Consider the following 55,014-nt stretch of genomic DNA (forward strand, 5'->3'; position numbering starts at 1 on the left):
CTTGAACCTGGCCTGCTCGGTCCAGATCTCCGGCTTGGCCTTCTGCGACAGCTTGTCGGTGCCGGGCCCGAAGCCGGCCCAGGGCAGGCGGGCCAGTTCGGCCACGATCTCGGCGTTCTCCAGCGCCACCTTGGCGTCGTAGGGCGCGCGGCCGTTGGCCATGGCGCCGATCCGCCCGAAGTGCTGGGCCATCACGAACAGCGCGCTCTGGCGGTACTTCACGGCGTCTTCGGGCTTGGCGAACTGGGCCGAGGCCGGGGCGGCCAGCACGGCGGCCAGGCCGGCGATGGCGAGAGAGGCGGCGAACTTCATCAGGTCTTCTCCAGGGTCTTCACGGATGGGAGCCGGTGGGGCGGCCCCACCGGGCGTGCGGGCGGCGCAACGCCGCCCGCAGAAGGACCAACGACGGCGCGGCCGGGTTTATTCCGTGCCGTTCAGCGGACTTCGAGCCGGACCACCGCCACCTGCGCCGCATCCAGGCGCGAGGTCGCGGTCAGCGTGACGAAGGCGGGCAGGACGGGCGTGCCGACGATCGCCGTCTGCAGCACCACGCGCGAGGACGTCAGCGTCGCCTGGGTGATCTGCAGTCCGCCGACCTGCACGGCGGTGCCGCTCTGGAACAGCGGGCCGCCGTTGACCGAGAACGACCAGGTGGCCGGCTCGTTGGCATCGACCTCGATCGACTCGCCGGCGCGCACCGAGAACGTCACGTCCTGGCCCGCGGCAACGGGTTCGCGCACCGCGAAGCCGCCGACCACCACCGCCAGGTTGAACGAGCCGCCCGAGCCGACCACCACGGCGCCGCCGCCGCAGCCGGCCAGCAGCAGCGCCGCGCAGAGCACGGCGGCGCAGCGTCGGCGCATGGCGGTCATGCTCAGCGGTCCTGGCCCTGGCCGGGCAGTGGTGCATGCTCGCCGATGGCGGGCGCGGGGCGAAAGCGCGCGTCCTCCCATTCGGTGCGGAACGGCGGCGCGGGCAGCTCGGCCGGCTGCCCGTGCACGTCCATGGGCCGGGTGCGCAGCTGCGGATGGCGGATCAGGTCCTGCACGGAGTTGATGGCGCCATAGGCGATCTGGGCCCGCTCCAGCCGCTCGACCGCCTGCGTGGCGTCCAGCCTGGCGAAGGCTGCCTGCACCACGGCTTCAAGCGCCGGCCGGTGCCGCACGCGTGCGTCGTTGCCCGCGAAGCGGGGATCGCCCGCCAGGGCCTCGTCGCCGAGCACGCCGGCGCAGAAGTTCGCCCATTCGCGCTCGTTCTGGATCGACAGCACGAGTTCGCGGCCGTCGGCGCAGGTGAACGCGCCGTAGGGCGCGATGCTGGGATGCCTGAGGCCGACGCGCTCGGGTGCCTTGCCGCCGTACCGCGCCTGCAGGTAGGGCACCGCCATCAGCTCGGCGGCCGAATCGAACAGCGAGACCTGCACGCCGCTGCCGCGGCCGGTGCGCTCGCGCTGCAGCAGCGCCTGCTGGATCCCGATCAGCGCGTTCATGCCGGCCGCGATGTCGCAGATCGACACGCCGACCCGGCCCCACGGCCCGGGCGCGCCGCTCACCGCGACGAGGCCGCTCTCGGCCTGCACCAGCAGGTCGTAGGCCTTGAGCCGGTGCAGCGGGCCCGATTCGCCGTAGCCCGAGATGTCGCAGGTGACCAGACGCGGATGCCGCTCGCGCATCGCCTGCGCGCCGAAGCCCAGACGCGCCGCCGCGCCGGGCGCCAGGTTCTGCAGGAAGACGTCGGCGTGTGCGAGCAGGGCGTGCAGGCGGTCGCGGTCGCCGTCGCGCCGCAGGTCGAGCACCACCGACTCCTTGCCGCGGTTGATCCAGACGAAGTAGGACGACTCGCCGTGCACCGCCTTGTCGTAGCCGCGGGCGAAGTCGCCTTCGGGCCGCTCGATCTTCAGCACGCGGGCACCCGCATCGGCCAGGCGGCTCGAACAGTACGGTGCGGCGACCGCCTGCTCCAGGGCGACGACCACGATGCCGTCGAGGGGCTTGCTGCTCATGCGAGTGTTCCGGAGATGCGCAGCCAGCATAGCAGCCGTCCCGGGCGCTGCGGAGCCCGCTGCGGAGGCTGGCATGATCCCCCCGGATGGACGACGACACGTTGCCTGCCACCACGCCCGCGCTGCATGGCGCACCCGCCGCCGCCGTCGGATCCGGCGCCATCGGCCCTCACGCTGGCGGCGCCGCCGTCGACCCGGGGGCGATCGGCTCCGCCTTCGGCCTGCGCGACTGGCTGCGCGAGGGTGCGCGGGCCGGGCTGCTGCGGCGCCCGCGCCTGCCCGGGCTGGCGCCGACGCCGTGGCAGCTGGTCGCGCTGCTGGCGGGGGCGGCCCTGCTGCACCTGGCGGTCGACCGTCTGGTGGTGCCCGGCCCGGCCGAGTTCAGCCTGCGCGGCTGGCTGGTGCCGTGGTGCACCGTGGCCGCGGCGGTCCTGCTGGTGTGGTGCCTGCTCTGGCGCCGCGACGGCGCCGCTCCGGCGCCCGGCGTGGCCGGATGGTTCGCCCTTGCCGCCGTGGCCGGCGTGCCGGTCGGGCTCGCGTCCCAGGCACTGTCGATCGCCCAGGCGCGCGGGACCCTGCCGGCCGCGTTCGACAGCGTGCCGGCCATCGCCTGGGGCGTGTTCTTCGCCCTCATCGCCTGGCAGGTGGCGGTGAGCCTGCGCATCGGGGCCGCCTTCGGCCTGGGCGCGGCCCGGCTGGGTGCGCTGGCGCTGGGCATGCTGGCGATCCATTGCACGGCGGCTTGGCAATTCGAATGGGACCGGGCCTGGTCGTCGATCTCCGAACCGGACGAGCGGCCGCGGCTGCAACTCTCGCAGGAAACCTTCGAGGAGCAGCAGGCGCTCTGGTCGCGCAGCGTCCAGGCGCTGCCGGCCGGACGCCCCGGGACCGTCGACGTCTATGGCATCGTGTTCGCGCCGTATGCGCAGGACGTCTTCCTGCGCGAGAGCGCCATGGTCGCCGACGTGCTGGCCCAGCGGTTCGATGCCCAGGACCGTGTGCTGCGGCTCGTCAACCACGCCACCACGGCGCAGCAGCTGCCCTGGGCCACGCCCGCCAACCTGCAGCGCGCCGTCGCCGCGGTGGCGCGCCGGATGGACCGCGACGAGGACGTGCTGGTCGTCTACCTCACCTCGCACGGCGGGCGCGACGCCCGGCTGGCCGCGAACCACTGGCCGCTGTCGGTGGCGCCGGTGACGCCGCAGGAGCTGCGGCGGGCACTCGACGAGGCCGGCATCCGGCACCGCGTGGTGGCGGTGTCGGCCTGCTACTCGGGCAGCTGGGTCGAGCCGCTGGCCGACGAGGGCACGCTGGTGATGACGGCTGCCGACGCCACCCACACGTCCTACGGCTGCGGCCGCCGCTCGGAACTGACCTTCTTCGGCCGGGCGCTGTTCGACGAGGAACTGCGCCGCACGCATTCCTTCGAGCAGGCGTTCGCCGCCGCGGTGCCGGTGATCCGCCAGCGCGAGGTCGAGGCGGGCAAGGAAGACGGCTTCTCCAACCCGCAGATCCGCGTCGGGGCCGCCGTCGCGCCGGTGCTGGACGCGCTGTCGCGCCGCCTGGACGGGCCCTCCGCCGCGCCCAGGTGAGCCTGCCGCCCGCCGCTCAGGCGGGCCCGGATGCGCGCTGGATCTCGATGGTCGAGTGCACGATCTCCGGATGCGGCCCGAGCCGATCGCGCACCTGCTGCGCATCCACCGCGCCGTCACGCGTCAGCAGCGTCAGCACGCAGGCATAGGCGGTGCGGCCCACGCGCCAGACGTGCAGGTCGGTCACCCGGTCGCCGCCGGTCTGCACCGCGTCGCGGATGCGCGAGACGATGGCATCGTCCATCTCCCGGTCGAGCAGCACCTTGGCGGTCTGGGTCGCCAGCCCGCGGGCCCAGGCGGCCACCAGCACCGCACCCACCAGGCCCATCAGGGCGTCGAGCCAGTCCCAGCCGAGCAGCCAGCCACCGACCAGGGCAAGGATGGCCAGGACCGACGTGGCGGCATCGGCCAGTACGTGCAGGTAGGCCGACCGGAGGTTGAGGTCGTCCTGGTGGGGCGCAGCGCGGCCCGGACGGTGCCGCGGGTGGTCGCCCGAACCCGGCGCGTGCCGATGGGTTTGCCGGCCGTGAGTGTCGTGGCGGGCATGGGCATGGGCGTGGGCGTGGCTGTCGCCCTGGTGGTGGCCGGCTTCGTGCGCGTGGCCATGACCGTCGTCGTGACCGTGGCCGTGACCGTGACCGTGATGATGGTGCTCGTCCGTTCGCGCCAGGATCAGGGCGCAAGCCAGGTTGACCGCCAGCCCGACGGCGGCGACGAGCAGGGCTTCGCGGTAGTGGATCGCCTGCGGTGCCACCAGCCGCTCCAGCGAGCCGACGACCATCAGCGCGGCGACCGCGAGCAGCAGGATGGCGCTCGTGAAGCCGGCGAGCACCTCGACCTTCCAGGTGCCGAAGGCGAACCGCGCGTCGCTGGCATAACGGCGGGACGTGGCGTAGGCGAATGCGGTCAGGCCGATGGCCAGGGCATGCGAGCTCATGTGCCAGCCGTCCGCGAGCAGGGCCATGGAGTTGAACCACCAGCCGGCCGAGATCTCGACGAGCATGGCGGCCGCCGTGATCCAGAGGACGCGCCGGGTGCTGCTTTCGGCAGCTTCGCTGCCGCTGTGGAACCGGTGCCGGTGGCTGCAGGGCGCGGGCGTGGGATCGCTCGACATCCGGGCATTGTCCGCCAGCGGCGCCGGCCGGGTCAGGCAGGGCGCGAGGAGGCCGGCAGGACGTCTTCGAAGTGGCTGATCGCCTGGCCGAACGCCTGCTCGTCGATCTGCACGCGCGTGCAGGCGATGCGGGCCTGCTCCAGCTGCTCCAGGAGGGCCTGGCGGTCCCGGGCGGTCTGGCGGCCCGGCGGCAGCGCCATCCGCGGCTGGCCGGGGGCACCGGCCAGTTGCGCGAAGCTCTGCTTCCAGTTCAGCCGGGCACGCTCGAACGCGGGACCGAGCAACGCCAGCGTGTCGATGCGGCCGTCGAGCACCCGCCGGCCGATGCGGCAGACATCGCGGGCAGCCGAGCACACGGCCTCGAGCTGCCGCACCGCCACCCGGCGCGCCTCCAGCTTGGACAGCAGGGCGCGCAGCCGCTCGGAGCTGGACGCATCGCCCGAGGGCACCGTCAGGGGCTTGATCTCGTCCCAGATCTGGCCCAGCCAGGCCTCGGCCTGCTGGTAGCTGCGATCCAGGTCGTCGACCCGGTGCTCCAGGTCGGCCAGGCCGGCGCGGGCGCCCGCCAGGTGGTCGTTGTGCGCGGCTGCCAGCTGGTCGCGCCGCCGGCCGAACGGCCCCAGCGTCGCTTCCGCTTCGCCGTACAGCTGCCGCACGAGCGCGCCCTTGGGCCCGGCACGCCGCGTCCAGCGCGAGAGCCAGCTGCCGGAACCGAGCACGCTGGCGTCCAGTGCCCCGACGGCGTATTCCATCTCCTGGAGGGCGCGCAGCAGCGAGGCGACTTCGCAGCACGACAGCTGCTCCTGCACCCGGGCGACGGCTTGCGCGATCGGGGCCACGTGGGTGCCGGACGCGTTGCGCAGCAGGTCGTCGGCGCGGCTCGCCAGCACATGGACCGGAGGCAGGAGGCCGGCCGGCCCTTGGCTGAAGTCAGCCATGAGCGGACTCCCGGGCAGGCAGGCGGGGCAGGTCGGGGGAGGGAAGGTGCCGCACGTCGGGCGTTGCTGGATCAGGTGCGCGACGAGTTTAGCTTTCGGCCCGGCTGCCCCGTCCGGCCCCTGTTGCAGGAACAACCCTCGTCTTCGTGACGCTTGTCACGAAGACGGGCGGCACGCGGGCTTCAGAGCTGCGGCCAGCCGTCCGGCGCGTGGTGGTGCCACTCGGACTCGTTCAGCCCGAGCAGGAAGTCGCGCAGCTCGCGCAGGCCGCCGTGCGCCTGGGCCCATTCGATCTGCTCGCGCAGCCGCAGGCGCTTGTTCAGGTCGCTCGTGACCTGCCAGCTCAGCCGGTCCAGCGGGAAGGCGGCGCGGCTGACCTGCTCGCCCTGGCGCGCCACGGGCAAGAGCATGTACATCTTGCGCCACACCGCCGGCAGCGGGCACACGCGGTCGTTGCGGCGGGCGATGCGCATCACGTCGTCGGCCGAGAGGGTTTCGGTCAGCGTCATGAGGAACTCGCCTTCTGCCACCCGCAGCTGGGCCATGGGCCGGAGTGCCGGCACGGCGCGCCGGGGCCGCGGAAGCCGCTCGAACGCCTCGGTGCAGGCTTCGAATTCCTCCCAGGCGGCGATGCTGTCGTCCTCCACCGGCGCCGGGACCGTGCCACGGTCGAGCCAGGCCCAGTTGGCGGTCGATGCGCTGCTGGAGTCGTGTGTCGGTGCATTCATTTCGCCATTCCTCACAGTCGGTGACGATTCGTCACGAATGGCTTCATGGTCCCGGCGACCCCCAAGTCCAAGGTGTTGCAAACCGTGTCAACGGTGTCGTCGATGCCGACGATCGTTACGTCTTACCCGAACGGGCCAGGCAGGGCTAGCCCGGTGGCCCGTCGCGCGATGCGCAGGGACCAGGTCACGGTGCAGAGAGCGGCGAAGCCGGGAGGCGGGAGCCGGCCACCTGAAGCCGCCCCGGCTGGGGGCGCAAGGGAGAGGTGGCTAGCCGGCCTGCAGCGCCACCGACGCCTTCACCCGCTGCAGGCTCTCCTGGCGGACGAACCAGGCCGCCGAATCGGCCAGGGCGTTGGGGTACGGCGTCCAGTCCATGCGCAGCTCGCGGGTGGCCGACCGCACGTCCAGCCGCAACTGGCGCCGCCACAGGGACAGCAGCGCCGGCGAGGGCAGGGCCTGCGCGCGCGCCGCCGGCCGGCGCAGCACGGCTTGCTCCAGCCGGGCGGCAACCGCGGCCGCGTGCGACGCCAGGCCCAGCCGCCAAGCGGCGGGACGGCGTACCGGCGTCGCCTCGATCGCCAGGGCCAGGTCGATGAAGTACTCGTTCCAGCGCGGGCTGTCCGGGGCCGCGAGGTTGAAGGCCCGGCACTCGCCGGGCAGCAGCGGCAGCTGCAGCGCCCGGATCGCGGCCAGACAGACGTCGTCCACGTGCACCAGGCTCGACCAGCCGTCGCCATCGGCGCCCAGGTCCCCGATGCGGCCGGCGCGCAGCCAGCGGCCGATGCGGCCGACCCAGGGCTCGCTGCCGCTGCCCCAGATGCAGCCGGGACGCAGGTGGACCACGGTGGCGCCATGCGCCGAGAAGCCGTCGATGTGCAGTTCGGCCGTGCGGTGCGCGCGCGACTCGGCGTCGCCCGCGCCGCCGCTGTCGCCCTCGTGCACCTGCCCCTCGACCGCCCCGTAGAACGCCGCCGATCCCAGATGCACCACGCGCGGCTGGCGCAGGCCGGCCGCCTGCCCGGCCAGCCAGCCGGCGCTGCGCTCCACCACCCGTCCACTTCCTTCGGCGCAGTGGATCACGGCGTCCGCGTGGAGCAGTTCGCGGGCGGCGGTCGCCTGGGTCGACGGCGCGGCGACGCTTGCCCACTCGCAGTCGCGCAGCAACTGGCACAACCGTGCCCCCACCAGGCCTTCGGCGCCGAGCACGACGACCTTCATGCGAACAGCTCCTCGGTGGCGGCGCGCCGCGGCTGCAGGCGCCGGGTGAGCCGGTCGGCCAAGCGCAGCGTCAGCGCCAGCACCGTGAGGGTGGGATCGGCCTGCCCGCAGGTGGGGAACACGGCGCTGCCGGCCACGTACAGGTTGCCCACCAGGTGCAGCCGGCAGTCCGGGTCGACGACGCTGGTGCGCACGTCGCGTCCCATCCTGGCCGTTCCGATGTGGTGGCCCGGCGCCGGCCCGTGCGCAAGCAGGTCCTCCTCGAGCTGGTCGCGCTCGTAGGTGAAGCGGCCCGCGCCCGTGCGTCCGAGCTCCTGGGCGACCAGGTCCAGCGTGCGTGCCACCGAGAGGATGTCCGCCAGGCAGTAGCGCCAGTCCAGCTTCAGGCGGCGCATGCCGAGCGCGTCGGTCTGTTCCGACAGCTGCACCCGGCTGGAAGCCAGGGGCTGCTGCTCGGCCTGCACGTGCAGGCCAAGGCCCGCCCGGGGTGGGGGACTGGCAGGAGTTTGCTGTCGCAGGCGCGCGGCCAGCCGGCTGGCGGCGTCGATCGGTTCCCGGGCCAAGCCCAGCGCCTGCCGTACCCAGGCCGGTCGGGCGGTGGGCTGCTCCCGCCGCTGCACCCGGGCCGCGGCGTTGAGCAGACCATGGCGGCGCTGCTGCGCAGGGTCGAGGGCGAAGCGGCGCCGGCAGGCGGTGCCGTCCGGGGCGAGTTCATCGTCCGCCGGGACGTGGGCGGGCATGCCGCGCAGGGCGAGGGTGCCCACCTGCCCGGCCAGGTGGCTCTGGTAGTAGCGGCCCACGACGTCGAGCTGGTTGCCCACGCCCTGGGGCACGACGTCGTCCGAGTTCAGCAGCAGCCGCGCCGTCTCCAGCGCGCCGGTGGCCAGCACCACGACCCGGGCGGAGACATGGAAGCGGTTGCCGCCGAGCGTCGCGACATCCAGCGCGCGCACGTTGCGGCCGCCCGGCTCCAGCCGCACGGCGGTGCAATGCGCGCCGCAGAGCACGCGGACGTCGGACGCGAGCTCCAGCCTGCGCTGGTAGCGCCGGCCGAAATCGGTGGGACCCGAGTAGCGCTCGAGAAGATGGCTGCGCAGCACGTCGCCCTCGAGCCGGCTGAGGGGCGCCGGTGCCGGCGGCAGCACGTTGCGCGCGTCGTAGTCGAAGCGGCCCGCCTCGACCCAGGCGTGGGCCCGCGCGTAGTAGGGCAGCAGCCCTTCATGGGAGATCGGCCAGCCGCTGTGCGGCACGTGGGGCCGCACCTCGAAGTCGATCGCGTCCAGCGGCACGCAACGCCCGTCCCAGCCTGCGCTGGTCCCGCCGAGCCCGCGCAGGCGGTGCAGGTGCGGCGGCGCATGCGGGCGCCCGGGCGCCAGCTCGCCGGCGTACAGGGCCTGGGCCTTCGCGTCCTTCGGCCGCTCCCCCGCCTCCAGCAGCAGCACCGACAGGCCCTTGCCGGAGAGCGACAGCGCCAGCGTGATCCCCGCCGGGCCGCCGCCGACGATGCACAGGTCGGCGGCCAGGGTGGTGCCGCGGGGGACGCGATGCGCGCCGTCGATCATGGCCGGGCCGTGGCCGTCGCCGTGGGCGCCGGCGCGCTGAGCCCGAATTCACGCTGGTGGACGCGCGCCACCTGGGCCGCGAACTGCGGCATGGAGAAACGTTCCTGGTAGAGCATGCGCCCGTTGCGTTCCAGCCGCTCGCGCAGTTGCGGATCGGTGAGCACCTGGGCCAGGCCCCGGGCGATGCTGGCCGGATTGCCGGGCTCGACGAAGCAGGCGCTGTGGCCGTGCGAGAGCACGTTGGGGATCTCGCCGACCGGCGTGCAGACCACCGCGACGCCCTGCGCCAGCGATTCAAGGATCGCCAGCGGCAGGCCCTCGTCGTGCGACGGCAGCACCATGACGTCCGACTGCGAGAGCAGCGCCGTCACCTGCTCACCCGTGGCCCAGCCATGGAAGTGCACGCGGTCGGCGATGCCCAGGTCCAGCGCCTGCGCGGCGTAGCCGGACGCGTCGCCACCGCCCGCCAGGGTCAGCTCCAGCGGCACGTCCGCCAGCGCGGGATGCGCCATCGCCTGCAGCAGGTCGGGCACGCCCTTGCGGTCCGACAGGTTACCCAGGAACAGCACCTTGGCCACCGCGGGCATGGCCGGCCGGCGCGGCACGGTGGGCTCGGGCACGCCGTTGATGATGATCTCCACCCGCTCGGGCGGCACGCGCAGCTCGCGTGTGACGAAATCGGCGGCGCTGCGGCCCAGCACGACGCAGCTGGCCGGCAGCGTGAACATCCAGCGCACGAAGGCCTGCGCCGGTGCCGGCAGCGCCTCGTAGTTCTGCCGCAGCTGCGCCGCATGCAGGTGCAGCACGACGGGGATGCGCAGCAGCCGGCAGGCCGACATGATGACCGCCTTGCGCACCAGGCTCAGCCGCTCGGCCACGTTGACGTGCACGCCGGCCAGGCGGCCGCTGGCGCGTCCACGCACGAGGGCGCCCACGGCACGCGCCAGGTGCAGCGGCGACCAGAGAGCCCGGCCGCCGCCGCGCGTCTCCAGCAGCCGCAGCACCGGGCCGCCTGGCGTGGGCTGCTGCCAGTCGGCCAGGTACTGGGCGACCTTGAACATGCCGCCACCCATCGGCGTGCAGGGGCCGGCCAGGTAGATGAAGCGTCCCTGCGCGGACGGGGCGGACTGCGGCACCACGGCAACGGCGCCAGGGGACGGGCTGCCGTCGCCGGCTTCCCTGCCGACCGGCACCGCCGGCGATGGCTCGAGGCGCGTCGTCATGCGCGGTGCTCCTTTTCCTTGCGGCTGGTGTCACCCGCACGCGCCTCGGGGGCGGGCTCGTGGAGCACCTTGCTCGGGATCCGTTCGTGGGGCGGGACGCGGTGCGCGAGGAAGCCGCGCACCAGCCCGGCGCTGTTGATGCACCAGGAGGCGACCGAATACGTGGCGCGCCGCAGCGAGCGCTTGCGCCAGGTCATGAGCAGCAGGGGAGCGACGGCCACCGCGGCGAACGCGGCGGCGCGCGCACCCGCCGCCAGCGGCAGCAGCGGGATGGCCAGCAGCACCAGCCACCAGGCAAGCACCGCCAGGTACAGCCGCAGTTCGCCGACCTCGCGCGCCACCAGCTTCATGCGCGGCTGGCCGATCGCGCCGCGCACGAGCTCGCCCAGGCCGCAGGCATAGCGCGACTTCCAGCGGCGCAGCAGCAGCCGGTAGGGCGGCGCGTCGTGGCCGTAGTGCGTCACCGCGTCCGCGGGCAGGCGCCAGAGCTTCCAGCCGAGGCTGCGCAGGCGCACGGCCAGGTCGAACTCCTCGTAGCTGTGCAGGTTGCGGTCGGACAGGTAGCCCGCCTCCTGGATGGCGCGGCGGCGGTACAGGCCGCCGCCGTCGAGCCGGTCGACCTGGCCCGGCGCCAGGTGCGGCGCGGCGCGTGCATGCCGTTCGCGGTATTCCATGCTTTCCAGATTCAGCTCGACCACGCGGCCGGCCACCCCGGCGACCTCGGGATGCAGCGCCAGGAACGACAGCGCCTGCTCCAGGAAGCCCGGAACCATCTTCATGTCGCCGTCGATGAGGTAGATGTACTCGCCGCGCGAGTGCTGGTAGCCCAGCTGCGGACCGGCGCCGCAGCCGCGGTGCGCGGCGTGGGCCAGCTGCACGATGCGCACCGGGTACTGGCGGGCCAGTTCGACCGTGCGGTCGGTGGAGCAGGAGTCGGCCAGGATCACCTCGCCGCCGACTTCGGCCACCGCGGCCAGGCAGCTCTCGATGGCCGCGCAGATGTTGTCTTCCTCGTTCAGCGCCTTGATGACGATGGAGACGTGGCAGGTCGCGGGCGTCATTGGGTCGGGCCCTCCGGCGAGAACACCTCGGCGTTGCGCACGCGCCAGCGCTGCCAGCTGCCGGCCACCTGGGTGGGCATGCACAGCGCCATCAGCATGGTCAGCTGCCAGCGGCGCGTGAGGGCCGCCCGGCGTGCCTCGACCAGCCAGCGCAGCGCCTGCAGGCGCTCGCCGGCCGACAGCGCCTCGCGCGCCAGCGTGACCTGCATCTGGCCGACGAACCAGAGGGCCGACTTGCGGTACCGCGCCGGGATCTCGCCCGACAGGGCGCGCTCGCGCATCCGCTTGAGGAAGTTGGGCAGCGTGGCGCGCGGATGGCGGGTCGACAGGCTGTCGGGCAGCACGCGCACCGCGGCGAACGGCGCGTTCACCACCGCCACGGGCGTCATGTCGCCGACGCGGAACCACAGGTCCAGGTCCTCGCCGAACGCCTCGCCCGTGGCGAAGCACGGCTGGATGCCGCGCAGCAGGTCGGCGCGGATCGCCACGCTGCTGGTGCAGAAGGGCGAGTTCTTGAACCACCGCTGGCGCAGGTCCTCGACCAGCTCGACCTCGTAGAAGCCCTCGGTCACCGGCCACGGCTCGGGATCGGCGCCGAAGCGGTGCGGCACCTTGCGGAAGCCCGCGCCGAGCATCGCCGCCTCGGGGCAGGCCTGGTGCGCGTGCGACAGCGCCCCCAGCATCTCGGGGTGGTACCAGTCGTCCGCATCCAGGAAGGCGATCCAGTCGCCGGTGGCCTCGGCGATGCCGCGGTTGCGCGCCACGGACACGCCGGCGTTGGCCTGGCGCACGACCCGCACCCGCCGGTCGGCCAGCGCCTCGACCGCTTCCGCGCTGCCATCCGACGAACCGTCGTCGATCACGATCACCTCGTGCGGCGGCAGGGTCTGGGCCAGCACCGAGCGCACCGCGCTCGACACGTACCGGACCTTGTTGTACAGGGGGATGACGACGGAGATTTTCATGTGGCGGTGCGGAAGGTCGGTTCGACGGGTTTCACGGGGGAGGTCCTGCGCTGGCGGTGGCGTTCGGCGGCGGCGGCCCCGAGCACGACGACGAGCAGCAGGTGGGTGAACAGCTCGGTGCCGTAGCCGGTCAGCACCAGCGGGACCTCGCTGACCGACAGCAGCGCCAGGGTGAGGAACAGCGCGAGCGACAGTCCGTGGGTGGCCCGGGCATAGCGCATCGACAGGCCCATCAGCACCAGCGCGTAGAGCGTCAGCCCGATCGCACCGACCGTGCCGCAGCGTGCCAGCGTGTCGATCATCTGGTTGTGGCCGTGGGTGGCATACGGCATCGCGATCGCCTGGCGGTATTCCGGGTCCCACAGCAGCGGGCCGTAGCCGAACACCGGGTGGTTGCGCCACTCCTGCAGCGCCACCTCCCAGATCCGGTCCCGGCCGGTCATGGTGGCGATCTGGGCGCCCTCCGGCGTGCTGAGGAAGTCGTCGATCATGTCGGGCACGTCGGCGACCAGGACCCCGAACAGGACAGCCAGCACGGCCAGGATGAGGACGAACAACATCACGACGCCGTAGGAGCTGTCGCGCGGATCGCCGACCCGCTGCATCGAGCCGGGCGCGCGCCGCACCATCAGCATGCAGCAGGCGCTGATCAGGAGCGCCAGCCACGCCGTCTTGGACTGCGCGACGAACAGCACGGCCAGGCCGAGCACCCACGCGGCCATGTTGAGCCACCGGCGCTGGAAGGGCCGCGCCCACAGGAGCAGCAGCGCGACCTGCGCCAGCATGCCCATGCCGACCGGGTGGACGGCCAGGCCGCCGAAGCGCGGCAGGCCGGGGATCAGGCCTTGCGAGTACGTGGTGTCGAGCACCAGTGTCGGGTTGACCGGAACCAGGACGGCGCCGGCCAGCATGAACACGAACAGGCCATCGCGCGCCGCCCCGAGGATGCGGTCGCGGTCGAGCGGCCCGGACAGCGTCACGGCCAGGCCGAGCAGGAGGGAGTAGCCGTACTCGTGCGACAGCTTCATGTGCGCGCCGAACAGTGCGGGCATGGCCACAGTGGTCAGCCAGAACAGCACGAAGGTCCCGGTGAGCGCGGCCGACGGCACCTGCTTTTGCTGCGTGAACTGGTTGATGATGCGTTCGAGGGACGCGGCGATGAGCAGCAGCGACACACCGCGCTGCACCCACGTCATCACCGGATGCCGGGTGAACTCGAGCGCACCTTCGGTTTCCTTCGCGAGCTCGAGGTACGCCTGGGTCAGGTCGCGCCCCGACAGCAGGATGTCCAGTGCTGCCAGGCCGAGCATGGCCGGGAACACCCAGTGCAGGAAACCTTTGCGGATCATGGATGGGCCTCGGGTGCGGTGGCGGGCCAGCGGGGGCCGACGCCGGGGATGATGCGGGCGAGCACGCCCCGGGCCTCCGGGCCCAGGACCTGCGGACGGGCGAACACCAGCACGAGCAGGACGGCGACGCTGGCCGCGGCGCCGCACAGCAGCGTGAGCAGCGGGTGGTGCAGCGGCAGCACGGCGTGCCGGCCGGCCAGCACGGCCGTGGCGCACAGCGCGCCGAGCGCCACGCCGCGCAAGGCGAACGGCAGCAGGGCCGACGCCCGCAGGTCGAGCGCGCGCAGGCAGGCGGCGACGATCACGGCGGCACGCAGCAGGATGGCCACCGCCGAGGCGGTCGCGACCGCCCGGATGCCGTGGGGCGCAAGCAGGTACCAGGCCGGCACGGCGAGCAGCAGCAGCGGCAGTTGCAGCAGCACCTCCTGGTGCTTGCGGCCGGTGTTCCAGAGCACCGGGGTCGACAGGCCCCAGCAGGCGAACGCCGGCACGCAGAGGAACAGCACCGCCATCACCCAGCCGGCGTCGCTCCACGCCGGGCCGTACAGCACCTGCACCAGGTCGCCGGCCAGCAGGGCCATGATCACCGAGGCGGGCGTGACGAACACGACGATGCAGGCCAGCATGGTGAGCCACACCTGCGCCAGCTGGCGCGGCTGGCCCTGCAGGCGGGCGCCGGTCGCCAGGAAGGTGGGCTGCAGCGCGCCCACCAGCAGCACGTTGGGGATCGAGGCGAAGTTGTACGCGACGCTGTACAGGCCGACGGCCTGCGTGTTGAGCATGCGGCCGATCAGGAGACGGTCGACGTTGGTGAGCAGCCAGTTGACGACGTTGGTGAGGAACACGGTGCGGCCGGTGTCGAGCGTCTCGCTGGCCATCCGGTGGCGCAGCAGCGGACGCAGCGGATGCGGCCGCACCCAGTAGCTGCCCACCAGGGCCACGGCGGCCTGCGCGACGCAGGCGGCGGCAAGCGCCTGCGCACCCCAGCCGGCCAGCGCCATCGGCACGCCCAGCGCCAGGTAGCCCAGCGCATAGCTCACGAGCTGGATCAGCCCGATCGCGCGGAAGTTCAGGTCGCGCTGCAGCAGGCAGGTGGCAGGACCGGACAGCGCCAGCAGCACGCACGCGGCGGCCATCCAGTGCACCATGCCCTCGACCCGCGCATCATTGAAGAACTGCGCGATCGCGCCCGCGGACAGCAGCATGGCGCCGGCGCAGGCCAGCCCCGCGATGACCTGCCAGGTGAACGCGAAGCGCACGTCCTCGTCGTCGATCTCGTCCTGCAGCATCAGGATGTAGCTGAAGCTGTTGCCCGACAGAAAGGTGGCGAACGTGAGCACCACCATCCCGATGCCGTACACCCCGTAGTTGTCGGGGCCGAGCAGCCGCGCCAGCGCGACCTGGGCGACCAGCTGCAGCCCGAACCGGGCCACGGTGGTGAGTGCGCTCCACTTGAACGCCTTCTCGGCGAGCGAGCGCAACGGTCCTGTCGTCATTGCTGCCCCGTGCCCCATCGGCGCAGCGCGATGCCCGTCATCAGGCCCAGCGCGGCCAGCAGCATGGCGGCGGTGGTCGGGCGGTCATGGGCCTGGGCATCGCTCTTGGCCGCAGCGGCGGCGCCATCGAGGCCGGCCTTCATCGCACCCGTCGATTCGCTCCGGGCCGACACGGCCACCGTGGCGGGGGCCGGACTGCCGCCGACCACCATGGCCGCGTGCATCACGCCGGCCTGCGACGGCGTGGGTGCCTGGGAGGTCGGGGCCGCGGCCGCGGCAGCATGCAGTGCTGCGCACATGGCGGCCACGAGGAGGGCTCGTTGCATCTTCTTGTCCTGGCGTTCGGATCGATGCAGACGATTCTCAAACAAGGGGTCCCGCCGAGGGGCTGGCTCCGCCGAGGGGGCCATGGCTCTTTCAGGCTATGCGGTGGCCGGAACTCCCGAAGGATCGCTGCGCGGGCCGGCATCCCCGCGGCTTCGTCCGTTGTCGCGTTCGATGGGCGACGGCGCCGACACCGGCCGCGACCGAGGTGCGCGAGGTGCGCTGCGCGGCGTGGTCGCCACGCGCGCAGGTTCACCTCACCTGTCGCGTTGCGGCAGGCGCAGCAGGCCGGTCGACAGCGCGGTGCCGCACACGATCACGCCGGCGCACACCACCATCCACGGCGTCACGCGTTCGCCCAGGAACAGCAGGCCGTAGAGCACCGCGAACGCAGGCACCAGGAACGTGACCGCGAGGGCTCGCGACGGGCCTGCCTCCTCGATCAGCCGGAAGTAGAGGATGTAGGCCACGCCCGTGCACAGGGTGCCGAGCGCCAGCAGGGCCAGCCAGGCGCGCGGACCCGGCGTTGCCGCGGGCCAACTCCACAGCGCAGGCACGATGAGCGCCACGGTGGCGCCCAGCTGGCTGCCCGTGGCGGTGACCAGCGGCGGCAGGCCGGCCAGGTGCTTCTTGGTCGCGCTGGCCGCGATCCCGTAGCAGAGCGTGGCCAGCAGGCAGGCCAGCACGGCCCAGCCCGAGGCGACGCCAGCGGCGCCCGGCCGGAAGCTGGCCTTGTCCCAGGCCAGCATGGCCACCCCCGCGAAGCCGACCGCGAGCCCGACAGCGCGGGCCGGCGCCGGCCGATCCTTGAGCCACAGCCAGGCGACCACCGCGCCGAACAGCGGCACCGTCGCGTTCAGGATCGCCGACAGGCCGGTGGTGATGGTGGTGACGGCGAAGGCGTACAGCGCGAACGGGATGCCCGAGTTCAGCGCGCCGACGGCGAAGACCTTGCGCCAGTGCGTGCGCAGCAGCGGGCCGAGGCCGCGCAGCAGGAGCAGCGGCACCAGGAACAGCGACGCGATCCCAACCCGCAGCGCCGCCGTCGGCATCGGCCCGAAGTCGACCACTGCCAGCCGCATGAACAGGAACGAGGCGCCCCACACGGCGCCCAGCAGCACGAAGTCGAGGATCCAGGCCCTGGAACCACGCGGCCGCGACGTCAAAGCGCGCCCTCGAGGCGCAGCAGCGCGGTCTTGCGCTCCACGCCGCCGGCATAGCCGGTCAGCGCGCCGTCGCTGCCCAGCACGCGGTGGCAGGGCACCACGATGCTGATGGGGTTGCGCCCCACCGCCGCGCCGACCGCCCGGACCGCCGTGGGCTGGCCGATGTCGCGGCCGATCGCCCCATAGCTGGTGCGCGAGCCGCAGGGCACGCCCAGCAGCGCACGCCACACGCTCTGCTGGAACGGCGTGCCGCCCTGCAGGTCCAGCGGCAGGTCGAACAGCGTGCGCCGGCCGGCGAAGTAGTCGTCGAGCTGCCGGACGGCTTCGGCCAGGATGGGGTGCGCGGGGTCGAGCGGCCAGCGGTCGGCGTCCGGATGGTGCTTCTGCCCGTGGAACCAGAGGCCGGCCAGGCCCTGGGGCGAGGCAGCCAGCAGCATGGGACCGAGCGCGCCGTCATGGCGGGTCGCGACCAGGGTGGAATGGAACTTCATGGCTTGTCTCCGGAAGAGGTGGTGAGCGCGAGCCGGGCCCAGGCGCGGATCACGGCGTAGCTGCGCCAGGGCTTCCAGGCCTGGGAGGCGGCTTCCGCCTCGCGCGCCGGCTGCCGGGACTGCTGCACGCCGAGCGCCTTGTGCAGCGCGACGTCGCCGGCCGGGAAGGCGTCGGGCCAGCGCAGTGCGCGCATGGCGATGTACTGCGCGGTCCAGTCGCCGATGCCCGGCAGCGACTGGAGCAACGCGACGGTGGAAGGCAGATCGGCGCCGGGATGCAGCTGCAGCCGCCCGTCGGCGACGGCGCGGGCGATCGCCACGATCGCGGCCTGCCGCTGGCGCACGATGCCCAGCTGGCCGAGCGCGTCGGCCCCGGCGGCCGCCAGCACCTCGGGCGTGGGGAAGATGCGCCGCAGCTCGGGCCAGGGCGTCTCGATCGGTTCGCCGAAGCGGTCGACCAGCCGCTGGGTCAGCGTGCGCGCCGCCGCCACCGTGATCTGCTGCCCGAGCACGGCGCGCACCGCGAGCTCGTGGCCGCTGAGCGTGCCCGGCACGCGCAGGCCGTCCGTGCCGGGGAAGCTCTCGTGCAGCACGGCGCCGATGGCCAGCGGGTCGGCGTCCAGGTCGAGCGCCGCGCGCAGCCGCCGGATGACCAGCGGCAGCACCGGCCGCAGCGCGTCGCCGACCCGCAGCACCACCTGGTGGCGCGGTTCGTCGAAGGCCGCCTCCAGCCAGCCAGCGTGGGCCCTGCCGGCCGACGTGACGCTCAGCGTCCGCCGCAGCACGCCCGGGCCGACCCATTCGACGCCGGTGACCACGCGGGTGCGGAAGAACGCGAGCATCGCGCCGACGTCGTAGGGAGGGCGGTAGCCCAGCCGGACGGCGGCCACGCCGCTGCCGCTGCCGCCGTCGCGGCGCAGCCGGCTGGGGCTGAGGCCGTAGTGCTGCAGAAATGCGGCGTTGAAACGGCGCACGCTGGCGAAGCCGCTGATGAGCGCGACCTGTGTGACCGGCAGGTCGGTGTCGGCCAGCAGCTGCTTGGCCGTCAGCAGCCGGCGGGTCTGCAGGTACTGCAGGGGCGAGACGCCGAACCGTGCCTCGAACAGCCGGCGCACGTGCCGGTCGCTCACGCCCAGCCGGCGGGCCAGCAGCTCGACGGAAGGCCCGCCGTCGGCCCAGGCCTCCGGCTCGTCGAGCAGGGCGGCCGCCTGCTGCGCGAGCAGGTCGCTGGCGTCCTGGATCGACCAGCGCGGCGCATGCGGCGCCAGCTCCGGGCGGCACCGCAGGCAGGGCCGGAACCCGGCCCGCTCCGCCTGCGCGGCCAGCCCGAAGAAGCGGCAGTTCTCGCGCTTGGGCGTGCGCACGCGGCAGACCGGCCGGCAGTAGATGCCGGTCGAGGTCACGCCGGTGAAGAAGCTGCCGTCGAAGCGCGCGTCCCGGGCCTTCAGCGCGAGATAGCACGCCTCCGGTTGCAGGGTTTCGGCTTCGAGGTCCATGGCGTCGATCATAAGCAGCGCGACGGCGGGAACTGGCCGTTTCCGGACATGTGCCCGGCACCGGCGCACCTACAATCCGCCGACTTTTCCAAGCACCAGGGAACCGCTCGACCATGCAAGTCTCGTCCTCGATCTTCAAGGCCTACGACGTCCGCGGCATCGTGCCGTCCACGCTCACCGAACAGGTCGCCGAAGGCCTGGGCCGCGCCTTCGGCACCGCGGCCCGGGCGGAGGGGGAGACCACCGTCGCGGTCGGCCGCGACGGCCGCCTGTCCGGTCCCTCGCTGTCGGCCGCGCTGATCCGCGGGCTCGTCGCCGCCGGCGTGGACGTGATCGACATCGGCGTGGTGACCACGCCGATGCTGTACTTCGCGGCCAGCACGCTGTGCCGCAGCGGCATCCAGGTCACGGGCAGCCACAACCCCAAGGACTACAACGGCTTCAAGATGGTGCTGGCCGGCCGCGCCATCTACGGCGAGGAGATCCAGTCGCTGCGTCGCACGATGGAGGCGGAGTCGTGGAGCACCGCCGGCGGCGGCTCGGTCCGCAACGTCAACCTGTTCGCGCCGTACCGCGACCGCATCGTCGGCGACATCAAGCTGGCCCGGCCGATGAAGATCGTGGTCGACTCCGGCAACGGCGTCGCGGGGGCCTCCGCGCCGGCCATCTTCCGCGCGCTGGGCTGCGAGGTGATCGAGCTGTTCAGCGAGGTGGACGGCAACTTCCCGAACCACCATCCGGACCCGAGCAAGCCCGAGAACCTGAAGGACCTGATCGAGGCGCTGCGCACGAGCGGCGCCGAGCTGGGCCTGGCGTTCGACGGCGACGGCGACCGCCTGGGCATCGTCACCCGTGGCGGCAACAACATCTACCCCGACCGGCAGCTGATGCTGTTCGCGCGCGACGTGCTCAAGCGGGTGCCCGGCGGCACCATCCTGTTCGACGTCAAGTGCACGCAGCGCCTGGCGCCGGCGATCCGCGAGGCCGGCGGCCAGCCGCTCATGTTCAAGACCGGGCACTCGCTGATCAAGGCGAAGATGAAGGAAGTCGACTCGCCCCTGGGCGGCGAGATGAGCGGCCACGTGTTCTTCAAGGAGCGCTGGTTCGGCTTCGACGACGGTACCTACGCCGGCTGCCGCATGCTGGAGATCCTCTCGCGCGAGAAGGATCCGAGCGCGCTGCTGGACAGCCTGCCCACCAGCTTCTCGACCCCCGAGCTGAACGTGCAGTGCGCCGAGGGCGAGCCGCACCGCCTGGTCGCCGAGCTGACGGCCAAGGCGAAGTTCGCGGCGCCTGCCGAGGTCTCGACCATCGACGGCGTGCGGGTCGACTGGCCGGACGGCTTCGGCCTGGTCCGCGCGTCCAACACGACCCCCGTGCTGGTGCTGCGCTTCGAGGGCCAGACCGAGGAAGCGCTGCACCGCATCGAGGGCGAGATGCTGGCCCTGCTGCGCAGCGTGAAGCCCGACGCCAAGGTGGGTGCCGCGGCGCACTGACGCCGCGGCGCAGGCCCGCGCACCGGCCGCGCGCCGGCGCGGCGCCGCGCCGGGCTCGTGCATGATCCGCGATCCCCAGCGGGCCGCCGGCCTGGATGGCACGCCCCTTGAACATCCTCATCGTCAAGCTCTCCTCCCTCGGCGACGTGGTGCACGCGATGCCGGCCGTCCAGGACCTCCTGGGCGCCCTGCCGGGCGCGCGCGCCGACTGGGTCGTCGAGCGCGGCTTCGCCTCATTGGTGCAGCGCTGCGCGGGCGTGGGACGGGTGATCCCCTGCGAACTGCGGCGCTGGCGCAGGTCGCCGCTGGCGCGTGACACCCGGGCCGCGTGGCGGGCGTTCCGGCAGGACCTGCAGGCCACCGACTACGACGCCGTGCTCGACCTCCAGGGGCTGACCAAGTCGGCCCTGGTCGCGCGCGTCGCGCGGCTGGCCCCGGGCGGCCGGCGCTACGCGCTGGCGAACCGGACCGAGGGTTCCAGCTACGAGGCGCCGACGCGCTGGGTGGCCGACGTGGCGGTGCCCGTCACGCCGCGCAGCCATGCGGTGGACCGCTCGCGCGAGCTGTGCGCCCGGGCGCTCGGCTATGCGGTGCCCGCCCGGTTGCACTACGGCCTGCGTGCGTCCGCGACGGCCGCCGACCCGGACCGGCCCTGCGTCGCATTCGTGCACGGCAGCTCGCGCCAGGACAAGTGCTGGCCGCAAGCCCGGTGGATCGAGCTGGGCCGTCGCCTCACGGGCGAGGGATTCGCGATCGGGCTGCCGCACGGCAGCGAGGCCGAGGAGCAGGCCGCCCGCGCCATCGCGGCCGAGGTCGGGCCACGGGCCCAGGTCTGGCCCCGGCTGGACCTCGGTGCGCTGACCGATCGCCTGGCAGGCTGCGCCGGCGTGGTGGGCGTGGACAGCGGGCTGTCGCACATCGCGGTCGCGCTCGACCTGCCGCACGTGCAGATCTACAACTTCGACACGGCCTGGCGCACCGGCCCGGCCGGAGGCCGCCAGCGCAGCGTGTTCGCCGCCCCGACGCCGTCGTTCGACGCCGTGTGGGCCGCCTGGCAGGCGGTGCGGGAAGCAGCCTGATGCGCAGGCTCTATTCGCTGCTGATGCACGGCGCCCAGCCGCTGCTGCGGCGCAAGCTGCGGCGACGCGGCGCCGCCGAGCCGGGCTACCTCGACGCGGTCGAGGAGCGGTTCGGCTCCTACGACGGGCCGTGCGAGCCGGGTGCGCTCTGGATCCACGCCGTGTCGCTCGGCGAGACGCGGGCCGCGGCCATCCTGCTGCAGGCCTTGCGTGAGCGGGAGCCGAACCTGCGCGTGCTGCTCACGCACGGCACCGCCACCGGCCGGGCCGAAGGGGCGAAGCTGCTGCGCGAAGGCGACATGCAGGCCTGGTTGCCGTGGGACACGCCGCGGGCGGTGCGACGCTTCCTGGCGCACTTCCGGCCGTGCGCGGGGGTGCTGATGGAGACCGAGGTCTGGCCCAACCTCGCACATGCCTGCCGTCGCGCGGGGGTGCCGCTGGCGCTGGCCAACGCCCGGCTGTCCGAGAAATCGCTGCGGCAAGCGCTGCGGTTGAAGCGCCTCTCGCGTCCCGCCTACGCGTCGCTCGACGCCGTGTGGGCGCAGACGGTGCCCGATGCCCACCGCCTGGTGCGCGCAGGCGCCCGCGTCAGCGGCGTCCTGGGCAACCTGAAGTTCGATGCGCACCCCGATGCGGCCCAGCTCGCCCAGGGCCGGGCGTGGCGCGAGCGGCTCGGCCAGCCGGTGGTGATGTTCGCGAGTTCACGCGAAGGCGAGGAAGCCGAGTTCTTCCGGGTCCTGGCCGCCGACCGGGAGCTCGCCCACGCCGGCTGGGCCCGGCGTGCCACCGATGCCGTCGTCCCGCAACTGCGATGGCTGGTGGTGCCGCGCCATCCGCAGCGGTTCGACGAGGTGGCCGAGCTGGCCCGGCAGGCCGGCTTCACGGTCTCGCGCCGCAGTGGCTGGGACGGGGCGCAGGGGCCGGCGCCTGCCGATGTCTGGATCGGCGATTCGCTCGGCGAGATGGCGCTGTACTACGGCCTGGCCGATGCCGCGTTGCTCGGCGGCAGCTTCCTGCCGCTGGGCGGGCAGAACCTGATCGAGGCGGCCGCCTGCGGCTGTCCGGTGCTCATGGGCCCGCACACCTTCAACTTCGCCGAGGCGGCCGAGAACGCGCAGGCAGCCGGCGCCGCGCTGCGCTTGGCGACGTTGCCGGACGCCGTGCGGGAAGGCGCCGCGCTGGCCATGGACCGCGCACGTCGCGATGAACTCGCAGCGCGCGCGACCGGGTTCGCGCAGGCCCATCGCGGCGCGGCGATGGAAACGGCGCGGGCCGTGCTGCAACTGGCCGCCTCCCGGCGAGCTGCTTAAAACTTTCGATTGGCCGCGCGTGACACGCGCGCCACAAATGTTGTGAGCAGGCGTTCGATTCCTGAAACAGGAAGTAATTTTTCGAGCCTGCATGGCCTTCGCGCTTTCGTCGTCGAGCGCGGTTGAGCACACTGGCCCCGTCGTCGAAGGCACCGGATGTGCCCCAACGTTCAGGGAGAAATTTGAAATGGATCGTCGCACTTTCCTCATGCAGGGCGCCAGCTGGAGCTTGGCCGCCGCCACCGCTTCCTCGGCCTTCGGCGCTTCCGGCACCGCCTCCGCCGGCAATGCCATCCTGATCGGCCAGTCTGCGGCCCTCACCGGGCCGCAGGCCGGCTTCGGCACCGCGATGCGCGACGGCCTGCAGGCCGCCTTTGCCTTTGTCAACCGCACCGGGGGCGTCAATGGCCGCCCGCTGCAGCTGCTCGCGCTCGACGACGTCGGCGACAAGGCCAAGACCGAGGCGAACGTGAAGACGCTGGTGGACGACAAGCGCATCGTCGGCCTGAGCGGCTTCACCACGCGGCCTTGCTCCGAGGCGGGCGCGGCCATGGCGGCCAAGGAGGAGATCGCCCTGGTCGGCGCGTTCTCCGGTACGCCGATGCTGTACAGCGAGCAGGCCGCGACCACGTTCACCACCCGTGCCAGCTACGAAGCCGAACTGCTGGCCATCGTGCGCCACTACCGCATGCTCGGCTTCGAGCGCTTCGGCTTCGTGCACCTCGAGGACGCCAAGTCGACCAACGTGCCGCTGCTGGAGAAGATCCTGGCGCGCGCCGGCGGCAAGCTGGTCGTCACTGCCGGCCTGGACCGCAAGGGGCCGTCGATGAACGACACCGCGCTCAAGACGCTGGACGCCAGCAAGCCCGACATGGTGATCATCCTGGCCAACAACGCGCCGCTGACGGGCTTCCTGCGCGAGTACGCGCCGCGCACGGTGGTCATGCCCAAGATGGTCATCTCGTTCGTCGACCGCGAGAAGCTGTTGGCCGACCTCGGCAAGGACGCCGCGGGCGTCGGGTTCAGCGTCGTCGTGCCGGAGGCCACCCGCGAGAAGTACTGGGTGGTGCGCGAGTTCATCGGCCAGGCGCGCGAGGCCAAGATGGCGATCAACCCGGTGTCGCTCGAGGGCTTCGTCACCGGCCTGGCGGTCGCGCAGGGCCTGAAGCAGGCCCGCAACGACACCCGCGTGTCGTTCATCGAGGGCATGACCCGCGCCGGCGGCTTCGACCTGGGCTACACCAGCCTGCGATTCGGCCGCGGCGAACGCGCCGGCTCGCAGTTCGTCGACCTGTCCCTCGCCACCCGCAACAGCGGCATCATCTGAGCCCCATGGCCATCACCTCCACCCCCATCACGCCCGTGCTGGGCGCCTACGTCCACGGCCTCGACCTGGCCGGCATCACGGCCGAGCAGTTCGCGCAGTTCTATCCGATCTGGCAGAAGCACCACGTGGTGGTGCTGCGCGACCAGAAGCTGACCAATGCGCAGTTCGAGCGCTTCTCGGCCATGCTGGGGGAACTCGATCCGCCGCCCAACCAGGGCGCGGGCCGCAAGAGCGTTCCCGGCCATCCCAACCTCTACGTGGTGTCCAACCGCAAGAGCGAGCAAGGCGAACCGCTCGGCGCGCTCGGCGATGGCGAAGCGCAGTGGCACACCGACATGTCCTACCTGGAGCGGCCGCCGTTCGCTTCCATGCTGTGGTCGGTGGAGCTGCCCAGCTCCGGCGGCGACACCTGGTTCGCCAGCATGCCCGCGGCACTGCGATCGATGCCGGATCACCTGGCGACGCGCGTGAGCCATCTGTCCATCAAGCACGACGGCACCTACGACAGCGGCGGCAACGTCCGCAAGGGCATGGTCGCCAACGACGACCCGACGCAGTCAGCCGGCACGGTGCACCCGGCGGTGATTGTCCAGCCGGAGACGGGCGAGCACACCCTGTACCTCGGGCGCCGGCGCAATGCCTGGATCCCCGGGCTGCCGGTGGACGAGTCCGACCGCCTGCTCGACACCATCTGGGGCTATGCCACCGCCGAGGCGGTCACGCTGCGGCACCAGTGGAAGCTGGGCGACGTGGTGCTGTGGAACAACCTGACCACGATGCACCGGCGCGACGCGTTCCCTCCCGACCAGATCCGCACGCTCCACCGGTCGCAGATCAAGGGGAAGTACACGCTGTCCGGCATCATCCGGCAGGAGGCCGCATGATCCGGCGCCGCGTGTTCAACACGTCGCTGCTCGCCGCCACCGTGGCTGGCGCGACCGCCGCCCGCGCGCAGGACCCGTTCCCGAACCGCCCGATCCGCCTGGTGGTGGGCCTGGCCCCCGGCGGCATCGCCGACATCACCGCCCGCATCGTCGCCCCGCGCCTGTCGGAAGTGCTGGGCCAGCCCGTCGTCGTCGAGAACCGCACCGGTGCCGGCGGTGCCATCGCCACACGGGCGGTCGCCGCCAGTGCGCCGGACGGGCACACGCTGCTCGTGGCGTTCGACGGCACCCACGTCACCATCCCGGCAGCCAATGCCGCCGCCGGCTTCGACCCGGTCGCGGACTTCGCCCCGATCGGCAAGATCGTCGATGCGCCCGTGCTGATCACCGCGCATCCCAGCTTCCCCGCCAACGATTTCGCCGAGTTCATCGGCCTGTCGCGCCGCGTCCTCACCATGGGCGGCGGCCCGCGCATCTTCGACTACGGCACGGCCGGCGTCGGCAGCACCGGCCATCTGACGATGGAACTGCTCAAGCTGCGCCTGGGCCTGTTCGCGGTGCACATCCCGTACCGTGGTGGCGGCGACGCACGGGCGCAGGTCCTGGGGCGGCAGATCCCGCTGATGCTGGCCGCCGTTCCCACCACCTCGGGCGACATCCGCGCCGGCGTCCTCAAGGGCCTGGCGGTCACCAGCGCCAAGCGCTCGCCGGTGCTGCCCCACGTGCCCACGCTGGCGGAGCTGCCGCACCGCGAGCTGAAAGGGCTGGATGTCAATTCCTGGGTCGGCCTGGTCGCCCCGGCGCGCACGCCGGCGACGGTCGTCGCTCGCCTCGATGCGGCGCTGCGCCAGACGCTCGCCACCGAAGAGGTGAGCGCCCGCCTGCTGCAGTCGGGCGCCACGCCGGTGCGCAGTTCGCCCGAGATCTTCTCGCGCCAGATCGCCGCCGACTTCGGGCAGTGGAAGCGCGTGGTCACCGAGTCGAAGCTGCGGCTCGACGCCTGACCGGGCCAGCCGGGCGCCACCGGCCGCCCGGCCACCTGTCCCGGGTCGTCGGGGGACGCGGATCCCGATCTGCTGGCAGCCCCGGCCTCCCGCCTCCACTCGGCACGGAGCCGCCCGACTTGAGTCAGCGGTTCTCCCATCGCAGCGGCGCATTTGGCTGAAGCCATTGGCCCCGCCGCCGCCGACATCCGTGGGAGGAGTGGCAGCCATGGGCTTTCTGGACAACCTGTTTGCGCGAAAGCCGGCCGACCAGCCACCGGCCGGCCCGGCCGTGCCGTGGGCGAACACCGCCTCCAGCCGGCCGGGCGAAGGCTCGGGCCACCAGCTGCGCCGCGAACTGGTGCAGGTGGCCCTACGGGACGCCCTGCGGCGCAACGGCATCCCGGAGCACCTGCTGCAAGCCGAGGCGCTGCGCGCGCAGGCGGCCGATGGCTCGGCGGCCGTCTACATCCGGCTGCGCGTCCTGGAATGGGACCACCGCCTGATGGCGCATGCCATGGCGTTCCAGCAGGAGCTGGAAAAACGGGTGATGACGCTGGACCGCGGCGCCGGCCAGTGGCTGCTCGGGGTGACCTGGCAGCTGGCACTGGCCGAGGGCAGCTACCGGCCGGCGCTGCCGCCGCCGCAGGTCTGGCAACGCTGACCTGGCAATCCAGGACCAGCAAGGCAGGGCAGGGCCCGGCCTGGCGAGTCGCTCAGCGCTGGCCGAAGCTGGCGCCCTCGAACAGGTGCTTGTGCTCGCGCGGCTGGGACCGCCAGTACTGCTTGGGCGCGAACACGCGGGCCCCGAGGGTCGCGGCCGCATGCCAGGGCCAGCGCGGGTCGTACAGCATCGCGCGGGCCAGGGCCACCGCATCGGCCTGGCCATTTGCGACGATGGCCTCGGCCTGTTCCGGCTCCGTGATCAGGCCGACGGCGATGACCGGCAGGTCGACCGCTGCCTTGACCTGTTGCGCGAACGAGACCTGGTACCCCGGCCCGAGCGGAATCGACTGCGCCGGCGAGACGCCGCCGGTCGACACGTGGATGGCCGCACAGCCGCGCGCCTGCAGGGCCTGCGCGAACTGCACGGTCGACTCGACGTCCCAGCCGCCGGCCACCCAGTCGGTCGCCGACACGCGCACCCACACGGGGCGGTTGGCGGGGAAGGCGGCGCGGACGGCGTCGAACACCTCGAGCGGGAACCGCATGCGGTTCTGCAGGCTGCCGCCGTACGCGTCCTCGCGCCGGTTGGCCAGCGGCGACAGGAACTGGTGCAGCAGATAGCCGTGCGCCGCATGCACTTCGATCCCGTCCAGGCCGAGGCGAGCCGCGCGCTGCGCCGCCACGGCGAAGTCCTGCCGCACCTGCGCCAGCCCCTCGCGGTCCAGCGCGGCCGGCGCATCCTCGCCCTCGGCGTGCGGCCAGGCGCTCGGCGCGACGGTCTTCCATCCGCCCGGTGCATCCGGCGCGATCTGGGCGCCGCCCTCCCACGGTGCCCGGCTGGACCCCTTGCGCCCGGCGTGCGACAGCTGGATCGCGAGCGGGATCGGGGACTGGGCGCGCAGCGCCTGCAACACGCGGCCCAGCGCCGCCTCGTTCGCATCGGAGTACAGGCCCAGGTCCTGCGGCGAGATGCGTCCATCGGCCGACACCGCCGTCGCCTCAAGGACGAGCAGCCCGGCGCCGGACAGCGCCAGCTGGCCCAGGTGGATCAGGTGCCAGTCGCCGGGCGAGCCGTCCACGGCCGAGTACTGGCACATGGGAGCGACGACGATCCGGTTGGCAAGGCGAAGTTCGCCGAGGGACAGGGGCTGGAACAACTGGCTCATGGTGGAAGCGGCGCGTGGCACGAAAGAGAAGGGCGATGATCGCCGAGTTCGGATGGGCGCACGGTGCCGCGGGCCGGGCGGCAGGGGGCGCCGCCGTGCCTGCACGGGCGTGCAGGCCGGGCCGGTCGACGTCACGGGCGTGTCTCGGGCGGCACGCGCCGGTAGCGGATCCGGTTGCCGTGGATGTGGTCCACCCCGACGAACTCGTTGCGCGACTCGAAGGTGATCTCGAAGGTTGCGAACGGCAGGTTCAGGCGCGACGGCGGCCGGCCGTCGACCAGCGTGTACTTTCGCTTCAGGTTGGACCCGTCGTACAGCCAGGTGCCTTCGTGGGCGGAGTTGGTGGCCTGGCCGTTCCCATCGACCACGCGCACCCATTCCCGGAAGCTGCCATCGGGCTGCAGCGCGAGCACCCGGCGAGCGGTGATGCCCTGCTCGCTCACCTCGCGCAGCCACGTGCCTCCCAGGCGCTCCTGCACCTCCTCGGCGCTGGGTGCTGGCTCGAGGGGCGGGCCCTGGTCGCAGCCGCCCAGGGCACCGGCCGCGAGCATCAGCGCCAGCACGAACCGGGCACCCGACGGTCCTGGCCGCCTTGCCGTCGTCATGCCGGCGCCCTGCTCAGGTTCGGGCGTCGACGGCCTGTCCTGGGTAGCGGCCCGCCACGCGGCAAGCACGAAAGCCGGATGTGGAGCATAATGTTGGGCGCCTGCGAGCAGGCGCATCTTCTGCGGTGATCAGTCAGCTTCCACTTTCGAACGAAGATCATGAGTTTGTGATTGCATCCGGGCTCCATCGCGGCTTAGTTCCCTTTCATATGGAGTCCTCATGGGCAACAAACTTTACGTGGGCAACCTGCCCTATTCGTACCGCGACAGCGACATGGAACAGGCGTTCAGCCAGTTCGGTGCCGTGCAGAGCGCCAAGGTCATGATGGAGCGCGACACCGGCCGCTCCAAAGGCTTCGGTTTCGTCGAAATGGCCAATGCCGCCGAAGCGCAAGCCGCGATCGAAGGCATGAACGGCCAGCAGGTCGGCGGCCGTGGTCTCGTGGTGAACGAGGCCCGTCCGATGGAATCGCGCCCCCCCCGCACCGGCGGTGGCGGTGGCTACGGCGGCAATCGCGGCTACTGATCGCCACCCGGCGCATGCGCCGGCCTTCGGGTCGGGCGCCTGCTCCGGTTTCCAGCCAGGCCGCCGCGCGGCGGCCTCCCGTGCTGCAGCACCGGCTGCGTTCACCTGCGTGAATGCGGCCGGCTCCAGCGTTCCTGTGTCGAAAACGCACGTCGGAGGATCCACATGGCCAAAGAAGAGTTGATTGAAATGCGCGGCCGGGTGGCCGAAATCCTGCCCGACTCGCGTTGTCGCGTCGTGCTCAGCAACGGGCACGAACTGGTCGCCTACACGGGCGGCAAGATGAAGAAGCACCGCATCCGCATCATCGCGGGCGATGACGTCACGCTCGAGATGTCGCCGTACGACCTGAGCAAGGGGCGGATCATGTTCCGCCATCTGCCCGAGCGTCGACCCGACGCGGGCCCGGCCGTCCGACGCCCGCCCGTGCGCCGCTGAGGCGCAGCGAGGCTGTCCGGGAGCGATCCCGCGGCGGCCGCGCGGTGCTTCTCTCGCGAGAGCCCCCGGCCTCCGCACGGATGGCCGGGCGGCCTCTCCACCCGGTGGCGCAGGTCGTCGCTGGCGTTTCCTGCTGAGCCAGCGCATGGCTCCTGGGTGCCTCGCGATGCGAGGTCTGTTTGCCCAGCACTTCACCACTTCACCTTCACCCTCGATCTCGGGACGCCAGTCAGGCGGTGCCTGGGCACGGGTCAGGATCCTGGGCCCCTGTGCCGTGCACGTGTGCGCGCGTGCGGTGCGCAACACGCCCTACCACAGCGCTTGCGCGCGTCTCCCCACAGCCTGCGTGCAAAACGCTGTGGACAAGCCCGTGGAGATCCCGCGCAAGCCGCGCCACGCCTGCGTTTGCCAGCGTTGATGCTTTCGCAGGCAGTGGCTTGCAGAACCTTGACGATGCCGTCGCGCAGAATCTGCCCGGGCCGCGGACTGCACGCGGCGTCCGTGATCCGCATGTCATCACCAGCTGTCCCTGCCGAGCCTTCCCTCGCCGCCGAGCCGGTGCCGCTGCGCATCCTGCACCTGGATGCGGACCTCGTCGCGATCGACAAGCCGGCCGGGCTGCTGGTGCATCCGAGCGCGCTGGACGCGCACGAGGAGCGCACGGCCCTGCAGCTGCTGCGCGACCAGCTGGGCCAGCGGCTCTGGCCCCTGCACCGGCTGGACAAGGGCACCAGCGGCGTGTTGCTCTTCGCACGCCACGTGCAGGCCGCGCGGACGCACGGCGCGGCGTTCGAGCGCGGCGAGGTGCGAAAGCGCTACCTGGCGCTGGTGCGGGGCTGGCCGGCCGCGTCCGGCACGATCTCGCATCCATTGGCGCGCGATCCGGAGAAGCCGTCGGCCGGCCAGGCGACGCTGGGGGCCTGCACGCGCTTCGAGCAACTTGACTGCTTCGACTGGGCGTTCGCAGTGGACGGTCGGCATCCGACCAGCCGCTACGCCCTGGTCGGCGTCGAGCCACTCACGGGCCGGCGTCACCAGATCCGGCGGCACTTCAAGCACATCGCGCACCCCTTGGTGGGGGACACGACGCATGGCAAGGGTGCGCACAACCGCGCGGTGGCGTCCTGGCTCGGCCTGCAGCGGCTGTGGCTGCATGCGCAGTCGGTGGAGCTGCCGACGCGCGCTGGCCGCTTGCGCATCGTGGCCGAGCCGGGACCGGAGTGGGACGCGCTGCGTGGGCGCGCGCCGCCTACTTCAGCAGCAGTGCGTTGAGCCGCTGCAGGTCTTCCGGCACGAGCGTGCCGTTGGCCTGGCGCAGCCGCAGCTGGCCGATCAGCACGTTGTAGCGGGCCTGGGCGAGGTCGCGCTTGGTCTGGAACAGCTGGCTTTGCGCGTTCAGCACGTCGATGTTGATCCGCACGCCGACCTGGTAGCCCAGGCGGTTGGCCTCCAGCGCGCTCTGGCTGGAGGCCTCGGCGGCCTCGAGCGCGCGGACCTGCCCCTGGCCCGAGACCAGGCCGAAGTAGGCGGTGCGCGTGGCCTGCGCGGCGTTGCGGCGCGCGGCCTCGAGGTCGGCCCGAGCCTTCTCCTCCAGGGACAGCGTCTCGCGGATGCGGTTCTGCGTCGCGAAGCCCCCGAACAGCGGCAGCGTGAAGGTGATCCCCGCCTGGCCGACGTTGGTGCGATTGTCCGCGGGCGACGCAGCGGTGCCGTTGATGTTGCGCTGCGTGGTGTAGCTGGCCGTGAGGTCCAGCGTCGGCTTGTGCCCGGCCTTGGCCTTCTCGGTTTCCCAGGTGGCGATGTCGACGTTGGTGCGGGCCTGCAGGATGTTCGGGCTGGACGCCTCGGCCTGCTCGACCCAGGCTTCCACGCTCGCCGGCTCCGGCGCCGGCACGCTCAGCGGGGTCGCCAGCGGGACCGGTTGCGCGTTGCTGCGGCCGGTCAGGGTGTCCAGCGCGAGCCTCCGCACCCGCAGGTCGTTCTCGGCCTGGATCTCCTGCGCGGTCACCAGGTCGAAGCGGGCCTGCGCCTCGCGCGTGTCGGTGATGGTGGAGGTGCCGACCTCGAAGTTGCGCTTGGCCGACGCGAGCTGCTCGCCCACCGCCGTCTTCTGGGCCCGCACGAAGGCCAGCGTGTCCTGCGCCGCCAGGACGTCGAAGTAGGCCTGGCTCACGCGCAGGATCAGGTCCTGGGTGGCGGCCGTCAGCTGGGCCTGCGCCAGTTCGGCCTGCAGCTTGCCCTGCTGGTAGGTCGCCCAGTTGGCGGGGCGGTACAGCGGCTGCGATGCTGACGCGGTGGTCGCCTGCGTGCCGAAGTAGCGCTCCGCGCCGGGTGGCTTGACCTCGATGCTGGAGCGGCCCGCGGTCGCCGACAGCTGGGCCTGCGGCAGGATGCTGGCGCGAGCCTGTTCGGCGCGCGACAGGTTGGCGTCGTACTGCGCCCGCGCCGACTGCCAGGCGGCGTCGTAGGCCCGCGCGGATTCGTACAGTTCCAGCAGGCTCTGCGCGCCGGCCGGTGTGGCGGCCAGGGCGGCGGCGAGGGCCGCTGCCAGGGGAACGAGCCGCGAGGGTGTCATTGTGTCGGTCCTTGGTTGTCCGTCTTGGGCCTAGTAGCGCGGCACCGTGGGGTCGCGTTCAAGCGACCAAGCATCGATGCCGCCCGCGATGTTGGCCACCTGGCCGAAGCCGTTCTGGGCCAGGAACATCGCCACGCGCATGCTGCGCGCGCCGTGGTGGCACAGGCACGCCACCGGGCGATCCGGATCCAGCTGGGCGAGCCGCCCCGGGATCTCGTTCATGGGAATGGCCACCAGCTCGAATCCCAGCGGGTGGATGCTTGCCGCGCGCAGTTCGGGCACTTCGCGCACGTCGAGCACCACGCCGTTGCCGCCCTGGGCGGCCAGCCACGCGTCGAGGTCGGACGGACGGACCTGGTCGATCATCGTCGGCTCAGAACTGGAAGCGCGAGGGCGCGGGGAAGTGCAGCAGCCGCGGCGCCACGGTGTCCCAGCGTTGCGCGGTGGTGAAGGAGGCTTCGCCGGTGCGGGTGATCAGGTTGGTGCGCATCACCGGGTCCTCGCCCACGATGGCGACCAGCCGTCCGCCCACCTTCAGCTGCTGCAGCAGCGCCGGCGGCACCTCGGCCACCGAGCCCGAGAGCACGATCACGTCGAACGGCCCCTCGGCGGCCAGGCCGCGCGCGCCGTCGGCTTCGCGCACTTCGGCGTTGCGCACGCCGGCCTTGTGCAGGTTCTCGCGGGCCATCTTCACCAGCTCGGGTTCGATCTCGAGCGAGATCACGCGCTGCGCGCGCCCGGCCAGCAGAGCGGCCATGTGGCCGGAGCCGGCACCGACTTCCAGCACCTTCTCGTGCGGCTTCGGATTGACTTCCTGCAGCAGGCGGGCCTCGACCTTGGGCGCCAGCATGATCTGCCCGGCGCGGATCGCCTCCTCGGGGTGGCCGCGCAACGGGATCTCCATGTCGACGAAGGCCAGGCCGCGGTGCGCGGGCGGCACGAACTCCTCGCGGCGGACCGTCGCGAGCAGGTCCAGCACCTGCGGGTCGAGCACGTCCCAGGGGCGGATCTGCTGCTCGATCATGTTGAATCGGAGTTGCTCGAGGGAAGGCTGCGTGCTCATGGCGTGGTTCCGGGGCGTGCGGTCAGGACAAACCGTCGATTTTAGAAGCGGGCACCGGATCGATCCGGCCGCCGCCGCCGCTGCTGCGGCCAACCGGGGCGGGTGACGGATCGGCGGGCGTGCCGCCCGGCCGCTTGCGGCGCAGCCAGCCGGCCAGGTCGTCCAGGTAGCAATAGACCACCGGCACCACCACCAGCGTCAGCAGCGACGAGGTGATCACGCCGCCGATGACCGCTTGGCCCATCGGCGCTCGCTGCTCCGACCCCTCGCTGATGGCGAAGGCCAGGGGAACCATGCCGAAGATCATCGCCAGCGTGGTCATCAGGATCGGGCGCAGCCGCACGCGCGCGGCCAGCAGCAGGGCCTCGGCCCGCTCCATGCCGTCCTCCCGGGCGCGGATGGCGAAGTCGACCAGCAAGATTGCGTTCTTGGTCACCAGGCCCATCAGCATCACCACGCCGATGATGGAGAACATCGACAGGGTCGAGCCGAAGAACATCAGCGCCAGCACGACCCCGATCAGCGTGAGCGGCAGCGAAGTCATCAGCGCCAGCGGCTGCAGGAAGCTGCGGAACTGGCTGGCCAGGATCATGTAGATGAAGATCACCGCCATCGCGAGGGCCGAGACGGCATAGCCGAACGACTCGGCCATGTTCTTGGCCGAGCCGCTGAACTGGTAGCGGTAGCCCGGCGGCAGCGCGACGGTGTCCATCGCCGCACGGATGTCGGCCGATACTTCCCCGGCCGCGCGGCCGGCCGCGTTGGCGTTGATCGCCACCTCGCGCGTGAGGTCACGCCGGTTGATCTGGTTCGGACCCGTGCCCTCGCGCACGTCGGCCACCTGGTTCAGCCGCACGATCCGCATGCTGCCGTCGGCGTTGCCCCCGACAGCGAACGGCACCCGCTCCAGCTGCTGCGGCGCGACGCGGGCCCCCGGCGCAAGGCGCACGTTGACGTCGTAGGTCTGGTCGTCCGGCGCGCGCCAGTTGCCCACGGTCTGGCCGGCCACCAGCGTGCGCAGCGCACTGCCGATCTGGCCGACCGACAGGCCCAGGTCGGAGGCCGCGTCGCGCCGCACCTGCACCTCGATGGTCGGCTTGTCAGGCTTGACGCTCGAGTCCAGGTCGACCAGGCCGGGGATGGGCCGGATGCGGTCCATCACCAGCCGCGACAGCCGCTCCAGCTCCTTCAGGTCGGGGCCTTGGAGCGAGAACTCGACCTGCTTGGCGCCACCCACGGAATCGAGCAGGCCCACGTGGGTGACGGTGATCCCGGGCACCTGCTGCAGCCGCTGGCGCAGCACCCCGGACATCTGGTCGACGCTGCGGCTGCGGTCCTTGCGGTCCACCAGGCGGACGTAGACCGAGGCGTAGATCTTGCCCTGCGCATTGCCGGTGTTGACGGTCGAGAGGGTGTAGCGCACCTCCGGAAACTCGCGCAGGATCGCCTCGACCTGCCGCGCCTTGGCCTCGGTCACCTCCAGCGAGGAGCCCACCGGCGTGTTGAAGCTCACCGTGGTCTCGGAGAAGTCGGCCTTTGGCACGAACTCGGTGCCCAGCAGGGGGACCATGACGATGCTCAGGACGAAGATCGCCGTCGCCATGAGCACCGTGGCCAGCTTGTGGCCGAGCGACCAGCGCAGCAGCGTCTCGTAGCCCCCGGCCATCGACTCGGTGGCCCGGTCGAACCATCCGGTGACGCGGCCGATGGTGCGGTCGTACAGCGTGCGCTGCTCGCGCGGCTTGGCGTGGGCCTCGATCTCCGGGTCGTGCCACACCGACGACAGCATCGGATCGAGCGTGAAGCTCACGAACATCGAGATCATCACGGCGGCCACGATGGTGATGCCGAACTCGTGGAAGAACTTGCCGATGATGCCGCCCATGAAGCCGATGGGCAGGAACACGGCCACGATCGAGAAGGTGGTGGCCAGCACCGCCAGGCCGATCTCCTGGGTGCCGTCGAGCGAAGCCTGGTACGGCGACTTGCCCATCTGGACGTGCCGCACGATGTTCTCGCGCACCACGATCGCGTCATCGATCAGCAGGCCCACGCAGAGCGACAGCGCCATCAGCGTGATCATGTTCACCGTGAAGCCGAACATGTGCATGAACAGGAACGTGCCGATCAGCGCGATCGGCAGCGTCAGCCCCGTGATGACGGTCGAGCGCCAGGAGTTGAGGAACAGGAAGACGATCAGCACCGTGAGCACGGCGCCCTCGATCAGGGTGCGGCGCACGTTCTCCACCGCCACCCGGATCGGCCGCGAGCTGTCCTGGATCGGCTCCAGCCGCACGCCGGCCGGCAGTTGCGGCGTCATCTCCGCCAGCGTCCTGGCCAGGCCGTCGATCACCTGGATGGTGTTCTCGTCCTGCGCCTTCTGGACCGACAGCAGCAGGGTCCGCTCGCCGTTGTAGAGCGCGAGGGTCTCGATCTCCTGCGCGCCGTCGGACACCCGCGCCACCTGGTCGACCCGCACGGCGGCGCCATTGCGGCGCGTCACGATGATCTTGCCGAAGTCCTCGGGCCGCTCCATCCGGGCGTCGATCTGCACCACGCGCTCCTGCGCGAGCGAGCGGATCGCGCCGACCGGCACGTCCTGGTTCTCGTTGCGCACCGCCGCCACCACCTGGTCGGCCGTGACGCCGAACGCCTCCATCGCCTGCGGATCGAGGTAGATGTTGATCTCGCGCTTGCTGCCGCCCACCAGCGTGACCGAGCCGACGCCCCGCACGTTCTCCAGGCGCTTCTTCAGCACCTGGTCGGCCCAGTTGGTCAGCTCGACGGCGGTCATGGGCTTGGCGGCCTTCGCATCGGGCAGCACCGCCAGCGACCAGATCGCCCGGCTCGCGGGGTCGAAGCGCAGCACGCGCGGTTCCTTGACCTCGGTGCGGAACAGCGGACGGATCGCGGCGACCTTCTCGCGCACGTCCTCGGCCGCCTTGCGGCCGTCCAGGTGCAGCTGGAACTCGATGATGACGACCGAGTTGCCCTCGTAGCTGCGCGAGGTCAGGGCGTTGATGCCGGCGATCGAGTTGACGCCTTCCTCGACCTTCTTGGTGACCTCGCTCTCGACCACCTCGGGCGAGGCGCCCGGGTATTCGGTCTGCACGACCACGACGGGGAAATCGATGTTGGGGAACTGGTCGACGTTCAACCTCTGCAGGGAGAACAGGCCGAGCACCACCAGCGCCAGCATCAGCATGGTGGCGAAGACGGGGTTGCGCAGGCTGACGCGGGTGAACCACATGGCGTCAGGCAGCCGCGTGCGGCCGGACGGCGGGCGGCGCCAGCAGGGCGGCTTTCGCTGCCGAGGCCGGCGCGGCCGGAGCCCCGCCGGTGAAGCGGACGGCCGTGCCTTCGCGCAGCGGCCCCACATGGCCCTTGATCACCGTCGCGCCGGCGGCCAGGCCCTCGACCGCCACCCAGGTCTCGCTGGCGGACTCCCCGCGGGCTCCCGGCGTGACCGGCACGTGCACCACCCGGCCGGCATCGACCAGCTGGACGTAGGGTGCGGGCTTGTCGGTGCGGATGGCCGACAGCGGCACGGCGAGCGCCGCCGCGCGTCCGGTGGCCAGGCGGCCCTGCGCGAACAGGCCCTGCCGCAGGCCGGCGGCGTCGGCCAGGGACAGGTAGGCCAGCACGCTGCGGCTGCCCGCCTGCGCGCTCGGATTGATGCGCACCACCCGTGCCGCGACCGGCGCAAGCAGCCCCTCGATCTGCAACTGCGCCTCCTGGCCGACGCGCACCTGCACCGAGTCGGCGGCGCTGAGCGTGGCTTCCAGTTCGAGCCGGGACAGGTCGACGATCTCCAGCACCTTGGTGTCGATGCCGACGCGTTCGCCGGGCTGGGCAAGGCGCTGGGCCACGACGCCGGCGATCGGCGCGCGCAGCACGGTGTCATCCAGCGTCTTGCGCGCCAGGTCTGCCGCGGCGGCGCTCGCCTGGTAGGTGGCCCTGGCGGCGTTCAGGTTGTTCAGCGACGTGTCGAGCGCGCTCTTGGAGATGAAGCCCTGGTCGACCAGCGCCTGGTTGTTCTCCCACTGCCGCTGGGCGATGTCGATCTGCGCCCGCGCGGCACGGGCTTGCTCGTCGGCCTGCCGCACGCGCGCCCGTGACTCGGTGGCGTCCACCGTCGCGAGCACCTGGCCGGCCCGCACCGCGTCGCCTTCGCGCACGGCCAGGCCCTGCAGTTCGCCGGCCACCCGCGCCTTCACCACCGCGCTGTTCACCGCGCGCAGCGATCCCGAGACCGGCAGGCCCTGGGCCAGGTCGACGGTGGTGGCCCGCAGCACGTCGGTCGAGGCAAGCTCGACCAGCGCTTCGGCCTTGGCCGTAGCCGGGACGGCATTGCGCGCCTTGCGCGCCGACAGCGCGCGCAGGGCGCCGGCCGCGGCCAGCAGCAGCACCAGGGCGACGACCAGCCACTTCCAGTGTCGGCGCATCACGAGGGGCTCCCTTCGCCCGGGCGCACGCACAGGCCCTGCAGCAGCGTGTCGGCCTGGCGCTCCACGTAGCGTTCAGGATCCAGGGCGTAGTCCTGCGGTGCGCAGGCGCCCAGCGAGTGCTTCATCATCAGCAGGAAGATCATCGGTGCGACGATGGAGAACACCGCGTAGTCGAGATCGAGCGCGCGGAACTCGCCGTTGTCGATGCCGCGCTGCAGGATCCGGCGGATCAGCTCGGTGCCGGGGCGGATCACCTCCTGCTGGTAGAAGGCCGCCAGCTCGGGGAAATTGCGGGCCTCGCTGATCATCAGCTTGGTGATGCCCGAAGCGCGGGTCGCCCCGATGCGCTCCCACCAGACCCGCATGCAATAGCGCACCATGTCGGCCGCGGTTCCCTCGAAGTCCTCGAACTCCTGGTTCCATTCGGCAAAGCGGCCGGAGATGTTCTCCCGCACCACCGCCTTGAACAGCTCTTCCTTGGTCGGGAAGTACAGGAACAGGGTGCCCTTGGAAACGCCGGCGCGTGCGGCGACTTCTTCCGACCGGGTGGCGGCGAACCCCTTTTCCACGAACAGGTCCAGAGCGGCGTCGAGCAGCTCGCCGGGCCGGGCCTCCTTGCGGCGCTCGCGCCGGGCGGTCTGCGCATCGTCCTGCGCGGCAACCTGCCGGGCGGGTTTTCCGCCGATGAGTTTGGAGAGGGGCGCCATGGACTGCTTAATGACTGACTGGTTAGTAATGTACCCGGGAAGCGCGAGCAGGGTCAAGGCAACCCCGCGTGTTCGCGTCGGGTGCGCAGCCGTCCCCAGGCCAGCGCCAGCGCTTCGCGCAGCACGTTGCGCGACAGCGAGAGGCCTTCGGCCGACGGCAGCCATTCCAGCAGCGGCCGCACCTGGGGCGCCGCGAAGCCGGTGGCGGCCGGCACCACCTGGAAGCCGGCCCGCTCGAACTCGCGCAGCGACCGCGGCATGTGCCAGGCATGCGTGACCAGCGCGATGCGGCCGATGCCGGCCGGCGCGAGCAGCTGGCGCATGCGCTGCGCGTTTTCCTCGGTGTCGCGCGACCGGTCGTCCAGCCAGCGCGGCACGAGCTGCCACTCCTGTTCCAGCACGCGCTGCGCCGTCTGGACCTCGGGCGCGATGCCGGCATCGACCGAGGCCCAGCCGACGCCGCCCGCGAACGCCAGCGGCTTGCCGCTGCGGCGGGCGAGGAGGGCGCCGTAGCGCAGCCGTGCCAGCGTTGCGGCATTGGGCTCGGCCCGGCCGTATTCGGGTGCCTCCCGCACCACGCCCCCGCCCAGCACCACGATGGCCTGGACGTCCTGCAGTTGCGCCGGCTGCAGCGGGGCCACGGCCGGCAGCAGCAGCGAGGACAGCAGGACGGCCGCACCGTGGCAGCTGAGCAGCCAGGCGCCGCCCAGGCCGCCGACGGCGAGCAGCGCGCCGCCGCGCCGCCGCCCCACGGCGGCCAGCAGCAGGCCCAGCAGGACGAGCAGCAGCGGCCCCGCCGGCGGCAGCACCAGTGCGGCCAGGATCGGTTTCAGTTCTCCCAGCATCATGGGGGCATGCTAACGATGTGCGACGGAGCGGCCGGCGCCGGGGCTACAGTTGCTGCTTTTGCGGGAGGACCCCATGAGCGATCTGCAAACCATCGTGCTGGGCGGCGGCTGCTTCTGGTGCACCGAAGCCGTGTACGTGAACGTGCGCGGCGTGCTCGACGTGGAGTCGGGCTACAGCAACGGCACGGTGCAGCGGCCGAGCTACGAGCAGGTCTGCACCGGGACCACTGGCCACAACGAGGTGGTTAAGCTCACCTACGACCTCCGGGAGATCAGCACGCGGCAGATCCTGGAGATCTTCTTCGTCGTGCACGACCCCACCACACTGAACCGCCAGGGCAACGACGTCGGCACCCAGTACCGCAGCGGCATCTACTACACGACCGACGAGCAGAAGCAGGTCGCCGACGACCTGATCCGCTGGATGTCGCAGGAGAAGCTGTTCGGCAGGCCCATCGTCACCGAGGTGCTGGCGCTGGACAACTACTGGCCGGCCGAGGAGTACCACCAGGACTTCTTCGCGAAGAACCCGACCCAGGGCTACTGCATGGCGGTCGCCGGGCCCAAGGTGGCCAAGTTCCGCAAGACCTTCGCCGAGCTGGCGAAGGCATGATCCGCACCCGGTCGCTGGCCTACGCGTATCCGGGCGGCGCGCCGCTGCGGTTCGACGACCTTGACGTCGCGCAGGGCGCGGCGTTGCTGTTGCTGGGGCCTTCCGGCGCGGGCAAGTCGACCTGGCTGGCGCTGGCGGCCGGGTTGCTCACCGCGACGGGGGGCACCATCGAGGTGGCGGGCCAGGACCTGGCCGCGTTGCGCGGCCCGGCGCGGGACGCCTGGCGCGGCCGCGCGATCGGGTTCCTGCCCCAGAAGCTGCACCTGTCGGAAGCCCTCGACGTCGAGGACAACCTCGCGCTGTCGTTCTTCGCGGCGGGTTTGCCGCGCAATGCCGGCGCGATCGCCGCGGTGCTGTCCTCGCTGGGCGTCGGCGAGCTGGCGCGGCGCCGCCCGTCGCAGCTGTCGGGTGGCCAGGCCCAGCGCGTGGCCCTGGCACGCTCGGTGCTGCTCGCACCGCGGGTGATCCTGGCCGACGAGCCCACCGCCAGCCTCGACGACGACGCCTGCGCCGCTTCCGTGGCCCTGCTGCGCGATGCGGCCGGGCGTTGCGGTGCGACGCTGGTGATCGCGACCCACGACCGCCGGGTGCGCGAGGCGCTGGCCGACGCGGTGGTCCACCGGCTGCAGGCGCGGGTGGCGGCATGAACCTGGCTGCGCTGTCGCTGCGCTACCTGTGGTCGCGGCCGCTGCAGGCCGTGCTCAACCTGCTGCTGCTGTCGCTGGGCCTGGCCTCGATCACCTTCGTGATGCTGGCCAGCGCCGAGGTGGAGCGCACCTTCCAGCGCGACCTCGCCGGGATCGACGCCGTCGTCGGTGCCAAGGGCAGCCCGATGCAGCTGATCCTGTCGGGCGTGTTCCAGATCGACGTGGCGCCCGGCAACGTGAAGCTCGCCGAGGTGCAGGCCCTGGCGCGCCATCCGCTCGTCGCGCAGGTGATCCCGATCAGCATGGGCGACAGCGTGGCGGGCTTTCGCATCCTCGGCACCACGCCCGAGTGGCTCGGCCACTACCGGCTGGCGTTCGCGCAGGGGCAGCCCTGGAGCGCCGCGATGCAGGCCGTGGTCGGCGCGCAGGTGGCGCAGGCGACCGGCTGGCACGCCGGTTCCGCGTTCCACGGCAGCCACGGGCTGGGCGGCGGCGACGAGCACGCGCAGGTCTACCGGGTGACCGGCGTGCTGGCGCCGTGCGGCTGCGTGGCCGACCGGCTGGTGCTGACCTCGCTCGAGTCGGTGTGGGACGTGCACGAGAAGCATGGCGCCGCGCCGACGGGCCGGGCCCCGGCGCCAGGCGGCGGGGTGGCGGCGGCGCATCCGGGCCACGACGCCGACGAGGCGCACGACGACCGCGAGGTGACCATGGCCCTGGTGCGGTACCGCACGCCGCTGGCCGCGGTCAGCTTCCCGCGCCTGGTCAACGCGAGCACCGGGATGCAGGCCGCCGCGCCCGCGCTCGAGGTGTCGCGGCTGCTGCGCATGCTGGGCGTGGGCTCGGACGTGCTGCGTGGCATCGGCGCGGTGCTGTTGCTGACCGCCACGCTGTCGGTGTTCATCGCCCTGTGGAACGCCGTGCGCGAGCGCCGCGCCGATCTGGCCATGCTGCGCATGCTGGGCACGCCGCCGCGCCGGGTGGCCGGCCTGCTGGTGTGCGAGGCGCTCTGGCTGGCGCTGTTCGCGTCGGTGCTGGGCCTGGCGGCCGGCCACGGGCTGATGGTTTTGGTAGGCTCGCTGCTGGCGTCGCGCGGAACGCTGCCCCTGTCGGGTGCCGTGCCGGTGGCGGCCGAACTCTGGATCCCGCTGGCTGCGGCAGGGGCGGCGCTGCTGGCAGCCCTGCTGCCGGCCTGGGGCGCCTACCGCGTCGACGCCGCGCAACTGCTCAATTCGAGATGACCATGCACCGCCACACGATCCGACTCCTGGCCGCCCTGGCGCTGGCCGCTGCGCTGGGCGCCCAGGCCCAGGGCACCGCCCCGATCCCGATGGGCACCGGCCCGGGCGTGCACAGCCCGGACAGCCCGTTCGCCCCACTGCCCCAACGTCCGGACGTGGTGCCGTGGTCCATGCTCACTGCGGTCAAGACCAAGGTCGAGAAGAACCGCGTGCTGCCGGTGTTCCAGCAGGAGCAGGTCGCGCTGCAGAACCGGCCGCAGCGCGTGCAGGGGTTCATGATGCCGCTCGAGCCGGGCGAGAAGCAGACCCACTTCCTGCTGTCGTCCGTGCCGCTCTCGTGCAACTTCTGCGTGCCGGGCGGGCCCGAGAGCATGGTCGAGGTCAAGACCAGGACCCCGGTGCGCTACACGCTCGACCCGGTCGTGGTCGAGGGGCGCTTCGCGGTGCTGAACGACGATCCCTACGGCCTGTACTACCGCATCACCGATGCGGTCGACGTGAAGTAAGCTCGCGTCCCCATGGTCCTGCGCCGCCTCCTCGTCCTGCTCCTGCTGCCGGCCCTGCTGCTGGCGCAGTCGCTCGGCCTGGTGCACGGCGTGGCGCATGCCCCGGGCCTGGCCGTGTCCGGCGCGGCCGTCGCTGCGGACATCGACACCTCGCACGCGCAGGCCGCGCAGGCCGACGGCCTGTTCGGCGGCCATGACGGCAGCACCTGCCGCCTCTACGACCAGCTCACGCACGGCAGTGCCGCACCGTGCGTGCCGGTAGTCCTGGCCCCGCTGCTGCCGCCGGCCCAGCTGGTCGCGGTGCTGCACGGCCTGGCGCTCGCGCGCTGGGCCGCGCTGTTCGACGCCCGCGGCCCGCCCGCCCTTCGCTGATCCCCCCCGCCCGCGAGGCGCCGGCCGTGGCCGGCTGCCCGCGCTCGCCAACGATCGCGAAGGTTTTCTCCATGATGTTCCCGTTCCGCCGCGCGGCTGTCGCCGCCGCGGCCTTCTCCCTGGGCGCAACCGCCCTGGCGCAGGCGCCCGCCGCCGGCGCCCTGTCCGAAGTCACCGTCACCGGCAATCCGCTCGGCGCGACCGACATGGTCGTGCCGGTCGAGCAGTCGTCCGGAACCGGCCTGCTGCTGCGCCGGCAGTCCACCCTGGGCGAGACGCTCTCCGGCATGGCCGGCGTGTCCAGCACCTACTTCGGGCCGACCGCAAGCCGCCCGGTGATCCGGGGGCTGGATGGCGACCGGCTGCGCGTGCTGCAGAACAGCGGCGCGACGCACGACGTTTCCAGCCTCAGCTACGACCATGCCGTGGCCGCCGACCCGATCGCGGTCGAGCGCATCGAGGTGCTGCGCGGACCCGGCGCGCTGCTGTATGGCGGCAACGCCATCGGCGGCGTCGTCAACCTGATCGACAACCGGATTCCGCGCGAGCCGCTGCAGGGCGTCACGGGCCGCGTCGACGCCGGCCTGGCGAGCGGCAACCGCGAGCGCAGCGCGGCCGCGCTGGTCGAGGGCGGCACGGACCGCGTCGGCCTGCATGTGGACGCGTTCGACCGCACGGCCGATCCGGCCCGGGTGCCGGTCCCGCTGCCCTGCATCCAGGGCGGGGTGGAGACGGTGGCGCGGCGCCTGTGCAACGCGCAGGCCGACACGCGCGGAGCTGCGGTCGGCGGCTCCCTGTTCTTCGATCGCGGCTACCTCGGCGCATCGGTGGAGCAGTTCCGCAGCGACTACGGCTCGGTCGCCGAGGACGAAGTCACGCTCGGCCTGCGGTCCACGCGGGTGGCGGTGCAGGGCGAGGTCCGCCGGCTGCCCGGCTGGATCGAGAGCGTGAAGGCGCAGGCGGGGCAGACGCGCTACCGCCACACCGAGTTCGATGCTGGCGAGCCGGGCACGCTGTTCACCAATCGCGGCAGCGACCTGCGGCTGGAGGCGCGGCATGCCAGGCTCGGGCCGCTGGAGGGTGTCGTCGGCTTGCAGGCCGAGCAAGGCCGCTTCGAGGCGCTGGGCGACGAGGCCTTCGCGCCGCCGAGCCGCACGCGCCAGCGGGCGCTGTTCCTGTACGAGGAACTGCCCACCGGCTGGGGCAAGCTGCTGTTCGGCGCGCGCCGCGAGTGGGTCGACGTCGAGTCCCTCGGCAGCGACGAACTGCCCCGCTTCGGCGCCGCGCGCCGCAGCTTCGGTCCGGCCAGCGCCTCTGTCGGAGGCCTGTGGAAGCTGGCGCCCGCCTGGCAGCTCACCGGCACCCTGGCCCGCAGCCAGCGCGCGCCACGCGACTACGAGCTGTTCGCCGACGGCCCGCACCTGGCGACCGCCGGCTACGAGGTCGGCGACGCGGCCCTGGGGCTGGAGCGCTCGACCAGCGCGGAGCTGGGCGCGCAATGGACGCAAGGGCACGACAAGGCCCGCGTCGGCGTTTTCCAGACCCGGTTCTCGAACTACATCGCGCTGCTGTCGACGGGCCTGGCGCGCGACGCGCAGGGCAATGGCGCCGGCACCGGCGTGGCCGACTGCGGCGACGGCACCTCGGCCGAATCGGGCTGTGCCTCCGGGGTACTGCCCGAGTTCGCCTACCGCGGGGTGCGGGCCCGCTTCCGCGGGCTGGAAGCCGAAGGCGTCAAGCGGTTGCTGCAAGGCCCGCAGACCCTGGATCTGGAGTGGCGGGGCGACCTCGTGCGGGCCGAGAACGTGACGCTGGGCGAGCCGCTTCCCCGCATCGCGCCGGTCCGCGTCGGCGCCACCCTGGCCTGGGCGCAGGGCCCGTGGGGCGCCCGCGTCGGGGCGGACCACTGGGCCCGGCAGGAGCGGGTGCCGGCCGGCACCGCGCCGGTCGCGGGTTACACGCTGGTGTCGGCGGCCGTGACCTTGCGGGCCAAGGCCGGTCCATCCAACCTGCTCTGGTACCTGCGCCTGGACAACGCCACCGACCGCCTCGCGTACAGCGCCACCTCGATCCTCACGCAGAGCGTGCCGGGACGCGTCCCGCTGCCCGGGCGCAGCCTGAAGGTGGGGCTGCGGGCGGATTTCTAGGCAGGAGCAGAGATGGCGTGGCGGGGGGTCGCCCTTGTTCGGCGAGCCCGCCGGCGCCGCGCGGCTGCCGTGCGGTGCTGATCGTCGCCGGCATCGTGGGCCTGAAGCCCACCCACGCCTGAATGCTGGGCAGTTTGTCACGCGCCGGGGCGTGATGTCGCCGCGGCGTCGTCCAGCGCCCCAGCCCGGCCGTTACCCTCGGACCCAGGAGGAGGCGGACCATGCAACCCAGGCCGCACGGCAAGCGCATGACCGGCGGCTGCCGGCAGTTGTGCGCACACGACCGGGTGCGCGCCACGTGACGACCGTCGCCACATCGGACGCGTGGATGCAGGCGTCCGCGCTGGCCGCGGACGTGCTGTGCCTGCGCGTGCGCCCGGCCGCCGAGCCGCCGGGGGGCGGCGCGCCGCCCCGCGCCGAGGCGCCACTGGCTTCCCTCGTGCAGGAACTGGTCGCCCTGTGGCCCGCCGACAGCCGGGTCGTGCTCGAACTGCCGGATGGCGTGGCGATCGTCGGCCTGGACGGCCCGTCCAGGGTGTTGCGGGCCGCCCGACGGGCCGCATCGGATCCCGACGTCAGCGTCGCGCTCCACCACGGCCCGGTGCAGGCGGCCGGGCCCGGCAACCTGCCGCGGCTCGGGGGCCCCGGCATCGCCCGGGCCGTCCAGGTCGCCGGCATGGCGGGCCCGCATGTCGCCGCCACCCACGAGTTCCGGGAAGCGCTCCTGGCCATCGCGCCGCGGGAGGCCGCCGCGCTGGTCGCCGCGCCCGAGGCCCACTTGCGCGCGCAGCAGCTGTCCATCCTGGATGCGTCGGTGCTCGATGCGCAGCGTCGGCGCGGCTTCGTGCTCGGCCTGGCCGCCGTTGCCGCCGTGCTGGGCGCGGGCGCGCTGGTGCGCGTCGGGCGGGCGCGCTACGCCGCCGCACACCGGCCCGCGCTGGTGCAGCTGGACATCCGCCCGAACGGCGAGGTGTGGCTCGATGGCGTCGCCCAGGGCGCCGCACCACCGCTGAACCTGCTGACCGTGCCGCCGGGACGGCACACGCTGGAAGTGCGCAACGCGCGTGCCAAGCCGTTGCGCCTGGAGATGCAGCTGAGCCCCGGCGAGGAGCTGAAGGTGGAGCACGTGTTCAACCTGCCCGCCCCGCCAGCCCCCGCGCCACGCCCGCAACGTCCGCGCGACCTGCCTTCGCGCGCGCGCGACCTGATCGACCGCTACCGGTTCTGGTGACCCCCATGGACGCGCCGCCTGCCACCATCTCGCGCTTCGGACGCTACCGTGTGCTGCGCGAACTCGGCCGCGGCGCGATGGGGGTGGTGTACGAGGCGCACGACGAGTCGATCGACCGGCCGGTGGCGCTCAAGACCATGCTGCTGCCCGAGGACCCGGCCGAGCGGGCGGAGCACGAGGCCCGCTTCCGGCAGGAGGCGCGTGCAGCCGGTGGCTTGAGCCATCCGAACGTGGTGACGATCCACGACCTCGGCCGCGAAGGCGAGTGGCTCTACATCGCGATGGAGCTGCTGCGCGGCGTCGAGCTGCGCCAGCTGATGCTCACGGGCAGCCTGCCGCTGGAGGTGGCGGTCGACCTAGCCGCCCAGGTCGCCGCGGGACTTGCCGCCGCCCATGCACACGGCATCGTGCACCGCGACATCAAGCCTTCCAACGTGATGGTGCTGCCGGGGCAGCACGCGAAGATCATGGACTTCGGGGTGGCGCGGATGAAGACGTCGGAGCTGCGCACGCAGGCCGGCGTGATGCTGGGCTCGCCCAAGTACATGTCGCCCGAGCAGGTGGGCGGCGGGCTGGCGGACCACCGCAGCGACATCTTCTCGCTCGGCTCGGTGCTCTACGAGATCGCGACCGGGGTTCCCGCCTTCCATGGCGCGGACCTGGCCAACCTGCTGTTCCACATCGTCCAGGCCGCGCCGGTGCCACCGCGCGAGCGCCATCCCGGCGTGCCACCCGAGCTCGAGGCGATCATCCTGCGGGCCATGCACAAGGAGCCGGCGCTGCGCTACCAGGATGCCGCCGAGATGGCGCAGGACCTGGCGCGCTGCGCTGCCGCCCTGGGCGGGCCCGGGCAGGCCCGGCGCGTGGTGGTGCCACCGCCCGCGGCGGCGTACGACCTTCAGCTGGCCCGGACCACCGTGCTGCAGTCGCCGGACCCCGACCCGGAGCGGACCCTCCCGCTCGGCGAGGCTGCCCCGGCCGGCTTTCCGGTGGCGGCCGCATACGACCACGCCGCCGCCTGGCGGCACGTGCAGGCCGGCGCGGCGCTGCCGGCGCAGCGGGGCGGACGGCGCGGGCTGACCATCTGGCTGGCGCTGACCACGGCCGCGGCGGTGGCGGCGGTCTGGATCGCACTTGGCTGACCTCAGCGGCCGTTCCCGGGTTCGCGCGGACCGGCGCCGAGTTCGTCGAGGATCGGGCAGTCCGGCCGCTCGTCGCCGTGGCAGCAGTGCACCAGGTGCTGCAGCGTGCGGCGCATCGCCTCCATCTCGGCCATCTTGCGGGTGAGTTCCTCCACGTGGCGGGTGGCGATGCGGCGCACCTCGGCGCTGGAGCGGCGCCGGTTCTGCCACAGGCGCAGCAGCTGCGAGATCTCGGCCATCGAGAAGCCCAGGTCGCGCGCGCGCCGGATGAAGCGCAGCGTGTGGACCTCGTTCCCGCCGTATTGCCGGTAGCCCGCGTCGGTGCGGTGCACGGGCGGCAGCAGGCCGAGCGATTCGTAGTGGCGCACCATCTTGGCCGAGACGCCCGAGCGCCGGGCGGCCTCGCCGATGTTGAAAGGCCCGGCGGCGGCAGCGACGTCGCCTTCCGGGGAGGGACGGCCCTGGCGGGGCGCGGTCGCCGCGTCGGCGCGGCGCACGGTCTTGCCGCTCATGGCTGCCGCGCTCCCTTCCAGCGCCGCAACATGAGCGCGTTGGCGACCACGCTGACGCTGCTGAAGGCCATGGCCGCGCCGGCGATCACCGGGTTCAGCCAGCCCAGCGCGGCCAGGGGGATGCCGACCACGTTGTAGACGAAGGCCCAGAACAGGTTCTGCCGGATCTTCGCGTAGGTGCGGCGCGAGATGTCGATGGCGTCGGCCACCAGGGCCGGATCGCCGCGCATCAGCGTGACGCCCGCGGCGTGCATCGCGACGTCGGTGCCGGTGGACATCGCGATGCCGACGTCGGCGGCCGCCAGCGCCGGCGCGTCGTTGATCCCGTCGCCCACCATCGCCACCGTGTGGCGCCCCGCGCGCAGCTCGGCGACGATGCGCGCCTTGTCCTGCGGCAGCACCTCCGCGCGCACGTCGTCGATGCCCAGGCCGGCGGCCACGGCGGCGGCCGCGCCGGCGTTGTCACCCGAGACGAGCACCGTCCGCACGCCCTGTGCGCGCAGCCGTTCGACGCCGCGCCGCGCGCCGGCCTTGGGCGTGTCGCCGAACGCCAGCAGGCCGAGCAGGCGGGGGGCGGATCCCGTCTCGGCCAGCCACGACACGGTCCGCCCGGCGGCCTGCGCTGCCTGCGCGGCGGAGGCCAAAGGTCCCGGGGCGACGCCCAGTTCGGCCATCCAGCGCGTGCTGCCCAGCCGCAGGTCGCGCCCGCCGACCCGGCCGGCCAGGCCGCGCCCCGCGACCGCCTGCACCTCCTGCGCGGCGGCGACCGGGAGGCCTTCCTGCGCCGCGGCGTCGAGCACCGCGCGGGCCAGCGGGTGCTCGCTGCCCGCCTGCAGCGCGGCGGCCAGCGAGAGCAGCGACGCCCGGTCGCCTTGCGCCGGCTCGGCGATGACCAGGCGCGGCTTGCCCTCCGTGAGCGTGCCCGTCTTGTCGAAGGCGACGACGTCCACCTTGTGCGCGACCTCCAGTGCCTCGGCGTCCTTGATCAGGATGCCGTGCCGGGCGGCCACCCCGGTGCCGGCCATGATGGCGGCCGGCGTGGCGAGCCCCAGGGCGCAGGGACAGGCGATCACCAGGACCGCCACCGCATTGAGGATCGCGGTGGCCCAGTCGCCGGTGCCCCAGCCCCAGCCGAGCAGCGTGAGTGCGGCCAGGCCGATCACGACCGGCACGAACACCGCGCTGACCTGGTCCACCAGCCGCTGGACCGGGGCCTTGCGGGCCTGCGCCGACTCGACCAGCCGGACGATGCGCGCCAGCGTGCTCTCCGCGCCCAGCGCCGTGGCCCGCACGACCAGCAGGCCTTCGGCATTGACCGAGCCGCCGATGACGCGGTCGCCGGGATGGCGGGCGACCGGCAGGCTCTCGCCGGTGATCATCGATTCGTCGAGGTGGCTGGCGCCCTCGACCACTTCGCCGTCGGCCGGCACGCGCTCGCCGGGACGCACCACCACCCGGTCGCCCGGCACCAGCTGCGCCAGCGGCAGTTCCTGCTCGCGGCCGCCGCGCTGGACGCGCGCGGTCTCGAGGCGCAGCGCCTGCAGCGCGCGGATGGCCGCGGTGGTCTGGCGCTTGGCCCGCCCCTCGAGCCACTTGCCCAGCAGCACCAGCGTGATCACCAGGGCGGACGCCTCGAAGTACAGATGCGGCTGGCCGTGGCCGCCGGCATCGGCGAGCAGCAGGTAGACGCTCAGGCCGTAGCCGGCCGAGGTGCCCAGCGCCACCAGCAGGTCCATGTTGCCGCTGCCGGCGCGCAGTGCGGCCCAGCCGGCCCGGTAGAAGCGCGCGCCGAGCCAGAACTGCACCGGGGTGGCGAGCGCCCATTGCAGCCAGCCCGGCAGCATCCATCCGCTGCCAGCCGCCATCGCGCCCATCTGCAGCAGGAAGGGCAGCGACAGCAGTGCCGCCACGATCACCGGCCACGCCGCGTGCAGCCCCGGATCGGCCGGAGCGGACGGCGACTCGCCGCGGACCACGCGCGCCTGGTAGCCCGCCTTCTCGACCGCGGCGGGCAGCGCCGCCACGTCCGCGGCGGGATCGAGCAGCACCACCTCGGCCGTCTCGGTGGCCAGGTTCACCTCCGCACTGCCGACGCCCGGCACCTTGCGCAACGCCTTCTCCACGCGCGTGGCACAGGACGCGCAGGTCATGCCCCCGATCTGCAGGCGCACGGGAACGGTGGAGATGGCAAGGGGCAGGGCGGCGGTGTTCATGGAAGCAGTGTGAACCTTTCCATCGTGGCAGGGTCAAGCGGGAAAGGCGAATCACCGGCGACGCCGCGGGCGCGCGGGACGGGGTCTTGACCTTGCCACGGTGGCAAGCTCCACAGTCCGACCATCGTCAAGTCCCATCCAGGAGTCTCCATGCATGAATTCAAGTTGCCCACGATGAGCTGCGGCCACTGCGTCCGGGCCGTCACCGAAGCCGCCCAAGAGGTGGATCCGCAAGCCCGCGTCGAGGTCGACCTGGCGCGCAAGGAAGCGCGCGTCGAGTCGTCGCAGGCGCGCGAGCGCTTCGTCGCCGCACTGGCGGAGGCCGGCTACGCGCCGGGCTGAGCCCTCAGACCACGCGCACGGGTCGGCGCGGCAGGTCGGGGCCCCGCAGGCAGTCGGCGTGGCCGACGCCCGGCGCGCCCGGCGCCACCGGCGGCGCTGGTGGCGCGTGCCGGCGCGAGGGCTGGTGGACCAGCACCACCGTGCGTCCGGACGGCTGCTGGGGTGCACTGCGCGACGGGGCGTCGCAGCCGAATGCGGGGACCCCGGCCGTGCCTTGCAGCGGCAGCACCGCCATGGTCAGCAGCCAGGCCGGGAGTCGTCGGTCGAACGCCATGCCCGGTCACTCTAGGACCGCGGTGCGCGCGCCGGTGTAGGAAGCCACGCAGGCTGCGGCGCCGAGGCGACCGACGCCGGCCAGGTCCCGCGGCCTCAGCCGGCGGGCCGGAGGGCGACCGGGCCTGTTCGGGCGGCCCGACGGATCCTCATGACGGAGCAGTGCCGGCCGAGTGAAGACCCATCACGACCCTTTCCAGGGTTGGCTCTCGCTCCCGCGCAGCGGCTCGACAGCGACGTCGCACGGGGGCGCCAGCACCAGCCGTGCGGCGCCGGGTGCCCGGTGCAGGGCCCTCATGCCGTGCCGCCCTGGCGGTTGCCGGCATAGCGCTGGAAGACCCGTGCGCCGCCGCCACGGGCGAGCAGCAGGACCTCGAACGGGTCGCGTCGGCCGCCGTAGGCCGGACCGTCCATGCCCGGCGATCCGACGGGCATGCCGGGGACCGCGAGGCCGATCGCCTGCGGCTTGTCCTGCAGCAGCCGACGGATCTCGCGCGCGGGCACGTGGCCTTCCAGCGCGTAGCCGGCCACCACGCCGGTGTGGCAGGAGCTGTACTTCGGCGCGATGCCGAGCCGGGTGCGCACGGTCTGGTTGCCGCCCTCGTGAACCGTGACCTGGAAGCCGTTGGCTTCCAGGTGGGAGATCCAGTCCTGGCAGCAACCGCAGCCTTCGTCCTTCCAGACTTCGACCGGCACCGGCGTGGACCTGGCCTGCGCATCGGCGCGGGCGGCGACGAACGCGGCGGCGCCGGCCAACAGGCCGCGGCGCGTGAGGTGGATGTGTTCGATCATGGCGTGGTTTCCAAAGGTGGCGGGCATGACCCGCAGGTGCCGGCGCTGCCGGCTGGTTCCGGGCACGGGTGCCTGCAGCATCTTGCCGGCATCGGGCACGCGCAGCTGCACGGTCTCGTGGAGGCCACGACGCGCAGATGGCCGCTCAGGGGGCCAGGCGTTCGCGCAACCAGCCGGTGCTGTCCCTGGTGTACCGCAGGCGGTCGTGCAGCCGGCTCTTGCGACCTTGCCAGAACTGCCACTGGTCCGGCACCAGGCGGTACCCGCCCCAGTGCGGCGGGCGCGGCGGATGGAGCAGGAACTGGGCGCTGTAGCGCGCCGCATTGGCGACCAGCACCGTGCGGCTCGGGATGACCTCGCTTTGCGGGCTGGCCCAGGCGCCGATGCGCGAGTCGAGCGGCCGGCTGGCGTAGTAGGCATCGCTCTCCTGGGCGTCGACCTTCTCGACGCGGCCCTCGATGCGGACGACCCGCTCCAGCTCCACCCAGTGGAACTGCAGGGCCGCGTACGGATTGCCCGCCAGCTCGCGGCCCTTGCGGCTGTCGTAGTTGGTGTACCAGACGATGCCGCGCTCGTCGTAGCCCTTGATCAGGACCGGGCGGGTGCTGGGGCGCAGGTCGCTGCCGACCGTGGCCAGCGTCATCGCGTTGGGTTCGGCGACCTCGCCGGCGATCGCCTCCGACAGCCACCGGTCGAACTGCTGCAGCGGGTCGGCGTGGCTCGCCTCCTCGCTCAGTTCGGCCCGTTCGTAGCTCTTGCGCAGGTCGGCGATGCGGCTGGAGAGATTGCTCATGGCGCGATTGTGGCAGTGGCATCGGCGGCCTTGCCTTGCCTTGTCTTGCCTCGATGCCAGCGGCGCAAGTCGACCGGCGCCCCCTCGGGCGCAACCATCGGCACCGGCGTGGTGCAAAGCCGAGGGCCGGGCAGGGTCGGCTGTCATTGGCGCGCTGCCACGGCGGCGCTACAGTTGCCGCCTTCTTCTTTGTTTGCGCAGGGAGTCTCGATGGCCACGCTCAATGTCAACGGCAAGGACCTCACGGTCGACGCCGATCCGTCCACCCCGATCCTGTGGGCCCTGCGCGACTCGCTCGGCCTCACGGGCACCAAGTTCGGCTGCGGCCAGGCGCTGTGCGGCGCCTGCACCGTGCACCTGAACGGCAGTGCGATCCGCTCCTGCGTCACGCCGGTGTCGGCCGTCGCGGGGCAGAAGATCACCACCATCGAAGCGGTCGGCGCCGACCGCGTCGGCCAGGCGGTGCAGGCCGCCTGGGTCAAGCACGACGTGGCCCAGTGCGGCTACTGCCAGAGCGGCCAGGTGATGAGCGCCACCGCGCTGCTGCGCGCCAAGCGCAGGCCCACCGATGCCGACATCGACCAGGCCATGGCCGGCAACATCTGCCGCTGCGGCACCTACGCCCGCATCCGCGCCGCCATCAAGGATGCGTCGGCCTCGCTGGCCTGAAGGAGCCCGCCATGCACTTCGATCCCGCCATCGCCGCCGATCTGCACAAGGTCATCACCCGGCACCGTCCCGACGCCGCAGGCGCCGCGCCCCTGGAGCGCCGCGCTTTCCTGAAGCTGGGCGCCGCCTCCGGTTTCGCGCTGGGGCTGTTCCCGGCGGGTGCCGCCGCCCAGGGGGCCGCGCCGGCCGGCCTGAAGCCGCACGAGCAGCCCGCCGCCTTCGTGCGCATCGAGCGCGACGGCACCACCACGGTCACCATCAATCGGCTGGACTTCGGCCAGGGCGTGCAGACCGGCCTGCCGATGCTGCTGGCCGAGGAACTCGACGCCGACTGGTCCCAGGTGCGCAGCGTCCACGGTGACGCGAACCAGGCCTACATCGACCCGGCCTTCGGCATGCACCTGACGGGCGGCTCCAATTCGATCAAGAACTCGTACCTGCAGTACCGCGAGCTCGGCGCCCGCACCCGCGCCATGCTGGTGGCCGCGGCCGCCGAGCAATGGAAGCTGGACCCGGCCGACCTGCGCACGGTGCCCGGTGCCGTGGTCGGTCCGGCCGGCCGGCGTGCCAGCTATGGCGAGCTGGCCGAGGCCGCCATGCGGCAGCCGGTGCCGCAGAAGGTCGTGCTCAAGGACCCGAAGGACTTCCGGCTGATCGGCAAGCCCACCGGCCGGCTGGATGCGCGCGCCAAGTCCACCGGCCAGCAGTCCTACGGCATCGACGTGCGGCTGCCGGGCATGCTCACCGCCGTGGTGGCCCGTCCGCCGGTGTTCGGCGCCAGGCTCAAGGCGGTGGACGATGGCGCGGCCAGGGCGGTCAAGGGGGTGCGCGCGATCGTGCGGGTGCCGCTCGACCGCGGCGGCGAGGGCCTGGCCGTCATCGCCGACGGCTACTGGCCGGCCAAGCAGGCGCGCGAGGCGCTCAAGCTGGAGTGGGACACCAGCGGCGTCCAGCGCGCCGACAGCGCGCAGCTGGTCGCGCAGTACCGGGAGCTGGCCCGGCAGCCGGGCCGGCCCCACTTCAACGCCGACGTGTCGCGGCTGGCCGGCGCCCCCCACAAGCTGAGCGCGGAATTCACCTTTCCCTACCTGGCGCACGCGCCGATGGAGCCGCTCAACTGCACCGTGTCCTGGGACGGCAGCAAGGCCGAGCTCTGGATGGGCACGCAGATGCCCGGACTGGACGCGATGGCGGCGGCCAGGACGCTGGGCGTGGCGCCCGCGGCCATCAAGGTGAACACGCAGATGGCGGGCGGCGGCTTCGGCCGCCGGGCCATCCCGACCAGCGACTACGTGGTCGAGGCCTGCCAGGTCGCCAAGGCGGCGCGCGCCGCCGGGGTCGGGGCGCCGGTGCGCACCCTCTGGAGCCGCGAGGACGACATCAAGGGCGGCTACTACCGCCCGCTGCACGTGCACCGCGCCGAGATCGGCTGGGATGCGCAGGGCAACATCGTCGGCTGGGACCACGTGATCGTCGGCCAGTCGATCCTCAAGGGCTCGCCGTTCGAGGACTTCCTGGTCAAGGACGGTGTCGACGGCACCATGGTCGAAGGCATGAAGGAGCCATACGACCTGCCGATGCGCCTGACGGTGCACCACCCGACGGTCAACGTGCCGGTGCTGTGGTGGCGCAGCGTGGGCTCGACCCACACCGCCTACGTGATGGAGACGCTGCTCGACGAGGTGGCCCGTGCCACCCGGCAGGATCCGGTGGCCATGCGCCTGAAGCTGATGGGCGGCAAGCATCCGCGGCACGAGGCGGCCTTGAAGCTGGCGGTGGACAAGTCCGGCTACGGCAAGCGCAAGCTGGCGCCCGGCCGCCAGTGGGGCGTGGCGGTGCACGAGTCGTTCGGCACCGTCGTCGCCTACGTCGTCGAGGCCTCGCTCGACAAGGGCACGCCCCGGCTGCACCAGGCGACCGCCGGCGTGCACTGCAACCTGGCCGTCAACCCGCTGAGCATCGAGACCCAGATCCAGGGCGCTGCGCTGATGGGCCTGGCGACCTGCATGCCCGGCAACGCGATCACCCTCAAGGACGGGGTGGTCGAGCAGAGCAACTTCGGCGAGTACACCGTGCCGCGGATGCCCGACATGCCCCGCGTCGCGGTGCACATCGTGCCCAGCGCCGAGCCGCCCACCGGCATCGGCGAGCCCGGCCTGCCACCCCTGGCGCCGGCGTTCGCCAACGCCCTCTCGCGTGCCAGCGGCAAGCCGGCGCCGCGCGAGCTGCCCTTCCGGTTCGCCTGACGGTGGCGGGTCCGCAGCCGGTCGTGCTGGTGCTGGCGTCGGGCCGCGGCGAGCGCTTCCTGGCCTCCGGCGGCGGCGGCGCCAAGCTGCAGGCCCTGCTCGCCGGCCGGCCCGTGCTCGAGCACACCCTGGCGGCCGTGCGCGCCAGCGGCCTGCCCTGGCACGTCGAGGACGCTGGCCATCCCGGCATGGGCGACTCGATCGCCGCGGCGGTGCGGGCCACGCGGGCCGCGGCCGGCTGGCTGGTGCTGCCCGGCGACCTGCCGCTGGTGCGACCCCGGACGCTGCGCCAGGTGGCCCAGGCGCTGGCGGCCGCCGACGTGGTGGTGCCCACCTGGGAGAGCCGGCGCGGCCACCCGGTCGGGTTCTCGCCCCGCTGCGGCGAGGCGCTGGCCCGTTTGTCCGGACCGATGGGCGCCGCGGCGGTGG

The 55,014-nt window shown here is 72.6% G+C and carries 53 protein-coding genes and 1 pseudogene (1 of these 54 only partly in view); 23 read left to right on the top strand and 31 right to left on the bottom strand.

Annotation, left to right across the window (positions count from 1 at the left end):
- The 3 genes from VFE82_RS16970 to VFE82_RS16980 all read right to left on the bottom strand — a co-directional run.
- Positions 1-312: cytochrome c (locus VFE82_RS16970; protein ID WP_325001513.1), on the bottom strand; the 312-nt coding region annotated here is incomplete at its 3' end.
- A gap of 122 nt (positions 313-434) precedes the next feature.
- Positions 435-872 carry a hypothetical protein gene (locus tag VFE82_RS16975; protein WP_325001514.1) on the bottom strand — a complete coding sequence of 146 codons (438 nt, stop codon included), beginning with the start codon at positions 870-872 and terminating at the stop codon, positions 435-437.
- Between the two features lie 2 nt (positions 873-874).
- Positions 875-2,002: a CaiB/BaiF CoA-transferase family protein gene (locus tag VFE82_RS16980; RefSeq protein WP_325001515.1), complete on the bottom strand. Its 1,128-nt coding sequence runs from the start codon at positions 2,000-2,002 to the stop codon at positions 875-877.
- An 86-nt stretch (positions 2,003-2,088) separates the two neighbouring features.
- On the opposite strand from VFE82_RS16980, the gene VFE82_RS16985 reads away from it, so the two are divergent.
- Positions 2,089-3,594 carry a C13 family peptidase gene (locus VFE82_RS16985; protein ID WP_325001516.1) on the top strand — a complete coding sequence of 502 codons (1,506 nt, stop codon included), beginning with the start codon at positions 2,089-2,091 and terminating at the stop codon, positions 3,592-3,594.
- 16 nt (positions 3,595-3,610) lie between these two features.
- On the opposite strand, the gene dmeF is transcribed toward VFE82_RS16985, so the two are convergent.
- The 14 genes from dmeF to VFE82_RS17055 form a co-directional block, all read right to left on the bottom strand.
- Positions 3,611-4,708 (bottom strand): CDF family Co(II)/Ni(II) efflux transporter DmeF, encoded by a 1,098-nt coding sequence (dmeF, locus tag VFE82_RS16990; RefSeq protein ID WP_325001517.1) that lies wholly within the window; start codon positions 4,706-4,708, stop codon positions 3,611-3,613.
- A gap of 32 nt (positions 4,709-4,740) precedes the next feature.
- Positions 4,741-5,646, bottom strand: coding sequence for a hypothetical protein (locus tag VFE82_RS16995; RefSeq protein WP_325001518.1), 906 nt, complete (start codon positions 5,644-5,646; stop codon positions 4,741-4,743).
- A gap of 182 nt (positions 5,647-5,828) precedes the next feature.
- Positions 5,829-6,374 (bottom strand): hypothetical protein, encoded by a 546-nt coding sequence (locus tag VFE82_RS17000; RefSeq protein ID WP_325001519.1) that lies wholly within the window; start codon positions 6,372-6,374, stop codon positions 5,829-5,831.
- A gap of 267 nt (positions 6,375-6,641) precedes the next feature.
- A complete protein-coding gene (locus VFE82_RS17005; protein WP_325001520.1) occupies positions 6,642-7,592 on the bottom strand; it encodes an NAD(P)-dependent oxidoreductase in 951 nt (316 codons plus the stop codon).
- Positions 7,589-9,154 (bottom strand): GMC family oxidoreductase, encoded by a 1,566-nt coding sequence (locus tag VFE82_RS17010; RefSeq protein ID WP_325001521.1) that lies wholly within the window; start codon positions 9,152-9,154, stop codon positions 7,589-7,591. The genes VFE82_RS17005 and VFE82_RS17010 overlap by 4 nt, the downstream gene beginning before the upstream one ends.
- The gene (locus VFE82_RS17015) at positions 9,151-10,377 is read right to left on the bottom strand and encodes a glycosyltransferase family 4 protein (protein WP_325001522.1); all 1,227 of its coding nucleotides are present in this window, start codon (positions 10,375-10,377) and stop codon (positions 9,151-9,153) included. The genes VFE82_RS17010 and VFE82_RS17015 overlap by 4 nt, the downstream gene beginning before the upstream one ends.
- Positions 10,374-11,438, bottom strand: coding sequence for a glycosyltransferase family 2 protein (locus VFE82_RS17020; protein WP_325001523.1), 1,065 nt, complete (start codon positions 11,436-11,438; stop codon positions 10,374-10,376). The genes VFE82_RS17015 and VFE82_RS17020 overlap by 4 nt, the downstream gene beginning before the upstream one ends.
- Complete coding sequence (locus VFE82_RS17025) at positions 11,435-12,403, bottom strand: glycosyltransferase family 2 protein (RefSeq protein ID WP_325001524.1); 969 nt, start codon at positions 12,401-12,403, stop codon at positions 11,435-11,437. Before VFE82_RS17025 ends, VFE82_RS17020 begins: the two co-directional genes overlap by 4 nt.
- Positions 12,400-13,752, bottom strand: coding sequence for an O-antigen ligase family protein (locus VFE82_RS17030; RefSeq protein ID WP_325001525.1), 1,353 nt, complete (start codon positions 13,750-13,752; stop codon positions 12,400-12,402). The genes VFE82_RS17025 and VFE82_RS17030 overlap by 4 nt, the downstream gene beginning before the upstream one ends.
- Entirely contained in the window at positions 13,749-15,248 is a 1,500-nt protein-coding gene (locus tag VFE82_RS17035; protein WP_325001527.1) for an oligosaccharide flippase family protein, read from the bottom strand. The genes VFE82_RS17030 and VFE82_RS17035 overlap by 4 nt, the downstream gene beginning before the upstream one ends.
- Entirely contained in the window at positions 15,245-15,574 is a 330-nt protein-coding gene (locus VFE82_RS17040) for a hypothetical protein (RefSeq protein ID WP_325001528.1), read from the bottom strand. Before VFE82_RS17040 ends, VFE82_RS17035 begins: the two co-directional genes overlap by 4 nt.
- A gap of 255 nt (positions 15,575-15,829) precedes the next feature.
- Positions 15,830-16,738 (bottom strand): DMT family transporter, encoded by a 909-nt coding sequence (locus tag VFE82_RS17045; RefSeq protein WP_325001529.1) that lies wholly within the window; start codon positions 16,736-16,738, stop codon positions 15,830-15,832.
- On the bottom strand, positions 16,735-17,229 hold the full coding sequence (locus tag VFE82_RS17050) for a methylated-DNA--[protein]-cysteine S-methyltransferase (protein WP_325001530.1): 495 nt from the start codon (positions 17,227-17,229) through the stop codon (positions 16,735-16,737). Before VFE82_RS17050 ends, VFE82_RS17045 begins: the two co-directional genes overlap by 4 nt.
- Positions 17,226-18,725 carry a DNA-3-methyladenine glycosylase 2 family protein gene (locus VFE82_RS17055; RefSeq protein ID WP_325001531.1) on the bottom strand — a complete coding sequence of 500 codons (1,500 nt, stop codon included), beginning with the start codon at positions 18,723-18,725 and terminating at the stop codon, positions 17,226-17,228. The genes VFE82_RS17050 and VFE82_RS17055 overlap by 4 nt, the downstream gene beginning before the upstream one ends.
- Before the next feature lie 113 nt (positions 18,726-18,838).
- On the opposite strand from VFE82_RS17055, the gene VFE82_RS17060 reads away from it, so the two are divergent.
- The 7 genes from VFE82_RS17060 to VFE82_RS17090 all read left to right on the top strand — a co-directional run bounded on the left by VFE82_RS17060 (position 18,839) and on the right by VFE82_RS17090 (position 26,468).
- Positions 18,839-20,221 (top strand): phosphomannomutase/phosphoglucomutase, encoded by a 1,383-nt coding sequence (locus VFE82_RS17060; RefSeq protein ID WP_325001532.1) that lies wholly within the window; start codon positions 18,839-18,841, stop codon positions 20,219-20,221.
- A gap of 107 nt (positions 20,222-20,328) precedes the next feature.
- Positions 20,329-21,300 (top strand): lipopolysaccharide heptosyltransferase I, encoded by a 972-nt coding sequence (gene waaC, locus VFE82_RS17065; protein WP_325001533.1) that lies wholly within the window; start codon positions 20,329-20,331, stop codon positions 21,298-21,300.
- On the top strand, positions 21,300-22,610 hold the full coding sequence (locus VFE82_RS17070) for a 3-deoxy-D-manno-octulosonic acid transferase (protein ID WP_325001534.1): 1,311 nt from the start codon (positions 21,300-21,302) through the stop codon (positions 22,608-22,610). The genes waaC and VFE82_RS17070 overlap by 1 nt, the downstream gene beginning before the upstream one ends.
- Before the next feature lie 187 nt (positions 22,611-22,797).
- Entirely contained in the window at positions 22,798-23,937 is a 1,140-nt protein-coding gene (locus tag VFE82_RS17075) for an ABC transporter substrate-binding protein (RefSeq protein WP_325001535.1), read from the top strand.
- Positions 23,938-23,942: 5 nt separating this feature from the next.
- Positions 23,943-24,821 (top strand): TauD/TfdA family dioxygenase, encoded by an 879-nt coding sequence (locus tag VFE82_RS17080; protein ID WP_325001536.1) that lies wholly within the window; start codon positions 23,943-23,945, stop codon positions 24,819-24,821.
- Positions 24,818-25,825 (top strand): Bug family tripartite tricarboxylate transporter substrate binding protein, encoded by a 1,008-nt coding sequence (locus tag VFE82_RS17085; RefSeq protein ID WP_325001537.1) that lies wholly within the window; start codon positions 24,818-24,820, stop codon positions 25,823-25,825. Before VFE82_RS17080 ends, VFE82_RS17085 begins: the two co-directional genes overlap by 4 nt.
- 208 nt (positions 25,826-26,033) lie before the next feature.
- The gene (locus VFE82_RS17090; RefSeq protein WP_325001538.1) at positions 26,034-26,468 is read left to right on the top strand and encodes a hypothetical protein; all 435 of its coding nucleotides are present in this window, start codon (positions 26,034-26,036) and stop codon (positions 26,466-26,468) included.
- Positions 26,469-26,520: 52 nt separating this feature from the next.
- On the opposite strand, the gene VFE82_RS17095 is transcribed toward VFE82_RS17090, so the two are convergent.
- Both VFE82_RS17095 and VFE82_RS17100 read right to left on the bottom strand, forming a co-directional pair.
- A complete protein-coding gene (locus VFE82_RS17095; RefSeq protein WP_325001539.1) occupies positions 26,521-27,636 on the bottom strand; it encodes an NADH:flavin oxidoreductase/NADH oxidase in 1,116 nt (371 codons plus the stop codon).
- A gap of 131 nt (positions 27,637-27,767) precedes the next feature.
- On the bottom strand, positions 27,768-28,241 hold the full coding sequence (locus VFE82_RS17100; protein WP_325001540.1) for a hypothetical protein: 474 nt from the start codon (positions 28,239-28,241) through the stop codon (positions 27,768-27,770).
- Positions 28,242-28,461: 220 nt separating this feature from the next.
- Between VFE82_RS17100 and VFE82_RS17105 the strand changes: the two are divergent.
- From VFE82_RS17105 to VFE82_RS17115, 3 genes and pseudogenes are all read left to right on the top strand, one after another.
- Positions 28,462-28,764, top strand: a pseudogene (locus VFE82_RS17105) (RNA recognition motif domain-containing protein); the annotation flags it as partial.
- Between the two features lie 168 nt (positions 28,765-28,932).
- The gene (gene infA, locus VFE82_RS17110; protein WP_325001541.1) at positions 28,933-29,205 is read left to right on the top strand and encodes a translation initiation factor IF-1; all 273 of its coding nucleotides are present in this window, start codon (positions 28,933-28,935) and stop codon (positions 29,203-29,205) included.
- Positions 29,206-29,658: 453 nt separating this feature from the next.
- The gene (locus tag VFE82_RS17115) at positions 29,659-30,477 is read left to right on the top strand and encodes a pseudouridine synthase (protein WP_325001542.1); all 819 of its coding nucleotides are present in this window, start codon (positions 29,659-29,661) and stop codon (positions 30,475-30,477) included.
- On the opposite strand, the gene VFE82_RS17120 is transcribed toward VFE82_RS17115, so the two are convergent.
- Genes VFE82_RS17120 through VFE82_RS17150 form a run of 7 tightly spaced genes read right to left on the bottom strand, consistent with a single transcriptional unit; the run spans position 30,455 to position 38,846 of the window.
- Complete coding sequence (locus VFE82_RS17120) at positions 30,455-31,780, bottom strand: TolC family outer membrane protein (protein WP_325001543.1); 1,326 nt, start codon at positions 31,778-31,780, stop codon at positions 30,455-30,457. The two genes, VFE82_RS17115 and VFE82_RS17120, sit on opposite strands and share 23 nt — an antisense overlap.
- A gap of 30 nt (positions 31,781-31,810) precedes the next feature.
- Positions 31,811-32,146: a rhodanese-like domain-containing protein gene (locus tag VFE82_RS17125; protein WP_325001544.1), complete on the bottom strand. Its 336-nt coding sequence runs from the start codon at positions 32,144-32,146 to the stop codon at positions 31,811-31,813.
- Between the two features lie 7 nt (positions 32,147-32,153).
- The gene (locus tag VFE82_RS17130; RefSeq protein WP_325001545.1) at positions 32,154-32,843 is read right to left on the bottom strand and encodes a protein-L-isoaspartate O-methyltransferase; all 690 of its coding nucleotides are present in this window, start codon (positions 32,841-32,843) and stop codon (positions 32,154-32,156) included.
- Positions 32,844-32,865: 22 nt separating this feature from the next.
- On the bottom strand, positions 32,866-36,093 hold the full coding sequence (locus tag VFE82_RS17135) for an efflux RND transporter permease subunit (RefSeq protein WP_325001546.1): 3,228 nt from the start codon (positions 36,091-36,093) through the stop codon (positions 32,866-32,868).
- A 4-nt stretch (positions 36,094-36,097) separates the two neighbouring features.
- On the bottom strand, positions 36,098-37,288 hold the full coding sequence (locus tag VFE82_RS17140) for an efflux RND transporter periplasmic adaptor subunit (protein WP_325001547.1): 1,191 nt from the start codon (positions 37,286-37,288) through the stop codon (positions 36,098-36,100).
- Positions 37,288-37,998, bottom strand: coding sequence for a TetR/AcrR family transcriptional regulator (locus tag VFE82_RS17145; RefSeq protein ID WP_325001548.1), 711 nt, complete (start codon positions 37,996-37,998; stop codon positions 37,288-37,290). The genes VFE82_RS17140 and VFE82_RS17145 overlap by 1 nt, the downstream gene beginning before the upstream one ends.
- A 53-nt stretch (positions 37,999-38,051) precedes the next feature.
- Complete coding sequence (locus VFE82_RS17150; protein ID WP_325001549.1) at positions 38,052-38,846, bottom strand: YdcF family protein; 795 nt, start codon at positions 38,844-38,846, stop codon at positions 38,052-38,054.
- Positions 38,847-38,919: 73 nt separating this feature from the next.
- On the opposite strand from VFE82_RS17150, the gene msrA reads away from it, so the two are divergent.
- The 8 genes from msrA to VFE82_RS17190 all read left to right on the top strand — a co-directional run bounded on the left by msrA (position 38,920) and on the right by VFE82_RS17190 (position 46,745).
- On the top strand, positions 38,920-39,459 hold the full coding sequence (gene msrA, locus VFE82_RS17155; protein WP_325001550.1) for a peptide-methionine (S)-S-oxide reductase MsrA: 540 nt from the start codon (positions 38,920-38,922) through the stop codon (positions 39,457-39,459).
- On the top strand, positions 39,456-40,106 hold the full coding sequence (locus VFE82_RS17160; RefSeq protein WP_325001551.1) for an ABC transporter ATP-binding protein: 651 nt from the start codon (positions 39,456-39,458) through the stop codon (positions 40,104-40,106). The genes msrA and VFE82_RS17160 overlap by 4 nt, the downstream gene beginning before the upstream one ends.
- Positions 40,103-41,347, top strand: coding sequence for an ABC transporter permease (locus VFE82_RS17165; protein ID WP_325001552.1), 1,245 nt, complete (start codon positions 40,103-40,105; stop codon positions 41,345-41,347). Before VFE82_RS17160 ends, VFE82_RS17165 begins: the two co-directional genes overlap by 4 nt.
- Complete coding sequence (locus VFE82_RS17170) at positions 41,344-41,853, top strand: DUF3299 domain-containing protein (protein ID WP_325001553.1); 510 nt, start codon at positions 41,344-41,346, stop codon at positions 41,851-41,853. Before VFE82_RS17165 ends, VFE82_RS17170 begins: the two co-directional genes overlap by 4 nt.
- Before the next feature lie 12 nt (positions 41,854-41,865).
- The gene (locus tag VFE82_RS17175; RefSeq protein WP_325001554.1) at positions 41,866-42,225 is read left to right on the top strand and encodes a hypothetical protein; all 360 of its coding nucleotides are present in this window, start codon (positions 41,866-41,868) and stop codon (positions 42,223-42,225) included.
- A 71-nt stretch (positions 42,226-42,296) separates the two neighbouring features.
- On the top strand, positions 42,297-44,372 hold the full coding sequence (locus VFE82_RS17180) for a TonB-dependent receptor (protein ID WP_325001555.1): 2,076 nt from the start codon (positions 42,297-42,299) through the stop codon (positions 44,370-44,372).
- A 298-nt stretch (positions 44,373-44,670) separates the two neighbouring features.
- Complete coding sequence (locus VFE82_RS17185; protein ID WP_325001556.1) at positions 44,671-45,603, top strand: hypothetical protein; 933 nt, start codon at positions 44,671-44,673, stop codon at positions 45,601-45,603.
- Positions 45,604-45,608: 5 nt separating this feature from the next.
- Positions 45,609-46,745, top strand: coding sequence for a serine/threonine-protein kinase (locus VFE82_RS17190; RefSeq protein ID WP_325001557.1), 1,137 nt, complete (start codon positions 45,609-45,611; stop codon positions 46,743-46,745).
- A gap of 2 nt (positions 46,746-46,747) precedes the next feature.
- On the opposite strand, the gene cueR is transcribed toward VFE82_RS17190, so the two are convergent.
- Both cueR and VFE82_RS17200 read right to left on the bottom strand, forming a co-directional pair.
- Entirely contained in the window at positions 46,748-47,257 is a 510-nt protein-coding gene (gene cueR / locus VFE82_RS17195; protein ID WP_325001558.1) for a Cu(I)-responsive transcriptional regulator, read from the bottom strand.
- Positions 47,254-49,470: a heavy metal translocating P-type ATPase gene (locus tag VFE82_RS17200; RefSeq protein WP_325001559.1), complete on the bottom strand. Its 2,217-nt coding sequence runs from the start codon at positions 49,468-49,470 to the stop codon at positions 47,254-47,256. The genes cueR and VFE82_RS17200 overlap by 4 nt, the downstream gene beginning before the upstream one ends.
- Positions 49,471-49,620: 150 nt before the next feature.
- Between VFE82_RS17200 and VFE82_RS17205 the strand changes: the two genes are divergently transcribed.
- The gene (locus tag VFE82_RS17205) at positions 49,621-49,812 is read left to right on the top strand and encodes a heavy-metal-associated domain-containing protein (protein ID WP_325001560.1); all 192 of its coding nucleotides are present in this window, start codon (positions 49,621-49,623) and stop codon (positions 49,810-49,812) included.
- 4 nt (positions 49,813-49,816) lie between these two features.
- On the opposite strand, the gene VFE82_RS17210 is transcribed toward VFE82_RS17205, so the two are convergent.
- The 3 genes from VFE82_RS17210 to pdxH form a co-directional block, all read right to left on the bottom strand.
- The gene (locus VFE82_RS17210) at positions 49,817-50,086 is read right to left on the bottom strand and encodes a hypothetical protein (RefSeq protein WP_325001561.1); all 270 of its coding nucleotides are present in this window, start codon (positions 50,084-50,086) and stop codon (positions 49,817-49,819) included.
- A 293-nt stretch (positions 50,087-50,379) separates the two neighbouring features.
- Entirely contained in the window at positions 50,380-50,877 is a 498-nt protein-coding gene (locus VFE82_RS17215; protein WP_325001562.1) for a DUF411 domain-containing protein, read from the bottom strand.
- Positions 50,878-51,022: 145 nt separating this feature from the next.
- Positions 51,023-51,670, bottom strand: a complete 648-nt coding sequence (gene pdxH, locus VFE82_RS17220) for a pyridoxamine 5'-phosphate oxidase (RefSeq protein WP_325001563.1) — start codon at positions 51,668-51,670, stop codon at positions 51,023-51,025.
- Positions 51,671-51,880: 210 nt separating this feature from the next.
- Here pdxH and VFE82_RS17225 point away from each other — a divergent pair, with 210 nt between their 5' ends.
- The 3 genes in view from VFE82_RS17225 to VFE82_RS17235 are tightly spaced (at most 11 nt apart) and all read left to right on the top strand, a layout consistent with a single transcriptional unit that may run on beyond the window.
- A complete protein-coding gene (locus VFE82_RS17225; protein WP_325001564.1) occupies positions 51,881-52,339 on the top strand; it encodes a (2Fe-2S)-binding protein in 459 nt (152 codons plus the stop codon).
- A gap of 11 nt (positions 52,340-52,350) precedes the next feature.
- Positions 52,351-54,585, top strand: coding sequence for a xanthine dehydrogenase family protein molybdopterin-binding subunit (locus VFE82_RS17230; RefSeq protein WP_325001565.1), 2,235 nt, complete (start codon positions 52,351-52,353; stop codon positions 54,583-54,585).
- Positions 54,582-55,014, top strand: partial view of a nucleotidyltransferase family protein gene (locus VFE82_RS17235; RefSeq protein WP_414708782.1) — the 5' portion only. 125 nt of this gene lie beyond the right edge of the window; the window shows 433 of its 558 coding nt (coding positions 1-433); it begins with the start codon at positions 54,582-54,584; its stop codon lies off the right edge, out of view. Before VFE82_RS17230 ends, VFE82_RS17235 begins: the two co-directional genes overlap by 4 nt.

Source organism: Ramlibacter sp. (assembly GCF_035655895.1).
Classification (GTDB): Bacteria; Pseudomonadota; Gammaproteobacteria; order Burkholderiales; family Burkholderiaceae_C; genus Ramlibacter.

Bases quoted from the DNA above. Each gene is read 5' to 3' on its own strand.
- VFE82_RS16975 (WP_325001514.1), bottom strand. From the start codon at position 872: ATGACCGCCATGCGCCGACGCTGCGCCGCCGTGCTCTGCGCGGCGCTG.
- VFE82_RS17025 (WP_325001524.1), bottom strand. From the start codon at position 12,403: ATGAAAATCTCCGTCGTCATCCCCCTGTACAACAAGGTCCGGTACGTG.
- VFE82_RS17115 (WP_325001542.1), top strand. From the start codon at position 29,659: ATGCCGTCGCGCAGAATCTGCCCGGGCCGCGGACTGCACGCGGCGTCC.
- VFE82_RS17050 (WP_325001530.1), bottom strand. From the start codon at position 17,229: ATGAAGTTCCATTCCACCCTGGTCGCGACCCGCCATGACGGCGCGCTC.
- VFE82_RS17085 (WP_325001537.1), top strand. From the start codon at position 24,818: ATGATCCGGCGCCGCGTGTTCAACACGTCGCTGCTCGCCGCCACCGTG.
- VFE82_RS17175 (WP_325001554.1), top strand. From the start codon at position 41,866: ATGGTCCTGCGCCGCCTCCTCGTCCTGCTCCTGCTGCCGGCCCTGCTG.
- VFE82_RS17210 (WP_325001561.1), bottom strand. From the start codon at position 50,086: ATGGCGTTCGACCGACGACTCCCGGCCTGGCTGCTGACCATGGCGGTG.
- VFE82_RS17135 (WP_325001546.1), bottom strand. From the start codon at position 36,093: ATGTGGTTCACCCGCGTCAGCCTGCGCAACCCCGTCTTCGCCACCATG.
- cueR (WP_325001558.1), bottom strand. From the start codon at position 47,257: ATGAGCGGCAAGACCGTGCGCCGCGCCGACGCGGCGACCGCGCCCCGC.
- VFE82_RS17090 (WP_325001538.1), top strand. From the start codon at position 26,034: ATGGGCTTTCTGGACAACCTGTTTGCGCGAAAGCCGGCCGACCAGCCA.
- VFE82_RS17150 (WP_325001549.1), bottom strand. From the start codon at position 38,846: ATGATGCTGGGAGAACTGAAACCGATCCTGGCCGCACTGGTGCTGCCG.
- VFE82_RS17170 (WP_325001553.1), top strand. From the start codon at position 41,344: ATGACCATGCACCGCCACACGATCCGACTCCTGGCCGCCCTGGCGCTG.
- msrA (WP_325001550.1), top strand. From the start codon at position 38,920: ATGAGCGATCTGCAAACCATCGTGCTGGGCGGCGGCTGCTTCTGGTGC.
- VFE82_RS17160 (WP_325001551.1), top strand. From the start codon at position 39,456: ATGATCCGCACCCGGTCGCTGGCCTACGCGTATCCGGGCGGCGCGCCG.
- infA (WP_325001541.1), top strand. From the start codon at position 28,933: ATGGCCAAAGAAGAGTTGATTGAAATGCGCGGCCGGGTGGCCGAAATC.
- pdxH (WP_325001563.1), bottom strand. From the start codon at position 51,670: ATGAGCAATCTCTCCAGCCGCATCGCCGACCTGCGCAAGAGCTACGAA.
- VFE82_RS17190 (WP_325001557.1), top strand. From the start codon at position 45,609: ATGGACGCGCCGCCTGCCACCATCTCGCGCTTCGGACGCTACCGTGTG.
- VFE82_RS16985 (WP_325001516.1), top strand. From the start codon at position 2,089: ATGGACGACGACACGTTGCCTGCCACCACGCCCGCGCTGCATGGCGCA.
- VFE82_RS16995 (WP_325001518.1), bottom strand. From the start codon at position 5,646: ATGGCTGACTTCAGCCAAGGGCCGGCCGGCCTCCTGCCTCCGGTCCAT.
- VFE82_RS17070 (WP_325001534.1), top strand. From the start codon at position 21,300: ATGCGCAGGCTCTATTCGCTGCTGATGCACGGCGCCCAGCCGCTGCTG.
- VFE82_RS17015 (WP_325001522.1), bottom strand. From the start codon at position 10,377: ATGACGACGCGCCTCGAGCCATCGCCGGCGGTGCCGGTCGGCAGGGAA.
- VFE82_RS17130 (WP_325001545.1), bottom strand. From the start codon at position 32,843: ATGAGCACGCAGCCTTCCCTCGAGCAACTCCGATTCAACATGATCGAG.
- VFE82_RS17100 (WP_325001540.1), bottom strand. From the start codon at position 28,241: ATGACGACGGCAAGGCGGCCAGGACCGTCGGGTGCCCGGTTCGTGCTG.
- VFE82_RS17040 (WP_325001528.1), bottom strand. From the start codon at position 15,574: ATGCAACGAGCCCTCCTCGTGGCCGCCATGTGCGCAGCACTGCATGCT.
- VFE82_RS16980 (WP_325001515.1), bottom strand. From the start codon at position 2,002: ATGAGCAGCAAGCCCCTCGACGGCATCGTGGTCGTCGCCCTGGAGCAG.
- VFE82_RS17060 (WP_325001532.1), top strand. From the start codon at position 18,839: ATGCAAGTCTCGTCCTCGATCTTCAAGGCCTACGACGTCCGCGGCATC.
- dmeF (WP_325001517.1), bottom strand. From the start codon at position 4,708: ATGTCGAGCGATCCCACGCCCGCGCCCTGCAGCCACCGGCACCGGTTC.
- VFE82_RS17080 (WP_325001536.1), top strand. From the start codon at position 23,943: ATGGCCATCACCTCCACCCCCATCACGCCCGTGCTGGGCGCCTACGTC.
- VFE82_RS17165 (WP_325001552.1), top strand. From the start codon at position 40,103: ATGAACCTGGCTGCGCTGTCGCTGCGCTACCTGTGGTCGCGGCCGCTG.
- VFE82_RS17230 (WP_325001565.1), top strand. From the start codon at position 52,351: ATGCACTTCGATCCCGCCATCGCCGCCGATCTGCACAAGGTCATCACC.
- VFE82_RS17205 (WP_325001560.1), top strand. From the start codon at position 49,621: ATGCATGAATTCAAGTTGCCCACGATGAGCTGCGGCCACTGCGTCCGG.
- VFE82_RS17200 (WP_325001559.1), bottom strand. From the start codon at position 49,470: ATGAACACCGCCGCCCTGCCCCTTGCCATCTCCACCGTTCCCGTGCGC.
- VFE82_RS17120 (WP_325001543.1), bottom strand. From the start codon at position 31,780: ATGACACCCTCGCGGCTCGTTCCCCTGGCAGCGGCCCTCGCCGCCGCC.
- VFE82_RS17125 (WP_325001544.1), bottom strand. From the start codon at position 32,146: ATGATCGACCAGGTCCGTCCGTCCGACCTCGACGCGTGGCTGGCCGCC.
- VFE82_RS17180 (WP_325001555.1), top strand. From the start codon at position 42,297: ATGATGTTCCCGTTCCGCCGCGCGGCTGTCGCCGCCGCGGCCTTCTCC.
- VFE82_RS17140 (WP_325001547.1), bottom strand. From the start codon at position 37,288: ATGCGCCGACACTGGAAGTGGCTGGTCGTCGCCCTGGTGCTGCTGCTG.
- VFE82_RS17055 (WP_325001531.1), bottom strand. From the start codon at position 18,725: ATGGACCTCGAAGCCGAAACCCTGCAACCGGAGGCGTGCTATCTCGCG.
- VFE82_RS17020 (WP_325001523.1), bottom strand. From the start codon at position 11,438: ATGACGCCCGCGACCTGCCACGTCTCCATCGTCATCAAGGCGCTGAAC.
- VFE82_RS17000 (WP_325001519.1), bottom strand. From the start codon at position 6,374: ATGAATGCACCGACACACGACTCCAGCAGCGCATCGACCGCCAACTGG.
- VFE82_RS17035 (WP_325001527.1), bottom strand. From the start codon at position 15,248: ATGACGACAGGACCGTTGCGCTCGCTCGCCGAGAAGGCGTTCAAGTGG.
- VFE82_RS17145 (WP_325001548.1), bottom strand. From the start codon at position 37,998: ATGGCGCCCCTCTCCAAACTCATCGGCGGAAAACCCGCCCGGCAGGTT.
- VFE82_RS17030 (WP_325001525.1), bottom strand. From the start codon at position 13,752: ATGATCCGCAAAGGTTTCCTGCACTGGGTGTTCCCGGCCATGCTCGGC.
- VFE82_RS17010 (WP_325001521.1), bottom strand. From the start codon at position 9,154: ATGATCGACGGCGCGCATCGCGTCCCCCGCGGCACCACCCTGGCCGCC.
- VFE82_RS17215 (WP_325001562.1), bottom strand. From the start codon at position 50,877: ATGATCGAACACATCCACCTCACGCGCCGCGGCCTGTTGGCCGGCGCC.
- VFE82_RS17075 (WP_325001535.1), top strand. From the start codon at position 22,798: ATGGATCGTCGCACTTTCCTCATGCAGGGCGCCAGCTGGAGCTTGGCC.
- VFE82_RS17095 (WP_325001539.1), bottom strand. From the start codon at position 27,636: ATGAGCCAGTTGTTCCAGCCCCTGTCCCTCGGCGAACTTCGCCTTGCC.
- VFE82_RS17225 (WP_325001564.1), top strand. From the start codon at position 51,881: ATGGCCACGCTCAATGTCAACGGCAAGGACCTCACGGTCGACGCCGAT.
- VFE82_RS17005 (WP_325001520.1), bottom strand. From the start codon at position 7,592: ATGAAGGTCGTCGTGCTCGGCGCCGAAGGCCTGGTGGGGGCACGGTTG.